Annotated in this window: 67 protein-coding genes and 1 pseudogene (1 of these 68 running past the window's edge); 42 read left to right on the top strand and 26 right to left on the bottom strand. The window is 70.8% G+C overall.

Going from position 1 to position 54,001, the window contains the following annotated elements:
* The 3 genes and pseudogenes from ACFWJB_RS24105 to ACFWJB_RS24095 form a co-directional block, all read left to right on the top strand.
* Positions 1-321 carry the 3' end of a hypothetical protein gene (locus ACFWJB_RS24105; RefSeq protein ID WP_386924781.1) on the top strand. 1,764 nt of this gene lie to the left of the window's left edge, so only the last 321 of its 2,085 coding nucleotides appear in the window; its start codon lies beyond the left edge, outside the window; it ends in the stop codon at positions 319-321.
* A complete protein-coding gene (locus ACFWJB_RS24100) occupies positions 318-728 on the top strand; it encodes a hypothetical protein (protein WP_386924779.1) in 411 nt (136 codons plus the stop codon). The genes ACFWJB_RS24105 and ACFWJB_RS24100 overlap by 4 nt, the downstream gene beginning before the upstream one ends.
* 201 nt (positions 729-929) lie before the next feature.
* A pseudogene (locus ACFWJB_RS24095) lies at positions 930-1,834 on the top strand (MMPL family transporter).
* 128 nt (positions 1,835-1,962) lie between these two features.
* Here ACFWJB_RS24095 and ACFWJB_RS24090 read toward each other — a convergent pair.
* Complete coding sequence (locus tag ACFWJB_RS24090; protein WP_386924777.1) at positions 1,963-3,357, bottom strand: MFS transporter; 1,395 nt, start codon at positions 3,355-3,357, stop codon at positions 1,963-1,965.
* Between the two features lie 201 nt (positions 3,358-3,558).
* Positions 3,559-4,437, bottom strand: coding sequence for a LysR substrate-binding domain-containing protein (locus ACFWJB_RS24085; protein WP_386924775.1), 879 nt, complete (start codon positions 4,435-4,437; stop codon positions 3,559-3,561).
* A 353-nt stretch (positions 4,438-4,790) separates the two neighbouring features.
* Between ACFWJB_RS24085 and ACFWJB_RS24080 the strand changes: the two genes are divergently transcribed.
* From ACFWJB_RS24080 to ACFWJB_RS24070, 3 genes are all read left to right on the top strand, one after another.
* Complete coding sequence (locus ACFWJB_RS24080; RefSeq protein WP_386924773.1) at positions 4,791-5,969, top strand: mandelate racemase/muconate lactonizing enzyme family protein; 1,179 nt, start codon at positions 4,791-4,793, stop codon at positions 5,967-5,969.
* 187 nt (positions 5,970-6,156) lie between these two features.
* Positions 6,157-7,083: a 5-dehydro-4-deoxyglucarate dehydratase gene (kdgD, locus tag ACFWJB_RS24075; RefSeq protein WP_386924771.1), complete on the top strand. Its 927-nt coding sequence runs from the start codon at positions 6,157-6,159 to the stop codon at positions 7,081-7,083.
* A 28-nt stretch (positions 7,084-7,111) separates the two neighbouring features.
* Positions 7,112-8,740 carry an aldehyde dehydrogenase (NADP(+)) gene (locus ACFWJB_RS24070; protein ID WP_386924769.1) on the top strand — a complete coding sequence of 543 codons (1,629 nt, stop codon included), beginning with the start codon at positions 7,112-7,114 and terminating at the stop codon, positions 8,738-8,740.
* A 218-nt stretch (positions 8,741-8,958) separates the two neighbouring features.
* Here the strand turns inward: ACFWJB_RS24070 and ACFWJB_RS24065 are convergent, their stop codons facing one another.
* The 3 genes from ACFWJB_RS24065 to ACFWJB_RS24055 form a co-directional block, all read right to left on the bottom strand.
* Positions 8,959-9,546 carry a cysteine hydrolase family protein gene (locus ACFWJB_RS24065; protein WP_386924767.1) on the bottom strand — a complete coding sequence of 196 codons (588 nt, stop codon included), beginning with the start codon at positions 9,544-9,546 and terminating at the stop codon, positions 8,959-8,961.
* An 89-nt stretch (positions 9,547-9,635) separates the two neighbouring features.
* Positions 9,636-11,060, bottom strand: a complete 1,425-nt coding sequence (locus ACFWJB_RS24060; protein WP_386924765.1) for an MFS transporter — start codon at positions 11,058-11,060, stop codon at positions 9,636-9,638.
* 31 nt (positions 11,061-11,091) lie between these two features.
* Positions 11,092-11,550: a MarR family winged helix-turn-helix transcriptional regulator gene (locus tag ACFWJB_RS24055; protein ID WP_386924763.1), complete on the bottom strand. Its 459-nt coding sequence runs from the start codon at positions 11,548-11,550 to the stop codon at positions 11,092-11,094.
* A gap of 519 nt (positions 11,551-12,069) precedes the next feature.
* Between ACFWJB_RS24055 and ACFWJB_RS24050 the strand changes: the two genes are divergently transcribed.
* Positions 12,070-12,381, top strand: a complete 312-nt coding sequence (locus ACFWJB_RS24050) for a site-specific integrase (RefSeq protein ID WP_386924761.1) — start codon at positions 12,070-12,072, stop codon at positions 12,379-12,381.
* Between the two features lie 260 nt (positions 12,382-12,641).
* Here the strand turns inward: ACFWJB_RS24050 and ACFWJB_RS24045 are convergent, their stop codons facing one another.
* A complete protein-coding gene (locus ACFWJB_RS24045; protein ID WP_386924759.1) occupies positions 12,642-12,812 on the bottom strand; it encodes a hypothetical protein in 171 nt (56 codons plus the stop codon).
* 62 nt (positions 12,813-12,874) lie between these two features.
* On the opposite strand from ACFWJB_RS24045, the gene ACFWJB_RS24040 reads away from it, so the two are divergent.
* A complete protein-coding gene (locus tag ACFWJB_RS24040) occupies positions 12,875-13,258 on the top strand; it encodes a LysR substrate-binding domain-containing protein (RefSeq protein ID WP_386924803.1) in 384 nt (127 codons plus the stop codon).
* 465 nt (positions 13,259-13,723) lie between these two features.
* On the opposite strand, the gene ACFWJB_RS24035 is transcribed toward ACFWJB_RS24040, so the two are convergent.
* The gene (locus ACFWJB_RS24035) at positions 13,724-14,176 is read right to left on the bottom strand and encodes a DUF6082 family protein (RefSeq protein ID WP_386924757.1); all 453 of its coding nucleotides are present in this window, start codon (positions 14,174-14,176) and stop codon (positions 13,724-13,726) included.
* 184 nt (positions 14,177-14,360) lie between these two features.
* Between ACFWJB_RS24035 and ACFWJB_RS24030 the strand changes: the two genes are divergently transcribed.
* The 10 genes from ACFWJB_RS24030 to ACFWJB_RS23985 all read left to right on the top strand — a co-directional run bounded on the left by ACFWJB_RS24030 (position 14,361) and on the right by ACFWJB_RS23985 (position 19,397).
* The gene (locus ACFWJB_RS24030) at positions 14,361-14,588 is read left to right on the top strand and encodes a hypothetical protein (RefSeq protein ID WP_386924755.1); all 228 of its coding nucleotides are present in this window, start codon (positions 14,361-14,363) and stop codon (positions 14,586-14,588) included.
* Between the two features lie 19 nt (positions 14,589-14,607).
* Complete coding sequence (locus ACFWJB_RS24025) at positions 14,608-15,003, top strand: hypothetical protein (protein ID WP_386924753.1); 396 nt, start codon at positions 14,608-14,610, stop codon at positions 15,001-15,003.
* A 40-nt stretch (positions 15,004-15,043) separates the two neighbouring features.
* Positions 15,044-15,379 carry a hypothetical protein gene (locus ACFWJB_RS24020; protein WP_386924751.1) on the top strand — a complete coding sequence of 112 codons (336 nt, stop codon included), beginning with the start codon at positions 15,044-15,046 and terminating at the stop codon, positions 15,377-15,379.
* Between the two features lie 360 nt (positions 15,380-15,739).
* Positions 15,740-16,132 carry a hypothetical protein gene (locus ACFWJB_RS24015; RefSeq protein WP_386924749.1) on the top strand — a complete coding sequence of 131 codons (393 nt, stop codon included), beginning with the start codon at positions 15,740-15,742 and terminating at the stop codon, positions 16,130-16,132.
* A 1-nt stretch (position 16,133) separates the two neighbouring features.
* Complete coding sequence (locus tag ACFWJB_RS24010) at positions 16,134-16,400, top strand: hypothetical protein (RefSeq protein ID WP_386924747.1); 267 nt, start codon at positions 16,134-16,136, stop codon at positions 16,398-16,400.
* Between the two features lies 1 nt (position 16,401).
* A complete protein-coding gene (locus ACFWJB_RS24005; protein ID WP_386924745.1) occupies positions 16,402-16,881 on the top strand; it encodes a hypothetical protein in 480 nt (159 codons plus the stop codon).
* Between the two features lie 209 nt (positions 16,882-17,090).
* Entirely contained in the window at positions 17,091-17,471 is a 381-nt protein-coding gene (locus ACFWJB_RS24000; RefSeq protein WP_386924743.1) for a hypothetical protein, read from the top strand.
* Between the two features lie 184 nt (positions 17,472-17,655).
* The gene (locus ACFWJB_RS23995) at positions 17,656-18,177 is read left to right on the top strand and encodes a hypothetical protein (protein ID WP_386924741.1); all 522 of its coding nucleotides are present in this window, start codon (positions 17,656-17,658) and stop codon (positions 18,175-18,177) included.
* A gap of 86 nt (positions 18,178-18,263) precedes the next feature.
* Positions 18,264-19,067 carry an endonuclease domain-containing protein gene (locus tag ACFWJB_RS23990; RefSeq protein WP_386924739.1) on the top strand — a complete coding sequence of 268 codons (804 nt, stop codon included), beginning with the start codon at positions 18,264-18,266 and terminating at the stop codon, positions 19,065-19,067.
* Between the two features lie 27 nt (positions 19,068-19,094).
* A complete protein-coding gene (locus ACFWJB_RS23985; protein WP_386924737.1) occupies positions 19,095-19,397 on the top strand; it encodes a hypothetical protein in 303 nt (100 codons plus the stop codon).
* Here ACFWJB_RS23985 and ACFWJB_RS23980 read toward each other — a convergent pair whose 3' ends face one another.
* The 7 genes from ACFWJB_RS23980 to ACFWJB_RS23950 form a co-directional block, all read right to left on the bottom strand.
* Positions 19,398-19,769, bottom strand: a complete 372-nt coding sequence (locus ACFWJB_RS23980) for a fic family toxin-antitoxin system, toxin component (protein WP_386924735.1) — start codon at positions 19,767-19,769, stop codon at positions 19,398-19,400.
* A 13-nt stretch (positions 19,770-19,782) separates the two neighbouring features.
* Complete coding sequence (locus ACFWJB_RS23975) at positions 19,783-20,010, bottom strand: hypothetical protein (protein WP_386924733.1); 228 nt, start codon at positions 20,008-20,010, stop codon at positions 19,783-19,785.
* 79 nt (positions 20,011-20,089) lie between these two features.
* Positions 20,090-20,992, bottom strand: a complete 903-nt coding sequence (locus tag ACFWJB_RS23970) for an NAD(P)/FAD-dependent oxidoreductase (protein WP_386924731.1) — start codon at positions 20,990-20,992, stop codon at positions 20,090-20,092.
* Positions 20,989-21,564, bottom strand: a complete 576-nt coding sequence (locus tag ACFWJB_RS23965) for an isochorismatase family cysteine hydrolase (protein ID WP_386924729.1) — start codon at positions 21,562-21,564, stop codon at positions 20,989-20,991. The genes ACFWJB_RS23970 and ACFWJB_RS23965 overlap by 4 nt, the downstream gene beginning before the upstream one ends.
* 19 nt (positions 21,565-21,583) lie before the next feature.
* A complete protein-coding gene (locus tag ACFWJB_RS23960; RefSeq protein ID WP_386924801.1) occupies positions 21,584-22,576 on the bottom strand; it encodes a hypothetical protein in 993 nt (330 codons plus the stop codon).
* Positions 22,577-22,902: 326 nt separating this feature from the next.
* Positions 22,903-23,658: a GIY-YIG nuclease family protein gene (locus ACFWJB_RS23955; RefSeq protein WP_386924727.1), complete on the bottom strand. Its 756-nt coding sequence runs from the start codon at positions 23,656-23,658 to the stop codon at positions 22,903-22,905.
* 12 nt (positions 23,659-23,670) lie between these two features.
* Positions 23,671-24,783, bottom strand: coding sequence for a helix-turn-helix domain-containing protein (locus ACFWJB_RS23950; RefSeq protein WP_386924725.1), 1,113 nt, complete (start codon positions 24,781-24,783; stop codon positions 23,671-23,673).
* A 316-nt stretch (positions 24,784-25,099) separates the two neighbouring features.
* Between ACFWJB_RS23950 and ACFWJB_RS23945 the strand changes: the two genes are divergently transcribed.
* The 17 genes from ACFWJB_RS23945 to ACFWJB_RS23865 all read left to right on the top strand — a co-directional run bounded on the left by ACFWJB_RS23945 (position 25,100) and on the right by ACFWJB_RS23865 (position 38,868).
* Positions 25,100-25,351: a hypothetical protein gene (locus ACFWJB_RS23945; RefSeq protein WP_386924723.1), complete on the top strand. Its 252-nt coding sequence runs from the start codon at positions 25,100-25,102 to the stop codon at positions 25,349-25,351.
* Positions 25,352-25,572: 221 nt separating this feature from the next.
* The gene (locus ACFWJB_RS23940; RefSeq protein WP_386924721.1) at positions 25,573-26,025 is read left to right on the top strand and encodes a hypothetical protein; all 453 of its coding nucleotides are present in this window, start codon (positions 25,573-25,575) and stop codon (positions 26,023-26,025) included.
* On the top strand, positions 26,022-26,429 hold the full coding sequence (locus tag ACFWJB_RS23935; protein WP_386924719.1) for a hypothetical protein: 408 nt from the start codon (positions 26,022-26,024) through the stop codon (positions 26,427-26,429). Before ACFWJB_RS23940 ends, ACFWJB_RS23935 begins: the two co-directional genes overlap by 4 nt.
* Entirely contained in the window at positions 26,426-26,848 is a 423-nt protein-coding gene (locus ACFWJB_RS23930; RefSeq protein WP_386924717.1) for a hypothetical protein, read from the top strand. The genes ACFWJB_RS23935 and ACFWJB_RS23930 overlap by 4 nt, the downstream gene beginning before the upstream one ends.
* On the top strand, positions 26,848-27,144 hold the full coding sequence (locus ACFWJB_RS23925; RefSeq protein WP_386924715.1) for a hypothetical protein: 297 nt from the start codon (positions 26,848-26,850) through the stop codon (positions 27,142-27,144). Before ACFWJB_RS23930 ends, ACFWJB_RS23925 begins: the two co-directional genes overlap by 1 nt.
* Positions 27,145-27,298: 154 nt before the next feature.
* The gene (locus ACFWJB_RS23920) at positions 27,299-27,985 is read left to right on the top strand and encodes a hypothetical protein (protein ID WP_386924713.1); all 687 of its coding nucleotides are present in this window, start codon (positions 27,299-27,301) and stop codon (positions 27,983-27,985) included.
* 36 nt (positions 27,986-28,021) lie between these two features.
* Entirely contained in the window at positions 28,022-30,580 is a 2,559-nt protein-coding gene (locus tag ACFWJB_RS23915; RefSeq protein WP_386924711.1) for a hypothetical protein, read from the top strand.
* 99 nt (positions 30,581-30,679) lie between these two features.
* Positions 30,680-30,949: a hypothetical protein gene (locus tag ACFWJB_RS23910; protein ID WP_386924709.1), complete on the top strand. Its 270-nt coding sequence runs from the start codon at positions 30,680-30,682 to the stop codon at positions 30,947-30,949.
* 22 nt (positions 30,950-30,971) lie between these two features.
* On the top strand, positions 30,972-31,193 hold the full coding sequence (locus ACFWJB_RS23905) for a hypothetical protein (RefSeq protein ID WP_386924707.1): 222 nt from the start codon (positions 30,972-30,974) through the stop codon (positions 31,191-31,193).
* Positions 31,194-31,212: 19 nt separating this feature from the next.
* The gene (locus ACFWJB_RS23900; RefSeq protein ID WP_386924705.1) at positions 31,213-31,527 is read left to right on the top strand and encodes a hypothetical protein; all 315 of its coding nucleotides are present in this window, start codon (positions 31,213-31,215) and stop codon (positions 31,525-31,527) included.
* A gap of 225 nt (positions 31,528-31,752) precedes the next feature.
* Positions 31,753-34,173 (top strand): hypothetical protein, encoded by a 2,421-nt coding sequence (locus tag ACFWJB_RS23895; protein ID WP_386924703.1) that lies wholly within the window; start codon positions 31,753-31,755, stop codon positions 34,171-34,173.
* Between the two features lie 62 nt (positions 34,174-34,235).
* Positions 34,236-36,779 (top strand): DNA translocase FtsK, encoded by a 2,544-nt coding sequence (locus ACFWJB_RS23890; RefSeq protein WP_386924701.1) that lies wholly within the window; start codon positions 34,236-34,238, stop codon positions 36,777-36,779.
* Positions 36,780-36,784: 5 nt separating this feature from the next.
* Positions 36,785-36,979 (top strand): hypothetical protein, encoded by a 195-nt coding sequence (locus tag ACFWJB_RS23885; RefSeq protein WP_386924699.1) that lies wholly within the window; start codon positions 36,785-36,787, stop codon positions 36,977-36,979.
* A 14-nt stretch (positions 36,980-36,993) separates the two neighbouring features.
* Positions 36,994-37,302: a hypothetical protein gene (locus ACFWJB_RS23880; RefSeq protein WP_386924697.1), complete on the top strand. Its 309-nt coding sequence runs from the start codon at positions 36,994-36,996 to the stop codon at positions 37,300-37,302.
* A gap of 37 nt (positions 37,303-37,339) precedes the next feature.
* Positions 37,340-37,513, top strand: a complete 174-nt coding sequence (locus ACFWJB_RS23875) for a hypothetical protein (RefSeq protein ID WP_386924695.1) — start codon at positions 37,340-37,342, stop codon at positions 37,511-37,513.
* Positions 37,514-37,515: 2 nt separating this feature from the next.
* On the top strand, positions 37,516-38,109 hold the full coding sequence (locus ACFWJB_RS23870) for a hypothetical protein (protein ID WP_386924693.1): 594 nt from the start codon (positions 37,516-37,518) through the stop codon (positions 38,107-38,109).
* Positions 38,110-38,310: 201 nt separating this feature from the next.
* Positions 38,311-38,868 carry a restriction endonuclease gene (locus ACFWJB_RS23865; protein WP_386924691.1) on the top strand — a complete coding sequence of 186 codons (558 nt, stop codon included), beginning with the start codon at positions 38,311-38,313 and terminating at the stop codon, positions 38,866-38,868.
* A gap of 617 nt (positions 38,869-39,485) precedes the next feature.
* Here the strand turns inward: ACFWJB_RS23865 and ACFWJB_RS23860 are convergent.
* The 7 genes from ACFWJB_RS23860 to ACFWJB_RS23830 all read right to left on the bottom strand — a co-directional run bounded on the left by ACFWJB_RS23860 (position 39,486) and on the right by ACFWJB_RS23830 (position 45,719).
* Positions 39,486-40,901 (bottom strand): FAD-dependent oxidoreductase, encoded by a 1,416-nt coding sequence (locus ACFWJB_RS23860; RefSeq protein ID WP_386924689.1) that lies wholly within the window; start codon positions 40,899-40,901, stop codon positions 39,486-39,488.
* Positions 40,898-42,079: an MAB_1171c family putative transporter gene (locus tag ACFWJB_RS23855; RefSeq protein ID WP_386924687.1), complete on the bottom strand. Its 1,182-nt coding sequence runs from the start codon at positions 42,077-42,079 to the stop codon at positions 40,898-40,900. Before ACFWJB_RS23855 ends, ACFWJB_RS23860 begins: the two co-directional genes overlap by 4 nt.
* A 51-nt stretch (positions 42,080-42,130) precedes the next feature.
* The gene (locus ACFWJB_RS23850; protein ID WP_386924685.1) at positions 42,131-42,793 is read right to left on the bottom strand and encodes a toxin-antitoxin system, toxin component; all 663 of its coding nucleotides are present in this window, start codon (positions 42,791-42,793) and stop codon (positions 42,131-42,133) included.
* Entirely contained in the window at positions 42,790-43,368 is a 579-nt protein-coding gene (locus ACFWJB_RS23845) for a hypothetical protein (protein ID WP_386924683.1), read from the bottom strand. The genes ACFWJB_RS23850 and ACFWJB_RS23845 overlap by 4 nt, the downstream gene beginning before the upstream one ends.
* A 664-nt stretch (positions 43,369-44,032) precedes the next feature.
* On the bottom strand, positions 44,033-44,581 hold the full coding sequence (locus tag ACFWJB_RS23840; RefSeq protein WP_386924681.1) for a hypothetical protein: 549 nt from the start codon (positions 44,579-44,581) through the stop codon (positions 44,033-44,035).
* A 210-nt stretch (positions 44,582-44,791) separates the two neighbouring features.
* On the bottom strand, positions 44,792-45,283 hold the full coding sequence (locus tag ACFWJB_RS23835; RefSeq protein ID WP_386924679.1) for a hypothetical protein: 492 nt from the start codon (positions 45,281-45,283) through the stop codon (positions 44,792-44,794).
* A gap of 58 nt (positions 45,284-45,341) precedes the next feature.
* A complete protein-coding gene (locus ACFWJB_RS23830) occupies positions 45,342-45,719 on the bottom strand; it encodes a DUF6011 domain-containing protein (protein WP_386924677.1) in 378 nt (125 codons plus the stop codon).
* Positions 45,720-45,876: 157 nt separating this feature from the next.
* Between ACFWJB_RS23830 and ACFWJB_RS23825 the strand changes: the two genes are divergently transcribed.
* Genes ACFWJB_RS23825 through ACFWJB_RS23795 form a run of 7 tightly spaced genes read left to right on the top strand, consistent with a single transcriptional unit; the run spans position 45,877 to position 51,433 of the window.
* Positions 45,877-47,151 carry a DNA methyltransferase gene (locus ACFWJB_RS23825; protein ID WP_386924675.1) on the top strand — a complete coding sequence of 425 codons (1,275 nt, stop codon included), beginning with the start codon at positions 45,877-45,879 and terminating at the stop codon, positions 47,149-47,151.
* Between the two features lie 14 nt (positions 47,152-47,165).
* Complete coding sequence (locus ACFWJB_RS23820; RefSeq protein WP_386924673.1) at positions 47,166-47,630, top strand: hypothetical protein; 465 nt, start codon at positions 47,166-47,168, stop codon at positions 47,628-47,630.
* The gene (locus tag ACFWJB_RS23815; RefSeq protein ID WP_386924671.1) at positions 47,630-47,836 is read left to right on the top strand and encodes a hypothetical protein; all 207 of its coding nucleotides are present in this window, start codon (positions 47,630-47,632) and stop codon (positions 47,834-47,836) included. The genes ACFWJB_RS23820 and ACFWJB_RS23815 overlap by 1 nt, the downstream gene beginning before the upstream one ends.
* On the top strand, positions 47,833-48,372 hold the full coding sequence (locus tag ACFWJB_RS23810; RefSeq protein WP_386924669.1) for a ParB/RepB/Spo0J family partition protein: 540 nt from the start codon (positions 47,833-47,835) through the stop codon (positions 48,370-48,372). Before ACFWJB_RS23815 ends, ACFWJB_RS23810 begins: the two co-directional genes overlap by 4 nt.
* The gene (locus ACFWJB_RS23805; RefSeq protein WP_386924667.1) at positions 48,369-49,418 is read left to right on the top strand and encodes a DNA cytosine methyltransferase; all 1,050 of its coding nucleotides are present in this window, start codon (positions 48,369-48,371) and stop codon (positions 49,416-49,418) included. The genes ACFWJB_RS23810 and ACFWJB_RS23805 overlap by 4 nt, the downstream gene beginning before the upstream one ends.
* A gap of 13 nt (positions 49,419-49,431) precedes the next feature.
* Entirely contained in the window at positions 49,432-49,833 is a 402-nt protein-coding gene (locus ACFWJB_RS23800; protein ID WP_386924665.1) for a hypothetical protein, read from the top strand.
* Positions 49,834-49,873: 40 nt separating this feature from the next.
* Positions 49,874-51,433 (top strand): terminase large subunit domain-containing protein, encoded by a 1,560-nt coding sequence (locus ACFWJB_RS23795; RefSeq protein WP_386924663.1) that lies wholly within the window; start codon positions 49,874-49,876, stop codon positions 51,431-51,433.
* Between the two features lie 47 nt (positions 51,434-51,480).
* Here the strand turns inward: ACFWJB_RS23795 and ACFWJB_RS23790 are convergent, their stop codons facing one another.
* The 5 genes from ACFWJB_RS23790 to ACFWJB_RS23770 form a co-directional block, all read right to left on the bottom strand.
* Positions 51,481-51,705: a hypothetical protein gene (locus ACFWJB_RS23790; RefSeq protein WP_386924661.1), complete on the bottom strand. Its 225-nt coding sequence runs from the start codon at positions 51,703-51,705 to the stop codon at positions 51,481-51,483.
* 176 nt (positions 51,706-51,881) lie between these two features.
* Positions 51,882-52,094 carry a hypothetical protein gene (locus tag ACFWJB_RS23785; protein WP_386924659.1) on the bottom strand — a complete coding sequence of 71 codons (213 nt, stop codon included), beginning with the start codon at positions 52,092-52,094 and terminating at the stop codon, positions 51,882-51,884.
* A gap of 248 nt (positions 52,095-52,342) precedes the next feature.
* The gene (locus ACFWJB_RS23780; RefSeq protein ID WP_386924657.1) at positions 52,343-52,681 is read right to left on the bottom strand and encodes a hypothetical protein; all 339 of its coding nucleotides are present in this window, start codon (positions 52,679-52,681) and stop codon (positions 52,343-52,345) included.
* Positions 52,682-52,864: 183 nt separating this feature from the next.
* Positions 52,865-53,116 carry a hypothetical protein gene (locus ACFWJB_RS23775; protein ID WP_386924655.1) on the bottom strand — a complete coding sequence of 84 codons (252 nt, stop codon included), beginning with the start codon at positions 53,114-53,116 and terminating at the stop codon, positions 52,865-52,867.
* Positions 53,117-53,309: 193 nt separating this feature from the next.
* Complete coding sequence (locus tag ACFWJB_RS23770) at positions 53,310-53,918, bottom strand: hypothetical protein (protein WP_386924653.1); 609 nt, start codon at positions 53,916-53,918, stop codon at positions 53,310-53,312.
* Between the last annotated feature and the right edge of the window lie 83 nt (positions 53,919-54,001).

The raw sequence follows: 54,001 nt of genomic DNA, 5'->3' as shown, positions 1-54,001 counted from the left end.
CGCCGCATCCTGGCCCGCCACGACACCCACCTGTATCCGGGCGCTTTCGTCACCTGCGCCTACAACCCGGACCGCGCCTTGTGCCGCACGCCCGCCGACCGCGCCGATCAGCCCACCATGGCCGACTGCCAGCCGCTGGCCTGCCGCAACGCCGCCCTCACCACCGCCAACCGACAGGCACTTGCCGGTCACCTCACCAGGCTGGACGACACCCTGGCCGCCGGTGACCGCCTGGCCCCCTACATCCGTCACCGCCTTGAAGAGCAGCACCACGCCACGAGTACGTTCCTCACCCGCCACACGCCGGAGACCGCTGAGTGAAACGCTCCCTGCCCGATACGGACACCGTCAAAACGGTCATCGACACCGTGCTCGCCGAGGCCGCCGCGCACGGACGGCGTCCCACCGTGACCGCTATCGAGCGGCATCTGGACATCCCGCACGCCACATTCCACCGGCACTACGCCAACCTGATCGACGCGTACTTCCGACCCCGCATCCCGAATCCCGCCCTACTCACGCCCACCAGGGAACCCTCCGGATCCGAGGCACGTGCGCGAGCCAACCTGAGCCGTCTGCGCAAGGAGAACGCCGACCTGCGCCGCACCCTCGCTCTGTATGAGGAGGCGATCCGCCAGCTGGCCCTCGAAAACGACGCCCTACGTGGTGGCGGTGCCGTCGTTGCCCTGCCTCACCGTCCTGCGGCCGGGCCGCCAACATCTGCGTGATGCAGTCCGTCCCCGATTCCGTCGCCGCGGCCACGCACTCTGCCGGGGCCGACGGCGGCTTCGGAGGTCTTGTACTTCGATTTCAGTAGTGGGTCCTGCAGATTCGGTACGCCGTTGTGTCAGTAGCCGCACGACGACGGGGTGTGTCCTGGCGGGCGAGTGTCGAGGGGCAATCGAGGACGGAACTTGGAGTGCCCTGACATGGCAACTCTTCTCTATCGACTAGGCCGTGCGGTCTTCCGGCGGCGAGGCTACGTGGCCCTGGTGTGGATGGCGGTGCTGGTCGCGGTCGGGCTGGGGGGGACGCTGCAGGCTCCGGCGTCGTCCAGTGAGGACTCCTCGATGCCGGGAATCGAGTCGCAGCAGGCGTACGACCTCATGCGGGAGCGCTTTCCAGAGGCGAGTGCCGACGGGGCCACCGCACAGGTCGTCTTCGTTGCCCCGGACGGGCAAAAGGTGTCGGCGTCCGGCAGCCGCACGGCCATCGAGGACGTCGTGGATTCGCTGTCGGCCGGGGCGCAGGTGGCCGGTGTCGCGGATCCCTTCGCGGCGAAGGCGGTCAGTGAGGACGGCTCGACGGCGTACGGGACCGTCACCTACAAGGTGGACGCCGACGAGGTCAGCGGCGCCAGCCGCACTGCAGTCGAGCAGGCTGCCGACCGGGCACGGGACGCGGGCCTGACGGTCGATCTGGGCGGTTCGGCGATGGAGGCGGACGACGGGCTGAGCGGGGTCGCGGAGATCGTTAAGTATGTCACCACCGACGCGCTGCTCGCCGGAATCCGCACCGTCGCCGTAGGCGAGGCACTCCTGTCCCCAGGAGCCACCCAGGCCCTGATCACCCGCTTTCCTCACCACGCCGGCATCCGGATCCCCCCTCGCTCCCGCGGAGCGCCTCGGCGACCTCGCCCCCCCGAGAACAGGCGGTCACCGTGCTGGCCGCACACGGCAAGTCCAGCGAGGAGATCGCCGAAGAACTCGTCCTGACCGTACGCACCCACATCCAGCGCGCCATGACCAAACTCAGCGCCCGCGACCGCACCCAACTCGTCGTCATCGCCTACCAGAACGGCCTGGTACGCCCCGACGCGCCACCCCGTATCTGACCGCAGCCGCCACCACCGCGGCGGCTCCGGCACATGCACATGCGGCACGCCGTCCCCGTCGTGGGGAGGCGTGCCGCATGGTGTGGTGGTCGGGTCGCCCGTCTCGGCTTCCCGTAAGGGTGCAGGGGTTACGCGCTGGTGTGCTGGTAGCCGGGCAGTTCGACGCGCTTGATGTCGCGGACGATGACGAGGTAGCTGGCGACGGCCATGGCGGCGCAGAGGCTGACGAAGGCCAGGGCGAGGTCGAAGGAGCCGGTGGCGTCGATGATGTAGCCGATGACGAGGGGGGTGACGATGCCGGCGACGGCGCCGAAGGTGTTGAAGACGCCTCCGGCGAGGCCGGCGATCTGCTTCGGCGCCACGTCGGACATGACGGCCCAGCCCAGTGCGCCCAACCCTTTGCCGAAGAAGGAGACGGACATGATCAGGACGACCAGCCAGGAAGCGGTCACGTAGTTGCAGATGATGATGCTTGTGGAGAGCAGCAGGCCGGTGACGATGGGGATCTTGCGGGCGGCGGTGAGGCTCATGCCACGGCGTGCGAGTCGGTCGGAGATCCAGCCTCCCAGGACGCCGCCGGTGAATCCGCACAGGGCAGGAAGTGACGAGACGAAGCCGGCTTCGAGGATGCTCATGTCGCGTTCTTGGACCAGGTACACGGGGAACCAGGTCAGGAAGAACCAGGTGATGGTGTTGATGAAGTACTGGCCGACGAAGACGCCGAGGGTCGTGCGGTTCTTCAGCAGGACGGCGATGTGCCGCAGGTTCTCCTTGCCGGAGGTGGCGTTCTTGGCCGCCATGTCCTCTTCGGCGGTGGGCGCGTCCATGTCGACCAGCGCGCCGCCGGCGGTGATGTAGTCCAGCTCGCCCTTACTGATGCGGGGGTGGCTGCGCGGCGCGTAGATGACCTTGGTCCACACGAGGGCGAGGACGACGCCGACGCCGCCGATCACGGTGAAGACGTGCTCCCAGCCCATGGCCGTGACCAGCCAGCCCATGAGGGGGGCGAAGGCGACGGTGGCGAAGTACTGGGCGGAGTTGAACAGGGCCGATGCGAATCCGCGTTCCTTGGTGGGGAACCAGGCGGCGACGATGCGTGAGTTGCCGGGGAAGGAGGGGGCCTCGGCGAATCCGACGGCGAACCGGAGGATGAACAGCAGGACGATCGCGGCTCCGGCGAAGAAGCCGATGGCGCCCTGGAGCATGGTGAAGACCGACCACAGGAAGATCGCGAGGCCGTAGACTTTCTTGGAGCCGAAGCGGTCGAGCAGCCAGCCGCCGGGTATCTGGGCGACCAGGTAGGACCAGGAGAAGGCGGAGAAGAGCACACCGAGCTCGCTGGAGCTGATGTGCAAGTCGTCCTGCATGGAGTCGCCGGCGATGGACAGGGTGGAGCGGTCGGCGTAGTTGATCGTCGTGACGACGAAGAGCATGGCCAGAATCAGATACCTGATGCGGCCGGCTTTGGCGGTCGCCGTGGGGACGGCAGTCGCCGGCTCGTCCTGCCGGTCGAGAGCGGTCATGAGCGGTCTCCTAGACCTAGATGGTGCGGCGGCATTGCCGCGCGTGTGGTCCGAGCCACACGATCGGTGGCTGAGTTGACCGTAGAGACGCTTTCGATTCACGTCCATGTCGAATTTTGTTGGTTGCAATACCTTGCTTGTATGACAGCTCTGTGGCGGGCATGTTCCGCACACGTGTCCGATCGAACTGCGGGCCTCGGCTCACAGCTGCCGGAGCAGGGCGCGCAGCGCCGGATTGTCGTTCGTTTTACGCCACACGTAGTCCAGCTCCACGGGCCGGGGCTGCCCTGGCAGGTGCAGCGGCCGGTACACGACACCGCCGTGGCGCATCTTGGTGGCCGCCTCGGGGACGAGTGCGACGCCCCAGCCAGTGTTGACCAGGGCCAGGATGCTGTGTACCTGGCTCAGGTACTGGGTGAACACCGGACGCACGCCCGCGCCGCGGAACGTGGTGATCAGCAGTTCGTGGAAGTAGCGGGCTTCGACGGGCGAGTACATCAGGAAGTCCTGACCGTCGAAGGCCGACAGCTCCAGCGGCCCGTCGGCGGCGGCCAGGGGGTGGTTGGCCGGCAGCGCGGCTACGAGTCCTTCGCGCACGGCGGTGCTCACGGCCAGGTCGGCGCCGACTGCGGACGGGCGGATGAGCCCCAGGTCCAGCGAGCCTTCGCTGAGGGCTTCCAGCTGGTCCCGGGTGACCAGCTCCTGCAGCAGTATCTCCACCCCGGGCAGCGCGGCACGGGCGGCTTCGAGGAGCTCGCCGAGAGCGGAGTAGGCGCTGGCAGCGGTGAAGCCGACGACGATCGAACCCGCTTCCCCCGAGGACACCTGCCGCACGGCGAGCGAGGCGTGCTCGGCCTGTCGCATGATCCGTCGCGCGTCGGCGAGGAAGGCCCGCCCTGCGGGGGTCAGCCGCACGGTCCGGTTGGTGCGGTCCAGCAGCTTCACCCCCAGGTCGCTCTCCAGGAGCTGGATCTGCCGGCTCAGTGGGGGCTGGGTCATGCTCAGCCGCTCGGCAGCCCGCGTGAAGTGCAGTTCTTCCGCCACGGCCACGAAGCAGGTCAGCTGCGTCAACGTGAACAATGATGCTCTCCTTGTATGGCCACATCCAAAACTTATGTTGGACGTAAATCATTCGCGATCGTAGTGTCGAAAGCGTTCGACACGGCACTTCCCGCAGCACAGCGCCTCACCAGGCGGAACGGGGAGCCGACAGGAAGTAAGCACCATGGCTCAACCAGACCGCGACCGCCGCACTGATCGCCGCGCACAGGTCCTCCACAGACCCTGCCGTTAGCAGTCCTCCGCGCCCTCCCGCCCGCGTGGGCGAACCTCCCCTTCGCTCACGGGCACTCCTGTGCCGTGTCCGGCTGCCAGGGCTGCCGCGATCCTCACCGGCTGTACCTTCCCCCGCCCGTTCAACCCAGGGACACGAAGTGGTGACCACGAAAACGACAGCTCACGCCGCGCCTGCCGCCGGCGAAGCCACCCTCGACCGCATCGCCTGGCTGCGTCTGTCCTCAGTCACGCTGCCGCTGACCACACCGATCAGCGACGCCAAGGTCCTCACCGGCCGCCAGAAGCCGATGACGGAGGTGGCGTTCCTGTTCGTGGAGATCGCCACCGAACAGGGGCACGAGGGGATCGGCTTCAGCTACTCCAAGCGTGCCGGCGGCCCTGGCCAGTTCGCGCACGCCCGCGAGATCGCCGAGAACCTCATCGGTGAGGACCCCAGCGACATCGGCAAGATCTGGACCAAGCTCGTGTGGGCCGGCGCCTCCGTGGGGCGCAGCGGTCTGGCCACCCAGGCGATCGCCGCCTTCGACGTCGCCCTGTGGGACCTCAAGGCCAAGCGGGCCGGCCTGCCCCTGGCCAAGCTGCTCGGCGCCCACCGCGACTCGGTGCGCTGTTACAACACCTCCGGCGGATTCCTGCACACCCCCACCGAGCAGGTGCTGGACAACGCCAGCGCCTCCCTGGGCAGCGGCATCGGCGGCATCAAGATCAAGGTCGGGCACCCCGACGGCAAGCAGGACCTGGCCCGCGTCACCGCCGTACGCGAGCACATCGGCGACGACGTACCGCTCATGGTCGACGCCAACCAGCAGTGGGACCGGCCCACCGCCCAGCGCATGGGCCGCGCCCTGGAACCCTTCAACCTGGTGTGGATCGAGGAGCCCCTCGACGCCTACGACGCCCAGGGCCACGCCGCACTCGCCGCGTCGCTGGACACCCCCGTCGCCACCGGCGAGATGCTGGCCAGCGTCGCCGAGCACGTCGAGCTCATCCGGAACAGCGCCTGCGACATCATCCAGCCCGACGCCCCCCGCATCGGCGGCATCACCCAGTTCCTCAAGCTCGCCGCGCTCGCCGAGCACCACCAGCTGCAGCTCGCCCCGCACTTCGCCATGGAGATCCACCTCCACCTCGCGGCCGCCTACCCGATCGAGCCGTGGGTCGAGCACTTCGACTGGCTCGAACCGCTGTTCAACGAGCGCCTGGAAATCCGCGACGGGCGCATGTACGTGTCGTCCCGCCCGGGTCTCGGCTTCACCCTCAGCGACCAGGCGCGCGCCTGGACGGTTGCCGAGCATGAGGTGGGCTCCCGCCCCTGACGGGCACCGTCGGCCGCAGATCTCGGCTGCGGCGGACGCCCAATCCCGGCGCGGGCAGCACGCGTATCGGACAGCCGCGCTGCCCGCGCCGGCACCACCCGTCCCTGCCGGCCTCCTTTCCCGCGGCCGGACAGCAGTCCGCAGTTCCACCCCATCGACCCTGCGACCCACAGGAGCACCAACCGTCATGACGTCCTACACCCCGGAAGAACTGCGCAGCCGCCTCGGCTCCGGACTGCTCTCCTTCCCCGTGACCCACTTCAAGGACGATCTGTCCTTCGACGAGGACGCCTACCGGCAGAACATCATCCGGCTGGCCAAGTACGACGTCGGTGGCCTCTTCGCCGCCGGCGGCACCGGCGAGTTCTTCTCCCTCACCCCCACCGAGGTCGAACGCGTCACCACCGCCGCAGCCGACAGCGCCCCCGACGACACACCGATCCTGGCCCCCGCCGGGTACGGCACCGCGACCGCCATCGAACTCGCCGCCGCCGCCGAGCGAGCCGGCGCCGACGGCATCCTCCTCTTCCCGCCCTACCTCACCGAAGCCGGCCAGGAGGGCCTGGCCCGCCACGTCGAGGCCGTCTGCCGCTCCACCTCCCTCGGCGTCGTCATCTACGGCCGCGCCAACGCCGTCTACTCCGCCGACACCCTCGCCCGCCTCGCCGACACCTGCCCCAACCTGATCGGCTACAAGGACGGCGTCGGCGACATCGACAACATGACCCGCATCTACGCCCGGCTGGGAGAGCGGCTGACCTACATCGGCGGACTGCCGACCGCCGAAACCTTCGCCCTTCCCTACCTGCAGCTGGGCGTCACCACCTACTCGTCGGCGATCTTCAACTTCCTGCCCGAGTTCGCCCTCGACTTCTACGCCGCGGTACGCGAGCGCCGCCAGGACGACGTCACCCGGATGCTCAACGATTTCGTCCTGCCCTACATCGACATCCGCAACCGGCAGGGCGGCTACGCCGTCAGCATCGTCAAGGCCGGCATGACCGCCACCGGCCACAGCGCCGGCCCCGTCCGCCCGCCGCTGACCGACCTGACCGCGCCCGAGCTCGACGAGCTCACCCGGCTGATCGCCAAGCTGCCCGCAGCCACCGCCTGACCGGCCCCTCCCGAAGGACACCTCCTCCATGAGCACCGCTCCCTCAGCCCGCCAGTCCGTTCGACCGCCTGCCGCCGACCTGACGGGTGCGATGCTCATCGCCGGCAGGCGCATCACCGGTGCGGGCGCCGAAGTACGCTCCCTCGACGCCCGCACCGGTCAGCCACTCGACCCGCCCTACCGCAGCGCACAGTCAGCCGACGTGGCAGCTGCCTGCCAGGCCGCGGAAGACGCCTTCGACACCTACCGCAACCTCCACCCCTGGCACCGGGCCCGCTTCCTCGAAAGCATCGCCCAGCACCTGACCCACCTCACCGACGCACTCGTCGAGCGCGCCCACCAGGAGACCGGCCTGCCCACGGCACGCCTGGCCGGAGAAGTGGAACGCACCACCGGCCAGCTGCGCATGTTCGCAGGCGTGCTGACCGAAGGCAGCTGGTACGAGGCCAGGATCGACCCCGCCCAGCCCCACCGCACCCCCCAGCCCCGCCCCGACATCCGCCAACAGCACATCCCGCTCGGTCCCGTCGCGGTCTTCGGCGCCAGCAACTTCCCCCTGGCCTTCTCCGTCCTCGGCGGAGACACCGCATCCGCCCTTGCAGCCGGCTGCCCGGTCATCGTCAAGGCCCACGACGCACACCTCGGCACCAGCGAGCTCGCCACCTACGCCATCCAGGCCGCCATCACCGAACACCACATTCCCGCCGGGGTCTTCTCCCTCCTCATCGGCGACGGCCCCACCCTGGGCTCCCGTCTCGTCACCGACCCCCGCATCCAGGCCGTCGGCTTCACCGGATCCCGTGCCGCGGGCCTCGCACTCGTCCGCACCGCCGCCGGCCGCCCTCAGCCCATCCCGGTCTACGCCGAAATGAGCAGCGTCAACCCCGTCGTCCTCATGCCTGCCGCCCTCACCGAGCGTGCCGCCGACCTCGCCGACGCCTTCACCGCCTCCCTCACCCTCGGCGCGGGCCAGTTCTGCACCAACCCCGGCCTGGTCCTCGCCGTCGACAGCCCCAGCCTCAAGACCTTCCTCGACGCCGCAGGCCAGGCCGTCAACGCGGACGCAGGAGCCACCATGCTCACGCCGCGGATCGCCAAGACCTTCCGCATCGAGAAGGAAACGGTGGCCTCGCACCCCGCGGTCGAGGTCCTCGCCCGCGGAGCCGAACCCCGCTCCGCCAGCCCCGGACAGGCAGCGATCATGACCGTCCACGCCGACGACTTCATCGCCGACCCCGAACTCCAGCGGGAAATGTTCGGCGCGGCAGCACTCATCGTGCGCTGCCGCGACCTGTCCCAGCTCACCGACGCTGTACGCCATCTGGAGGGCCAGCTCACCGCAACCGTCCACACCGCACCCGACGACCTGGACGACGCACACCGACTGCTGCCCCTTCTGGAACGCCGGGCCGGGCGCGTCCTGTTCAACAGCTGGCCCACCGGCGTCGAGGTCGGACACGCCATGGTCCACGGCGGCCCCTACCCCGCCACCTCCGACCCCCGCACCACCTCCGTCGGCTCCCGCGCGATCGAACGCTTCCTGCGCCCCGTCGCCTACCAGAACCTCCCCCACGAGCTGCTGCCCGCCTCCCTGCGCGACGACAACCCGTACAACATCCCGCGCCGCATCGACGGCAGCATTCATCCCACCCGCTGAAACGCGACGGGCTAGACGAAGCTGACAACCTGCGCGGCTTCGTCCCGGACAGCGCAACAGGCGTGCGGCGTCAGGTGCTCCTCGCCGGCACCGCACGGTTGCCGGCGGCGATCGCACTCCCAACCCGGGGTGTGACCGGATACGTGCCAAAGGGGCAATGGCATGATCCCGATCGCGATCCCCCGTGCGAGCATGGGCCGCGCAGCCCCGGCGTGTGGCTAGACCGCCAGGGCGGGCAGGTCGGGGGTGGTGATGACGTCGGCCTGGGTTGGGAAGATCTTCTCGGTCAGGACCCGGTGGACCTCGGCGTCGGGGTCGGCGGTGGCGTCTGCGAGCACGAAGGTGCGGTAGTCCGCGTCGGCGGCGTGCCGCAGGGTGGAGAGCACGGCGCCGGAGGTGGCGATGCCGGCGAGGATCAGCGTGTCGATGCCCCGCGCGCGTAGGCGGGTGTGGAGGTCGGTGGTGCTGAAGGCGCCGACGCGCGTCTTGCGTACCACCAGGTCCTCCTCCCGGACGTCCAGCGAGGGGTGGACCTGCGTCTCGGGGGTGTCGGCGCCGAAGAGCTTGTGCTGTCCCACAGGGGCGAAGGTCTTGTTGTGCTGGGGGATGGCCTGGTGGTCCTGCTCGGTGAACGCGACGCGCACGAAGCAGACCTGGACCTGCGTCTTGCGGGCCCAGGCGAGCGCATCGCCGGCGCGGGCCAGCAGCGTCTCGGAGTCCGGGAACATCCCCAGGCCGCCGGGCTGGAAGTCCATCAGCACCAGAGCGCTACGGGCCGGGTCGATGGGGGTGAGGGTGTCAGTCATGGGTGCGTTCCTTCTCTGTTGAGCTGGTGGGTTGTTGGTTGGGCTTGGCCGACCGGGCGATCGCTGTGCAGGGTCCCTGTGGCGGGGGTCTACGCGGCGGTCCTGCTCGGGAGGGTGCGGTCGAGGACGGAGACCAGGAGCAGGACCAGGCTGACGCCGACCATGATCCAAGCGATCAGGTGGACGCCGGAGTCGCTGACGCTGGTGTGAAAGACGAGTCCGGTGATCGCTGAGGACGCAATCGAGCCGACGTAGCCGAAGGTGCGCAACAGCCCCGAGGCGGTGCCGAGTTGCTCGGGTGGGGCCTGGGCGTACAGGGCGGTCTGGTTGCCGGCGGCGGCAAAGCCCACCACGAGGCCGAAGAAGAGGGTGATGATCACGACCCAGCCGATCCATGCGGACGCGCTGAGCACGAGCACCCCGGCCGAGCCGATCACGCAGGCGATCGCGGCGGCGATGACGGGTCCGCGGACCAGGTTGCGTCGTGCGACGGGCGAGATGATCAGGCCGGAGACCAGTGTCATCGGGAGCAGCAGCAGGCCAGCCTGCGTCTCGCTCAGGCCCCGCACGCCCTCGACCCACTGGGTGATGCCGTACAGCACCACGTACTGGCACAGCAGGGCCAAACCGAAGCGCAGGTAGGTGCTGGAGAGCGGCTTGTTGGAGCTGAGCATCCGCACGTCGAGGAAGGGAGAGGTGGCGCGCAGTTCCCACAACACCAGGGCGATCCACAGCACGATGGAGATGCCCAGCAGGTACCAATGCGCGGTGGGGAGGAAGAACAGGAACAGCAGCAGGGCAATCATGGCGGCGGCGAATCCTGTGATGCCGCCGACGTCTAGACGGACAGCCAGCTCGCGCAGGCGGAGCGGGTGCTTGGGTGGCCCGTCGGGCGAGACCCAGACGAGGGTCGCGGCGAGGGCGATCAGCCCGACCGGCACATTGATGAAGAAGACCGAGCGCCAGCCGAGTGCGCCGACCAGGACGCCGCCCACCGGCAGCCCGAGGGAGGCGGTGGCGATGCCGGCGATCTGCAGACCGCCGAGCACTCCGCCCGGTGGCTTGTCCAGGCCGGCATCGTGCGCTCGGCGCCGGATGAGGAGCATGGCGGTCGGATAGGCGCAGGAGGTTCCCAAGCCGACGAGGACGCGGCTGATCAGCAGGGTGATCAGGTCCTGGGCGAATCCGCCGACCAGTCCACCGGCCGTGACCAGGACGGTTCCAGCCAGGAACACTCGGCGCGGTCCGAGTACCTCCGCGGCCTTGCCCGCGGTGGGCTGCGCGATCGCGCTGGCCAGGTAGAGGGCGGTGACCAGCGCGGCAGTCTGGCCGACCGGCACGCCGAGCCCGTGCGCGATGGGCAGCAGGGCGGTGGCGATCAGCGAGCTGTTGATGGGGTTGAGGGCCGAGCCGATGAACAGCGGAGTGGTGAACCGCCACGAGAACGCGCGGTCCCGGGGGACCACGGTGTCGCGGGCCGCGACCGAGGGGTGGGCCCTGGATGATGCAGGCATGACGGCTCCCGAGTGTGCGGGCCGGTTGGCGCTAGAGCCGCTCTGCGAGCCGCTCGATCAGGGGCGCCGCAGCAGAAAGGGTTTCAATGTCCGCCGTAGTGAAGGTGTCCTCGAGGACGGCGGTGACCTTGTCGACCACGGCGTTGCGTCCGGAATGGACGGCCATCCGGCCGTCCGGGGTGAGACTCAGTGTCGACCGGCGCCTGTCCGTTGCGTCCGGACTGCGCGAGACCAGGCCGAGTTCTTCCAGGCTCGCGATGGTCGCTCCCATCGCCTGCGGGGTGATCTGCTCGCGTCTGGCCAGATCGGAGGTCGTCATCGGGCCGAGCCGGTCAAGCCGCGACAGAGCAGTGAGTTGCGGGTTGGTGAGTTCATCAACGGTTGTCACCTCCTGAATGCGGCGTTTGAACGCGCCGATGGCCATCCGCAGCCGATTGGCGGTCTCACGGATGTCCGGCGCCCCGGTCGGTCGACTCTCAGCGTCACTCATTCTTTAAGGCTAACCTTCACAGCCTAGACTTGCAAACCTGACCTTCATAATTCCTGGCGACCGGCGAAGCAGAGGTCAATCGGCGCGGCCCCCGCTGCCTGATGGTTCGTCAGAGTGGTGCCGCAGTAGATGCCGGATCTACTGCGACAGAGCCCCTACGGTGATCACCGCGACCTGCGGCGGACGATTCCGGCCGCCAGGGCGAGGTGTACGCATTTACTGCGGCAGTGCCGGAAGGGCGGGACGGCGTGACGATCGAACCGGTGACCGAACTCGGGAGCGGGGGCGCACTTCGGTTGCCGCGCGCTCGGGTCGTGCCTCTGTCCGCCCCACCGTCCTCGTACAGCGCGGCGGTCGAGCGCTACCTCACCGGCGCGGGCATCGCGAAGTCCTCCGCGCGGATCTACCGGATGGCAGTCCGGCACCGCCCAGCTCCTGCACCGACTCATCGCCCGCCGTACCCGCGGCCCGCTGTTCCTCACCGACCGCAAGGCCCCGACCGGAACACCTACGCTCGACGTGTGCCCAGAGACCGGACGGGCCCGGCTCTCCTACCGCCGCGGTGAGGAGATCTTCGAGGCGAACACTCGGCTGCTGGCCAACCCCCTCGCCTCGCCCGACGACATCGAGGACCTGGACGGCTGGACGCTTCACCGGCTACGTCACAGTGCCCTGACGCACGACGCGGAGGACGAGACCTCCACCCCGATGCTGCTGGCCCGCTCCCGTCACGCCTCCGTCCGCTCCCTGGAGCGCCACGCCCGCCCCGGCGTCGGCTCGGTCGCCCGGCACGTCGTCGAACGCGACCCCGCTGCACATCGCCGCAGCTAAATCCGAGCGGATCAGTGCTTCGAGATCATCCCAATGCCCCTTCGGCGCGTATCTCGGTCACACCCCAACCCGTTGCGCGACGGCCTCCTGACCGAGCCGCTGACGCTGCGCGACGGCCACGTGGACGTACCCACCGGTCCCGGACTCGGCGTGGAGGTCCGCCTCGCTCTCCTCGACCGCCACCGGTCGCCTGACGGGGCTCAGCTGGGTCGTCGCGTTCGTGACCGGTGCCGTGCACCGGCGGCGAGTCGCCGACGCCGCTACTCGGAAGCTGCACGGAGCAGGCCGTCCAGCCATGCCTGGTGGCCGTTGAGCGTCGGGTTGGGCCGCTCCTCGGCCAGGGCCGCAGCCGGCCGGCCGATCTGGGACTCCTGGGTCAGGACGCGCACCCGGCCACCGGGCAGATCCTCCACCAGCCAGGCATGCAGCACGTCGAGCCGCTCCTCCGGAGGACCGTCCTGCCTGGCGGTCCACCCCCGCCTGGGCCGACCGTATCGCCGCACACGCCGGAACCGACGACGACCTGTGCGCCGCCCTGCGCCAGGTCCCCCTGGTCACTTACGCCGAGGACCTGCTTATCCTGCGGCGCTACTGGCGGACGGTCTTCGGTAAACAGCTCGCCACCCGCGCAGCCGTCACCGTGCCCAACCTGTACGCCGTACTGTCCGCGGTCAACGCCGGCGCTGGCGCCAGCGTCCTGCCGCGCTCACTGTGCCAGGAACATCTCGACTCCGGCCGCCTCTCCCTTCTCCACGATCCCGCGGAACCCCCGCTGAACACCCTCTTCCTCGTCCAGCGCCCCGGCAGCGAGACCAACCCCGACGTCCTCCGGGTCCGCGACCTGCTCCGCACCGCCGCCCACGACTGGCAGGGATGACGGTCTGATGACCCGCGCGGCTTCGCCCCCGGACAGCGCAGCGGGCGTGCGGCGTCAGGTGCTCCTCGCTGGCATCCGCACGGTTGCTGAGGGCGAGGCCGTCCAGCCCTCGGAAGCCACTCAAACCCCCGATTTGAGCCCCCGGTCACTCACACTGAACAAATCAATCAACAACGAGAGTTCTCCGTGGACAAAGGACAGCGAGAAACCCTGTCCATAACTTCGGCTCCAGGCTCCAGGTGGGCCCTTCGGGGACGCTGTCCACGGCGCGGGCCAGTGCGAACGGCGCGGGCAGAGGGAAGGGGGGCACGCTGACCTCCGGACCTCCACCGTAGGACGCCGTATCTCCCCGGCGCGCGGGCGCCGCGCCGAGGGAGGCTGATTGCCCCGCAATCACCCGCCCGACAGCCCACACACACGAGGGCCGGACGCGCATCTCGCGTCCGGCCCTCTTAGTTTCGTGCGTCAGTGCGCGGCGGTGGCCTTCGGCTGCTGCCGGGCGGCGTCGAACGCCGCGGCGAAGGCCCGCAGCTTCGAGTCGTCACCGGCCAGCCCGAGACGGGCGCTGCGGGCACGCTCCCAGTACCGGCGGCCCGCCTCGTCGGCCAGCAACGCGTCCGCGTGCGCGCGGAGCTGCTGCTGGGACAGGCCGCCGATCCGCCACTGCAACTCCCAGGCGGTCACCTGGGCGTCGAGGAAGAGGTGCTGGCGGACCGCGGCCGGGCCGTCGCCCGCGAGGTCCGGCCCGACCGCGACCCGGGCCACCTCCGGATCGTCGGCCGCAGCCTTCAGCAGGTCCACCTGCGTCTGCAACACGGCGGCCCGCAGGGTCTCCCGGTGCTGCTCGCGGCGCTGCACCACGAGCATCAGCAGAACAGCCACCACCGCGGCCAGCAGCAGGGCGAACAGGATCAGCACGGCAACTCCCCCCAGATCAACGACAGTCGGTGCCGATGCTCCACTGCGGCCGCCTCCACGGCAAGGCCGACCCGGCTTCCTGCCCCGAATCCTCACCGCCGCCTCTCCCCAGCACCCCACAAGCCCGTTGCTTACGTATTGGGTTTAACGCTACTGTCGAGCCCACCGAACAGAGGAGGACCGTATGTCCCGCCGTAAGCCCCGAAGCCGAGGTGTCAGCCTCCGGGGACGCGCCGCCGGCCCCCACCGCTTCCGCAGCGACATCTCGGCCGACGGCGGCAAGCGCCACCTGCGCCACGTCGTCCGCGCCCGCGGCAAGGCCGAGCTGCGCGGCCTCCTGCGCGACGCCCAGCACGACGCGGCGGCCGAGCTGACCGCGCCGTACCTGACCGCCCAGCCCGACCGCACCTGACCGCAAGGAGTACCGCCCCGTGCGCACCGACCGACTCGACCGCGTCCTCGCCGAGGGCACCGGCCACCTGCCCCGCTGCGTTCGCCTGGCCGACGACACCGTGCTGTCCGTCCAGGCCGGGCCCGGCGCCTGGTCCCGGCCCCGCCCCCGGCTCTACGGCACCGGCACCGCGCCCGCCGACTACCCCGGCCCCTACAGCCACCTCGAGGTCTACCTCGTCACCCTCGTGCCGGTCCCCGAGTCCTGGAAGCAGTACGGCGACGTCGACGAGGCCGGTCGCCTCCGCCACTTCGGAGCCGTCCCCGAGGACCTGGTCCGCTCCCTGGTCGCCGAGCACGGCGGCGAGCACGAGGAGCAGGACCTCGAGGACGACGCGCTCAAGGCCCTCTCCGAAGCGTTCTTCCCCGCCCGCTGACCAACCCGCCCAGCTGCAGCAGAAGGCAGGCCACGCTCCCATGACCCACATCGTCACCGTCGGCTTCCACCGCCCCGTCCACGCCCACGAGCTGCGCCCCGGCGACGTGTTCGCCTTCCTCGACGCGCCGCACACCGCCCTGACGGTGATCGAGAAGGGCCGGGCCCCCGTATCGGCGGAACTCACCCTGTCCGTGCTCACGCTGGCCGGATGCGACGGCCCGCTCAGCCTGCCCGCCACCACCCACGTCCGGCCCCTGCGCCTGCTCCGCTCCGTGTCCCTCACCTGTCTGCTGTGCAGCAAGGACGAGAACGTGGAGCTGGACCTGCCCCGGGACGGCGAGCCGCTCGCCTTCGTCTGCGACAACCACAAGTAGAGGGCGGCCTGCGTGAACACACTGACAGCGATAGGCATAGCACTGGTGACTTGCGGCATCGCAGCACTGCTGACCGGACGCCTCGTCCGCCACCGGGCCCTTGGGCTGGTGGCCCTGGGAGAGTTCTTCGGCGCCGCGGACTGCGCCGCCGCTGACAATCCCACTGGATCCGCCGTCTTGGCGGCGATCGGCCTGGCATGCACCTGGCTCTGGTGGAAGGGCGGGGGCGATGACGACACCAAGCGCGGGCGCCGTCACCTGCGTCGCATGTTCAGCCCCGTCCGACGCACCGCACCGTCCCCGTCCTGACCGCCCGGGCGCCGGTCCGTCCGCCCGCCACCCGCATCGAAAGCGACTGAAGTGACCGAACCTCAGAACAACACGAACGGCCCCGGAGACGGCTTCAGCGCCGAGCAGAAGTTCGCGGCCCTGTACCAGGCCATCAAGCCCGAGCACGTCGGTGACCGCTTCGACCGCGGCTACGCCTGGGCCATGGAGAGTGTCCGCCGCATCCTCGCCGGCTACCGGCTGGACGGCTCCGACGTCAAGAACCTCGCCACCGTCGAACCGGCGATCCGGGCCTGGCTCGACAAGGGCCCCGACTACGACAGCGCGGAGTACAACCGCGGCTGCGAGGCTGGCCAAGACGCTATCCGCGCCATCCTCGACGGCGACGACGACGAGATCCGCTCTCAGCTCGAGGACGCCGCCCGCGCCTACGCTCGGCTCTTGCCCGCTCCCCAGGAGTTCTGAGGTGGGTTCGTCCGACGACAGCATCCCGGACAACGTGATCCCGTTCCGGCGCCGCCGTACCAGCCCGCCCCCCACGCCCCGCCGGCAGTGTGCCTGCGGGGCCTTCTGGAGGGCTGGCTTCTCCAGCGATCCGGCCTGGCTGCTCACCGCCGACCCGCTGTGGGACTCCTTCGAGGGCGTCACCCACTGCCAAGGGTGCGGTCGGCACAAGCTCTCCGTCATCACAGGCCGCGACATGCGGCGCTCCGTCACCGAGAGGAAGAACTGAAGTGGCCCGCGACATAGGAGTCACCCCCGGCGCCGAGCTCTTCCGCGCCGTGACCACCAAGTACTACGGCGACGGCACCGTGGAGACCGTGTACGAGGGCCCGTACGACAAGCCTGGCACGGCTCGCGGGCGAGTCGGCTTCTGGCGCAACCACCTGGCTAAACGGGAGGACGGCAGCAAGGCCCAGGGGTACATCGAGAGCTGCCGACCGGTGTGGAGCAGGGTGGCCGACCCCGCGCCGCAACCCGAGCGGCGGACCGCACGCGGCCAGGACGAGAGCGTGCCGGCCGACGGCCCGGTCGCCCAGCTCGTTGGCGAGGCTCTGCGGACCCGGCGCAGCATGCACGGCCGGCACGTCGCGGACCTCCTGGCCGAACACGGCCACTCCGAAGAGGCCGACCGCGTACGGACCGAGGTGCGCGCACGCCACGGTCACCTGTCCGGCAAGCAGGCCCTCGAGCTTCTCAGCACTGCCCCCTGAACGGGCGCGCACGCGGCGGTCCCGCCTGCCCGAGCCGCCGAGCCCCCCGGCCCGGCGGCTCTCGTGCGTCCGCGCCGCGTCCGCGCCGCGTCCGCGCCGCGTCCGCCGGCCCGGCCGCCAGAAGAAGATCCCGAACCCGCTTCCATCTTTACAACGCTCCGTTGTATAGTTGTGGGGTAGCGACCGAACGAACCGCAAGGAGAACCGCCATGCAGACCCTCGCCGCCTTCGACAACGGCACCACCGCCCGGATCGGTTACTTCAAGGACCTGGGCCACGCCCTCTACAGCATCGGCGACGACACCATCCACGTGATGCCCGCCTACTTCGGCCAGCCCGACCGATACGCGGTGACCATCAGCCTCGGCCGCCCTGGCGACACCAGCGGCTACCGGCTGACCGGCCTGCACGTCGGCGACTACTTCCTGACCGGCACGGTGATGCTCACCGGTCCCGACTTCACCCCGCACCCCCACCCGCACAGCCCCCGCAAGTTCCCCCTGGCCGACATCGCCGACCCCGACGCCCGGGCCGACGCCGCCGACTACCTCTCGCAGATCGCCACCCACTTCCACACCACCTTCGCGTGAGCCGGGAAGGACCGGGCCCCGCAGCGCCACGGCGCGGCGGGGCCTCGGCGTTCACCCCGCCCGCCGGCCCACGAAGGGCGCCCGGCGATCCTGTAAAAGCCCAGTTCAGATGGGTAACCGCGCTTCAACTTTACAATGGTTCGTTGTATAGTCGGGGTGGCAGACCACCGAACCGAGGAGCGACATGGGCGCCTACGACTTCAGCACCTACCAGGAGGGCACCGGCGTCGAGAACGCCTTCCGGGCCGCCGTCGAGGACGCCCAGTACGAGCACGGCCACGGCGGCTACACCGGCACCATCGCCGAGAAGGACGAGTTCACGGTCATCACCCAGACCCCGATGCCCCTGAACGAAGCCGAGGAGTACGCCGCCAAGCTGATCAGCGCCGACGACCCCCGCATCTCCGACAAGTGGGGGCCCGCCGGAGCGATACCCGTACTGACCGACCGCCGCCGGGTCGAGGTCACCTTCACCGCGGACGACGCACCAGCGGGAGGCTTCGAGAGCCTGGAGAAGGCCGCGATCGCCGTCCTCACCGCACGCGGCGAACTCAAGGACGGCGAACGCCCCGCGTACGGCATCCAGGGCATGTACGAGCGCCACCCCCACACCGGACGCCCGTACACCGGCACCCTCCAGGTCCCCCTGCAGGGCGGACCGCTGGAACACACCGGCTGGCTCTTCTTCGGCTACGCCTCCTCCTGACCCCTACGCACGCGGGCGCCCGGCGACGCACACCGCCCGGCGCCCGCCGCGGAGGCACTGTCAGTGCCGTACGCCACCATCACCTCGTGCCCACCCTGGACGACCTGCCCCCCTACCGCCGCGCCAAGCTCCTGTGGCGCTGGGCCCACCAGGGCCTGGCCCACGTCGAGCAGCTGGTCATCGACGCCGCGAACGAACCCTGCCGACTGCCCTACCCCCCGCCCGGCCCGCCCGGCCCCACCCTGGCCGTCCCCGGCAGCGACGGCCGCCACCACCTCGCCCGCGCTGGCCAACTGCTGTGCGGCGACGACTCGGCCGCCGGCGGCCGGACGCACCGGCAGCACTCCTCGTGGCTGGAGGGTGAGGACGGACCCCAGGAGTGGAAGGGCGGCCGAGTCAACGACGACATGGTCTGGGGCGAGGCCGACGCCGTCTGGACCGTGCACCCGGTCGGCCCGGGCGTCGATGCCGGCCTCGTACCCAAGCGTGAGCGCTGCACCGCCGGCCGCTACGCCCTGCTGCACTGCTGGCCGCCGCCGCCGGCCCGTACGGCCTCCGTACGGCGGATGCGCGCTGCGCTCGTCGACGCGCTCGGCCCCGACTGCCACCTGTGCGGCCTCTACCCAGGCGCCATGGTGGACCATGACCATGAAACCGGCCAGGTCAGGGGCCTGCTCTGCGGCCTCTGTAACCGGGTCCTGGAAGAGTGCCCCCACGTCACCGGCTGCCCCCGAGCCGACTACCAGAACACGCCACCCGCGGCCGGCCTGGGCCTGATCTACCCGGTCAGCGACGAGTGGCGCACGCAAGAGTCGACGCGCCGCCGGAAGGTCGAGCTGCTGGGCTTCGACCCCTTCGAAGGGCTGCCCACGCGCCGTATGTCAGGGTAAGGGACCCGCCTGACCACGGAGTTCTCCATGCTGAGCAAGATACTGGGACGCGACGAGCCGGAGCAGCCGCCGGAGCCAGCCGTCCGCTGGTTCACCGCCGTCACCGTTTACCGCCACCCCACCCAGCGCTCGGTCGTCCGCACGGCCAAGACCCTCCGGGCCCGCTCGGTGCGCGAGGCGACCCTGCTGTACCTGGCCGAGACCGAGACCGGCCCGCCGACGATGCCCAACGTGGACCTCACCACCTGGACCCAGGTACGCCTGGACGTCTCCGAAACCGGCGAGGACGCTCTGGACGAACACGTTCGGCTGCGGAGGCAGGCCCGCTGATCAGCGAGTCCACTCCTTGAGCGCCGTCGCGATCTGCCGGACGTCGAGCTGCCGGTCCGCGACCTGCTGCACGAGGTCCGCGGCCTCCTTCGTCGTGACGCTCACCGGCCGGCCGGACGCGTGCAGGTAGCCGGCGGCCACCGCCGCGGCGAACAGCTCGTTGGAGTGCTCGAGCGCGGGGACCAGGACGAACTGCTGCAGCAGAGCGGCAGCCCGGTGGTGGGCTTGCCCGTACACCGGGGTGTCCATCACCTGGAAACAGTGACGCGCCCGCGCGGCTTCCAGCGAACCCCAGTCGACCACCTCGGGGTCCCCGGGGAGGTCGTGCTGAGCGATCTCCAGCAGCCAGGGCAGATCGATCGTGAGGAACATGGGCGGCCGCTGCTCAGGCGGCGTCGGCGCTGGAGCTGGCCGGGTCGCCGAAGCGCTCCGCGAAGCCCTGGGCGTGCTCAGCGATGAATCCCCGGGCGCCCTCACGGAACCGCGCCCGGGTCAGGTCCGCGTCCAGGACCTGGCCGGCGTACGCCTCGGGCGGCAGATGCCGCTCCGCGGCTGCCTGCTGCAGCTGCTCGTACAGCTCGTCACTGATCTTGATACGGATTTCCCGGGGCATGCCCCTACGGTAGCGGTCCACTCCGGTGTGCGGCAGAGGAACCGTGCTGCCCGCAGCCGGGCCGGGGTGCCCGCGGGTCTCAGGCGCGTACGGCCTGGGCCTGGTAGTAGGGAGCGAGCGCGGCTCGGGAGCCGTCGCCGATCGCCACCGCGATCCGCTGCATCTGGGCGCCCTTCAAGTCCCCGGCCACCAGGACGCGAGGGTGCTGCTCGTCCGGCGGACAGTACCCGTCCGCGCCGACGACGAGCCCGGCGAGCGCCGCCGGCTTCGAGCCCATGTTGCTCAGCACCGCGTCAACGACGAACGTGTGAGGGCCGCCGAAAGAGTGCCAGGCGGTGACACGGAAGCCGTCCGCCACCGGCGCCACGCTGACGCGGTCGACGACGTCGAGGCGGAGCCGCCCGTCGTCGGCGACCTCCTCGGTCTTGTACCGGTCGGACTCGGGGAACAGCACGTCGAGGTTTACCCCGGCCTGCGGGTGGGCTCGCAGCCAGGTCCCAAGAGGCCGATCCGCTCCCAGCACGACCACCCGGCGGCCCTCGAGGTACTCGGCGGTTGCGCGCCACAGCGGCGGCAGCCACCTGGACTCCGGTGCCTCGATCCAGGGCACGTCCTCTGGCATCAACGTGCTCACGCCCGTGGCGACCACGACGGCCGGCGCGGTGAGGGTGCGGCCGTCCTCCAGCAGGACCTCGGCACGATCGTCATGGCCGTCCACTCGCGCGGCGCGACCGCTCAGCACGGTCACACGCCCCAGCTCCTGGTGCCGGTCGAGGTCGGAGGCGAGCGCCTCGGCCAGCGCACCGCCGGTCGTCCAGCCGCCTGGCACGTTCTCCATGGCTCCGATGGCCCGCAGCTTGGCTCCTACCTGCTCCACCTCGACGACCACGGTGCGCATCCGGAGGCTTGACGCCATCACCGCGGCGGAGACGCCTGCAGGGCCCGCGCCGACGACGAGAAGGTCCGCGTCCCAGGTGGTCATGCGCAGGCTCCTTTGGCAGGGAGGGAGCCGCCGGCCAGTCGGTCCGCCACCTCGTCGACAGTAAGTAGCTGGTGGGCACCGATGTTGCGACGGGCGAGTAGAAGAGCGGCCTCGTGGACTTCTGCGCCGCCGGTCGAGGCGCAGGCGTCGGTGACGATCCAGGGCCGCAGGCCCCCGTGGTACGCGGCGACGGCGGTGTCGTACACGCAGCTGTCGGTATCGATGCCGCACAGAACGAGGTCCGTCCAGTGCCGCTCCGCAGCGAGTCGGGACAGGTCCTCGGTGAGCGCGCTCGAGACGGTCTTGTCGATCACCAGGGCGGCGACGTCCAGGTACGGCTCCAGCTCGGGGACCAGCGCCTGTTCGTCGGCTGAACGCAACCGAGTCCAGTTGGAGATCCGCTCGTAGGGCGAGCCGGGTGCGTTGTGGAAGCGGGCGAAGACCACCGGCTGGCCAGCCGTAGTCCACGCGTCGACCAGCCGCACGACCTGTGGCACAGCGTGCTCACTGTGGCGGTTGACGAAGCCGTGCTGTACGTCGACGACCACGAGCGCTGCCGTACGAGGGTCCACCAAGTCCTCCATCCGCTGATCACATGCCCGATTCGCGCAGGGCGTCCTGGGCCGCCCGCAGCCGGTCTGGCAACTGACTCGTCGCAAGGACCGCCTCACGCATGAGCTGGTGCTGGGCAGTCTCCTGGGGGCGTGCCGCCGTCAACCGAGAGTATGCGCCGCGCAGCCACCGCCACCCGTACGCGTCGTGCGGCATGAGCGGGTCTCGGCCAGCCTCGATCTCGTCCAGAACGTAGGTGCTCAGGGCCCACAAGGTCTGCACGTCCAGCTCGAGCGCGATGATCGCGGTCATGGGCAACGCACGGTCGGTCGCCAGCGGGTGGTAGGCAACTCCTGACCAGCCGGCGAGTCCCATGGAGACCGGCTGGGAGCCGAACTCAATCACATCGGGGTGCGCGTATCCCGCCGTGAAGAGTTCCTGTTCCACGGAGTCTCCGAGGCGCAGCGGCCCGTCGGGATGCTGCCGGTCGACGACGACCGAAGGAGTCGTGAGGATCTGCAGAGCGGTGGCCAGTTGCGAGCCGTGCCAAGGGGAATCCTCGAGCAGGTAGGCCGACAACACGTACGTCGCCGCGGTCTCAGAAGGGGTGCCCGCCTCCGCGAGGAGCCGCTGCAGCTCTGTGGTCGCCCACTCCAGGTCGGTGACGTACGACCGGTATCTCCACGCGGCCAGCTCGCCCAGGCGCGCGACGGTCCGGGGCTGGACCAGGTGGAAGATGGCCACGCCGCACGGGTACAGGTAGAGACGCGACTCCGCGGAAGCCTCCGGGTGGGCGGCCGGTAGAGCGCGGTGCTCGAGGCCTCCCGGGCCGAGCGGACACGGCTCTGCCTGGGGGAGCAGCCCGTCGACCGCGGCGCCCAGGTAGACGGGGACGAACTTGTGGCTGACCACGCGGGCCGGCCCCAGGGGAACCAGCTCCGTCTCCGGGAACGGTTCCTCGTCCTGTCCGAGCAGCACTCGGAATTTGGCGACGACGTCCTCGGGGCACTGTCGCAATGCCACGTCTAGCATCTCCGCGGTCTCCGGCATCAGTTCGAGGTCTCGCCCCCGGTTGCGCCACTTCTGCACGGTCGCAGGGTTCACTCCCAGGTGGCTGGCGTAGGCCCGGATCGACATCCGCAGAGCCTCGCCCAGCGCCGCTGCCTCTCGACCGGTCCACTTCACAATTACGGCCATTTGATCACCCCCTCGGCTGGCACAGACAGCAGCCTACGGGGCGAGGCGTACACGAGGCGTACACCGCGCACACATCAGAGGCTCTCGCCGAACCCCCTTGATCCAGAAGCTGAACTAAGCACTCCATAAGCCCCTTTGCCTCCCCGGGGAATGACATGCACTCAGCTCCTGGCACACGCGCCCGCGTCGGCGGCGTCCGTCACGCGCAGCGTGAAGGGGGCACCGGGTCCGCGGCGTGGCTCGCCGTGTACGTCGGCCAGCCCGCTGTCGCGCCAGCGACGCAGTTCGCCGGCGACCGTGGTCTTGCCGATCCGCGTGCGGTCGACCAACTCCTGGGCTGTGAACGGGCGGTCGCCGAAGTGCAGGAGTGCCAGGGCGTACACGGCGCCGAAGCGGCGGTGGATCCCGCTCGGGAACTCCTCGGGGCCCGTCACGACGATGTACTTGGACAGGAGGTCAAGAGCCTTCGTGGGCTTCGCCATCAGGTGCCAGAGCGCCGAGTCGATGGCCGCCTGTGGAAGCCCGTACCTCTCCGCCAGAGCCTTGCGGGGTGGGAGCAGGCTCCAGGGCGGGAACGTGCCATCCCGGATGCTGCAGACGAGGGCTTCCACGGCGCGAGCGTCCTGTGCGGACTGCTGATCTCGGGCAGGGGCCGGAGCGTTCCACCCTGCGCCTTGGCGATTCGATTCGTTGTATCGAGGACGCTCCCGCGCGATGGCCTGGGCTTCGGCTCGTTCTGCTTCTCGCCGGGACTCGCACCACTCGACGGTCCGGGACGCGACTGCCGGCCACCAGTACTTCTGCCTTGCGTGCTGCTCCCAGCGGACTTCCGGATCGCGGCTGATGCCGACGTACAGCAGGTGCTTCGAGGCGTCGTACAGGCGATACAGGGCTGTTCGCTCCTCGGGCTGGACCATCGCGCCCCTTCCTCAAACGCTCGTGTCGGTCGGCAGGAACTCTCGACATTCGCGGCACAGCCCGTCGTCGGTCGGCAGCATCTTGACCCCGCAGCCCTTGCCCCGACAGTGCACGTACGGGCTGGAGGCGTATACCGCCGGGGCCTGGAAGGGGACGCTGTAACCGCTCGCGGGCGGCTGCTCCTGCTGGGTACGGGCGGCGGCCTTCTCCTCGCGGGCCTCCACACACCGCGGGCAGTCCTCCCGGGTGTCGATGTCGATGCCGTCCTCGCACCGGGCGTTGTTGCCCCAGCAGGTCGACGGGCCGAGCAGCGTCAGCAGCACAGCCAGGGGCTTGTCGAGACCGCGGCCGGCAGCCGAGACCGCGTCGTCCTCGTACGACCAGTGCAGCCAGCGCCGCTCCGCGCGCTCCACGAGCTGGTCAGCGGTCCGCTGCTCATCGAGGAGCGCCTGGGCGACCGCCTCGTTCACCGCGAGCGGCAGACCGTTCGGGAAGTCGCCCTCCAGGCGAGCCGCCAGCGGTGCCGGAATGCCCGCGACCACCTTACGCAGATCGGCCGGCGAAACCTTCCGACCAGCCTTCTTGCCCGACGCGGCTCTGCCGCCGCCGGCGCGGCTCCTACCACCAGTGGATGGCCTACGGCCGTCACCACCGACGCTTTCCCCAGGTTCAGTACTTCCAGGTTCGTCGGCAACCGTTTCCACCCGTGGCTGCGCCGATTTTCCACCCGTAGCCCGCTTACGGGTGGCAGCAGTTGCCACCCGCTCGCCCGGCTGGGAGTCCGCCGAGCGCTCGGCCGGGTGGAAATCATTGCCAGTCGCCGGGGGCTCTTTGGGCAGGTCAGCCGGGAAATCCCACACCGGCGGGCGGCGATCCGGGCGAATGTGACTGACAACCTCCGGGTCGCCGGGCACGATGACGCCGCGCTTGGCCAGGGTGCGCATGTGTGTGCCCACCGACCGGGCGGACATGAATGTCTCCTCGGCGATCGTCGACTGGCTCGCATGGCAGTTCTTCAGGTCCTTGTTCATGTGATCGGCGATGGCCATGAGGACGGCGAGCTCACCGGTGGACTCGCACCAGCGCTTGTGCCGCATTGCCCAGACCAGCGCTGCGCCGCTCATGAAGACCCCCGTCGTGCAGCCCGTCCCACCTCAGTGGTGGACGTGGCGAGCGCCGGCGGGCGCGTGGTTCCGGGGGCCAGCATCGGCCTCCTCACTTTCGTCGGTGCAGTCGCTGACGGCGCCGAGGCGATCAGTCCTTGTCAGACACCAACCACCCCGGAGGGGCTAGACAGCCACATGAAACGCCCTAATATTGTCCCCGTCAAGGGTACATTTTTCATGGTCGGCCTGAAGGGAGGTGCTGGTTGTGGCGTTGCCTGCTGCGGTGCTCGAGCCGACTTGTTCGATACCTTGGACCCCTTCAAGGGGACAAGGAGTGGACGTGCCGGACGGGAATCCGTACCTCGACACCGAAGCGGTGGCTGCCAAGATCGGCGTTACGGCCGAAACGGTGCGGATGTATCTCAAGCGCACCCGCAAGCGGATCGCAGAGGGTCAGCCTGTGCGCCCGCAGGATCTGCCGCTCCCCGACGGGCAGTTCGGCCGGTCGCCAGCGTGGCAGCAGTCGTCGATCGACACCTGGATCTCGAACCGGCCCGGTCGCGGCCGGCGCTCCTCCAGTTCGTAAGACCCGCTTCCGGAACCGTATTGACCCGGCTCCGAACGCGGCGTAAGTTTGTACCCGTGACGGGGTCAAACTCACTCGTCACGCGTCAGGTGTCCTACCGCCTGACATGCGAGAACCCCGGCTGGGCGTCCTACCGCCCGGCCGGGGCCCGACCCGGACGACGTCCTACCGCCGCCCAGGGATGGAACTGCCCACCTGCGCTATCAGGGAGGCCGATCCCCATGAAGGATCGCACAAGCACCACCCCGGTCACCAAGACGGTGCCCGGAACGGAACTCACGACTTCGTCCGCCTCCACGGCGGTCGAGAAGCGGCCCGGCCGGCTGCTCGTCGAGTACTTCGGCGACCTCGGCCCGGCGACCCGGCACCTGGACATGGTGCCCGTCCGGACGATGGTCACGGCGATGGGGAGGATCTCCAAGGTCGGGATCGTCGGTGACGACGTGAACCCCCGGGCGATCGTGTGCCTGACCGGCAGCGACGGCGAGTCCGCGCAGTGCACGGTCGACACCGAGCACTACCTGGACCTGTTCGACTACCTGGTGGAGGGCACCTTCGTGGTCCTCCGCGGCACCGTTCGCCGACCGCTGAGCACCATGCCGGCCGTCATCGACGTGATGGTCATCCGCTCCGCCCAGGACATCTGCGCGCAGGCTGGGGTGGTGTCGGCATGATGATCGCGACCGTGGAGCAGCCCACCGCCGAGCGTGTGACGTCCGAGTTGGGCCCGCGTACCGAGGGCGTCACCTACTACAACCCGAGCGGCACCTTCGACGTGCTGGAGGTCCTGCGGGGCGAGGAGGCCCGCGAGGCGCTCGGTCGCCGCGGTGCCGACTGGGCCGTGCGGGTCCGCCGCCGGCACACCGGCGAGGTCACCGTGCACTGCCTGGTCTGGACGAACAGCGACCACGTCCTGGTCGAGTCCGGTCCGGCCACGAAGGTTCGCACCGTCGAGGAGATCCGCACCTCCCTGTGGGGCGGACCCACCGGGAAGCTGTCCGACGTGGACTGCGACGTCCTCACCAACCTCGCTGAGATCCGCGCCTACGAGAACACCAGGGCGGTGACCACGCGATGAGCTCTCCCTCCCTGAACTCCCGCACCGCCACCGAGCGCGCCGCGCTGGCCTACCGGCCGGACGTGCACCCCGCTGTCCGACCGCTGCTCGACGCGATCGCCCAGCTCCACGCCTACCAGCCCCGGGACCTCCTCGACCTCGCCCAGGTCCTGAAGTCGTTGGGGGGCGACGCCACCGGCAGTCCGAACGCCGTCGCCGAGATCGGCGACCTCGCCAAGGACCTGGTCCGCGGCCCGGTCACCGAGAACCTGCCCCGGCAGGAGCGGGACGCCGCGATCGAGCAGGCCACCGAGTACGGCGAGGTCGTGCTGCAGGGCGAAGCCGAGGACACCATGAACCAGGTCCTGCACGTCTTGGAGGGCCACGCGACGCCCGGCGTCCTGGCCCGCGCGGCTCGCGCGCTGGGAGGTGGCCGCTGATGTCGACCACCATCCCGACGCCGGTGCCGGCCGTCCCGTCCGCCAAGCACGACGAGGTGGAAGAGGCTCCGCTGAGCCGGGGCGCCGCGATCTTCGTGATCGTCGTCGCTCTCCTCGGCACGGTCCTGTCCACGATCGACGTCCTGGTCAACGGCTGGTGGCCCGCCGTGGCCCACCTCGCCTGGGTGTTCGGCGTTTTCCTCCTCATCAGCCTGGTTCTGGGCACCGTCCTCGGACTCGTCCTCGGCACCCGGCAGGCCGACCGGGGCGAAGCCCCAGCGGTCCCCAGTCCGTAGCCCACCCCTCCGGCGGGGCCCGGCTGGAGCCGACAACGGCCGGGCCCCGCTCCCCCCACGCACAGCGCCACCTCCTGGGCCCCGTACGCCCGGAAGCGAACACCGGCTGTCACACCCAGCTCACCCACCGAGACTCCCGAGAGAGGCCCGCACGATGACCTCGACGCAGGAACCGCCCATCACCACCCCGGGCGACCTGGCCGACCGCTACCGCGACCGCGCTCAGGCAGTCATCGACCTGTACAACCCGTACGACCACCAGATCCCCCTGGCCACGCCCCAGGCGGTGCTGGCCGTCTCGGCCGAACTGGCCGGCACCACCGAGGCCGCGGCGCGTCTCGCGCACGAGACCGAGCGGATCGCGGAGGCCCTCGAGGCGCAGGCCGAGCAGCCCGAGCCCGACTACACCGAGGCCGAACTGCAGGTGGTCCGGGGCGAGATCAGCCGCACGGACACGAAGGCGTCGATCCTGCTGGCCAGCGTGGCGATCGTCGCGGGCCCGCTCGCGGAGCGGGCGGACACGCTGCTCCGTCAGCCCTGGCCGATCGGCGCGCTCGGTTTGGTCGCCGCTGTGCTCGCCGGCCTGTCGACCTGGCTCCTGCTCGACGTGGTCCTGCCCCGCCTGGTCGGCAGCACCAACGCGAACTTCATCCACTACGCCCGCTGCCAGCCGCAGGACCTCGACATCGCCCTCGGCCACGGCGCAGACCGCCGCGGCGAACTCGTCGCCCTGTCCGGGATCGCACAGGCCAAGTTCCTGCGCCTCGCCCGGGCCGGTCTCCTGCTCAAGCTCTCCGGCCTGGCGTTCGCCGTCACCGCCGGCCTCGCCATCGCCTTCTGACCACCCACCACCTGATCCGAGAGGACACCGCCAGTCATGGCCAACCGACCCAGCCAGACCCCGACGCGCGGCAAGAAGGCTGCCGCGAAGAAGGCGGCTGCCCCCGCGTCTCGCACAGAGACGGCGGTGCTGGACGAGGCCCGTGCCAAGGCCGACGGCATCGTCGCGGAGGCCGAGCAGCTGGCCACCACCAGGATCGCTCAGGCCACCGAGGAGGCTGAGCAGACCGTCCAGTCCCTGCTCGACGAGGCCCAGCAGCAGGCGGACACCCTCCGCACGAACGCGGAAGCGGCCGCGAAGTCGCTGCGTACGGACGCCGAACAGGCCGCCGAGCGCCTGCGGACCACCGCAGCCCGCACCGCCGAGAAGCTGGTCGACGACGCCCGCGCCGAGGCCGAGTCCCTGCGCGCCGACGCCGCCGGCACCGCCGCCGAGACCCAGGCCGAGGCCGAGGCCGAGGCGGCCGACCGGCTGGCCCGGGCCGATAAGGACGCCGACCGGGTGCGGACCGACGCCGCGCGGGACGCCGACCGGGTCCGTGCCGAAGCGGCCACGGCCGCCCAGGAGCTGCTCGACAACGCCGGGGCCGAGGCCAACGCCCTGCTGAGCAAGGCCCGTACCGAGGCCGAGCGGCTCCACACCGAGGCGGACCAAGCCCTGGCCCGCGGCCGGGAGGACGCCGAGCGGATCCGTCGCGACGCTGCGGCCGAGGCGACCCGACTCCGCGAGGCCGGCGCAGCCGACCGCGATCGCGCCCGCAGCGAGGCCACGTCGATCCGCCAGGAGGCCGAGCGGCTCCAGCAGCACGCCCAGGAGACAGCCGACGCCCTGCGCGAGCAGGCAGAGCGGACCGCCCAGCGTGTCCGCGACGCCGCCGAGGCCTCCGCGACGCAGCTGCGCACCGATGCCGTCGAGGACGCCGACCGCACCCGGCGGGCGGCCCACGAGGAGGCCGAACGGCTGCGCGCCGGCGCCCGCACCACGGTCGCCGAAGCGGAGCAGCTCTCCGCGCAGGTCCTCGACCGGGCCCAGGACGAGGCCGTCAGCATCGTCGCCCGCGCCGAGAGCCAGGCCCAGACGCTGACCGCACGAGCGGAAGAGACCCTGTACGAGGCCAAGACCGCCCGGGCCGAGGCGTCCAGCGCCGCCGACCAGCTGCGCCAAGAGGCCGCCGCCGACCGCGAGCAGGCCGCCGCCGCCCTGGAGAAGGCCCTGAACCCGACCCTCCAGAAGCTGGAGAAGCGGAGGCTCAAGGAGGAGGCCGATGACCGTCGCAAGACGGCGAAGCGGAATGAGAAGGAGCGTCTCGCGGAAGAGCGGCGGCAGCGTCGCGCCGGCCAGCCGACCTTCCTCGACAAGGTCCGCCAGGTCCTCATCGCCGCCGCCGTCCGCAGCCTCGTCGTGGGCCCGATCCTCGCCCCGATGGTCGTCGCCTGGAGCGGCCAGTCCGGCTTCGCCATCAAGGTGTTGGGCTGGGGCTTCGCCGCCTCCCTCGTCTACGCCGCCGCCTACGAGATGACCACCGCGTTCTGCGCGTGGCTGTACGACCAGGCCCGCCAGGACGGCGACAAGGGCTGGGGTTACCGGATCGCCACCTGGCTCTTCGGCGCCGGCGCCGCGATCCAGCAGTGGTGGCACTACTCCAACGACTGGTCCGCCACCCCCCGGTCGGTGACCTTCGCCGCCATGTCGATGGTCGGCGTCATCCTCTGGGAGATGCTCGCCAGCCTCCGGCACCGCCGGAAGCTGCGGAAGGCCCGCAACCTGCCGCCGGCACTGCCGAGCCTCGGTATCAACCGCTGGGTGCGCTACCCCATCCGCTCCTGGACCGCCCGGTCCCTGATGATCGACGACCCGGACCGCTGGGGCAACGCGACCACGGCCTGGAAGACCGCCGGCCGCATCCTGAACGACCGCAAGGCCCGCAAGTCCGGGATCGCCTACGCCGACCGGTACGTCGTCACAGTCCGCCGACACGGCCCCGAAAGCGGTCCCGCCGCGATCCCCGCGATCGGTCTCGAGTGGGGCGACCCGCAGGTCTCGGACCCGGCCGCAGGCGCGATCGAGACCGAGACCCGCCCGGCGCTGCCGCCCGCCGAGACCACGGTCTCGAAGTCTCACCCGACCACCGAGACCACCCGTCAGGGGTCCCGCGAGACCGGCGAGACCCGGTCTCACGAGACCACCGAGACCCGGTCTCAGACCAGCACGACGGACGAGACCGAGACCACCGAGACCCGCGAGACCCGCACTCCCGAGACCAACCGAGACCAGTCTCGGCGGCCCCGCGAGACCCCGGCCCACCGGTCTCGCGCCCGCTCGACCGGTCCCACCGCCAAGGTCTCGCCACTGCCGGACAAGGCCGCGGAGACCCAGATCCTGCTGGACCTGATGTGGGAGCGAGGCGGGGCGAACACCGTGCAGCTCGGCACCAAGACCACGCCGGGCGAGGCCGAACAGCTCACCGGCCGCCCCCGGTCCACGGCGGCCAAGCGCCTGGCCGACGCCCGGTCTCACTTCGAGATGGGACTTCGCGCCTACCGCGAGACCGAGACCGGCGAGACCGAGACCGACGGGACCGGGACCGACGGCTGAGAGCACCGAGACCGAGACCCGCCGGGGCTGGCACGAGACCACCAGCCCCGGCCGGCACCGAGACCACGAACCGCGAGACCGAGACCGAAGGACGGATACATGACCTCGATCGACAACGGCGTCTACGAGTGGACGGCCAGCACGGCCGCCGAGACCGCCACAGCGCTGGAAGCGGCCGCCCAGATCCTGCGGTCTCACCGGCAGACCGCGGACCCCGAGAACTGGGTGCTGCCGTCGATCGGGCGGCAGCACCAGGTGCAGACGACGATCCGCCTCGACCTCCGCGACCTCATCCAGACCATCAACGCCGGCGCCGTCCTCGACGAGGCCTCCGGCGACGACACCGACAGCCCCTCCGAGTCCGCCTGACCCCCTGAAAGGCACGCACCTGATGAGCAGCAGCCAGAGCACCGTCCTGAAGGCCACGACCGTGGGCGAGGCCCGCGACATCCTCTCCGCCGCGACCAAGCGCCTGGAGGCCGAGGTCACCGGCCGCCTTCCCGGCGACCGCGACGGCCAGGCGTGGGCCCGGGACCAGACGCTCGAGCTGGAGATCCGCGTCGACTGGACCCAGCTCGCGGCCCTCGACACCTACAACGACACCTCCCTCTGACCCACGAGAGGCCACTCGCATGAAAGCCCACCCGGACCGTCCGGCCACCCCGATCGCCTTCGGCCGTGCGAACGACCCGTGCGGTGACCGCATCTCGCCGCGCTGGCTGCCCCAGCGGCACAGCGTCGGCGCTCCCCACCCGGGCACGCACGGTGACGAGAGCGCCTTGCGGCAGCTCATCCACGGGCGGAAGGGCAGCGGCAAGACCTCCGTCGCGGCGTTCATGGAGCTGGCCCGCCGAAGCGGGGCGGACCTCGTCGCGCAGGACCTCAAAGCGAGTCCACTGCCCGCGGAGAACCGCACCTCCAACCCTGTCCACCGACCCCCGAATTAGTCACCTTGCGTGACGTGAAGCTGGACGCGTCAACGTCAACGTCACCCAGGCGAACGCGACGAGACAGCCCTCGATCCCGGCCCAGACCCCCGAGAAGCACCGTCTGAACAGCCAAATTGACGTTGACGAGAGTCCTTGACGTTGACGTTGACGCTCCGGCTTGACGCCATGCCCGACACGAACAGTCACCAACCGCCCCCCGCCCCCGAAGTGGAGGAGAACCCCGTGAGCACCCCCGACTACGACATGGCGCCGCCGGCCGCCACGGTCACCGCGCCGCCGTCGGCCGCCGTACAGCCCTCGGTGTCGGGCGCGGCCACGACCACGGATCCGAACGCCGAGCGCCCGCAGCGCCGTCGCACAGCGTCACAGAAAGACGACAACCTCGCTGGTGTTCTCATCCCCGGCGGAGTGATCACCGGCCTGATCTCGCTGTGCTGGATGGTCCACCAGTTCGGCCTGCCGGTCGTGATCTTCGCGCTGCTGGCCGCCGCAGCCACCGCGACCGCCGCCGTGGCCATCAAGGTGGGGCGCCGCGCCGCCAAGGTCGCCAGCCGCACCCGCGGCGGCCGCGGCGCGGGAGGCGCTGGCCCCGGAAGCAGTCGCAATGGCGGTGGACGCTCGGGCGGCGGCCGGTCCGGCGCCGGCCGCGCGCCCGGCTTGGGCTCCGGCGGAGGACGCTCGAACGTCGGCAACCGCTCCGGCGGCACCGGCCCGCAGCGCCGCTCCGGCGGAGGAAGCAAGGGATCGAACACCCCGGGGCCCCTGTCGCGGAAGCCGGGCGGCATGGGCTCGCTCAAGTCCCCGTCGGGGCGCGGCGGATCCGGCACGGCCCCCCGTTCGCTGAACAAGGGCGGCCTGGGAGGCGCGAAGTCGACCGCTGGGCCGAAGCCCTTCAAGGGCAGCGGCAGCCTCTTCAACGGTGGCAAGCGGACCAACGGCAGCGGCCTCGGCGCGTTCGGCGGCGGCAGCGGCAAAGCCCCGAAGAAGGCCGGCACGGGCACCGGCCTGGGCAGCATCCTCAACCGCAAGGGCACCGGAAGCGGAACGGGCACCGGCACGAAGGGCCCCTCGCCCACACCGAAGAAGCGGAAGCCGAGTGGCGGGGGCGCCGGCGGCGCCGGCGCAGCAACTCCGAGCGGCACCAAGATCCCGAAGAAGACGCCCGGCGGCGCGACCACTCCGGGCGGCCCGAAGGGCAGCAAGACGCCCGCGTCCGGCAAGGGCACCGGTAAGACCGGCCCGGGCAGCAAGGGCAAGAAGGGGCCCGGGAAGAAGAAGATCGGCAAGGCGAAGGCGCCTCGCCACGCGGGTTACACCTGGAAGAAGAACCCCGTCCGCAAGGCGACCGCCGCGGTCCGGAAGACTGCCGGCGCCCTCAAGACCGGCACGCTGAAGACCACGGGCGCCGTGAAGCGTGGCTACACGAAGGTCACCAGCCCGAAGTTCCGGCGCGGCATGCACAAGGCGGCCACCCCCTTCCGGACCACCTTCCGCGGTACCCGCAAGCACGGCGGCAAGTTCGTGGCCAACGTGATGCGGTGGGGCGGGCGCATGATCCTCTCCGCCAACAGTGCGCTGGGCGCCGTCCGCTACTCGACCATGGGGCCGAACTGGCTGCGGCCGCTGTCGCGAGTCATGGCCTTCGCCACCAGCCCGCTCGCGGCCCTCGTGAACCGCACCCGCACCTGGACGTGGCTCAACGCCTGGGTCTACCGCACCGCGACGGCCCGCCCGCTGCCCGCTGCCGGCGGCGCCCCGCCCGCCCCGCCCTCGGCCCCGACCGCGGGCACCGGCACCGCCGCTCCCGCACCGACCCCCGGCGCCTACGCCCCCGTGCCGTCGCCGGCCTCAGCACCCCCCGGAGGAGCACCCCCCATGGACACCAGCCCCGTCCACCACGCCTACCCGCTGATCTACGCGGCGGACGCCATCCGTATGGCCGCCGCGGCGTTCGCCGCGGCGCCGGCCGACAGCATGAAGGGCTACGAGGCCGTCATCGAGAACCTGGGCCACCTCGAGTTCGCCATGTGCCACCTGCTGCACAACATCGCCGAGGTCACCGAGAACGACTTCAAGGTCAACGCCCACATCCCGGACCAGTACCGCACGCTGGCGGTCCACTTCCTCATGCTCGGCGCCTTCGTCGACCAGGCGCACAAGGTGTACCGGGAGATCCACGCCGAGCAGCTGGAGAACATCGAGAACCCCACCTGGCAGGGCCGGAAGTGGGACCTGTCCGAGAACTGGGCGCACGTCATGCCCCAGTTCGCCTGGACGGACCCGACGGTCCACGCGATGCCGCTGCTGCTGGCCTCCGGCGCCATCCGCGACGCCGGGATCCACATCCGGCTCCACCCCAGCGGCACGATGTTCGGCTACGAGATGACCATCGAGCACCTGGCCCCGCTCGCCGAGGCGCTCCACGACCTGATGATGACGGTCGCCAACGTCACCGAGACCGAGTTCCGCGTGCACCCGGCCATCACGGAGATGCACCGCGACGCCGGCCAGCGCTTCCGTGACCTGGGCGGCGCCATCCAGGGCGTGCACCTGATGTACCGCGTCCTGCACTCCGAGCAGCTGCACAACCTCGAGAACCCCACGTACCAGGCCGCCAAGTGGGACCAGTCCCGCAACGCCTAGCGCTCCCGCTCCCGCTGCCCCACCCGTGACCACCAACCAGACGACGTAAGGAGTCCCACACCATGGCCCGCTCGAAGGACCGCGAGGTCACCCCCTGGGTGCACGGGGTCTTCGCCACCCCGCTGTACACCTCCGGAGTCATCTACTCCGCCGGCCTCGGCCTGGGCACCATCGAGGACCTGGGCCACACCGTGCCGCTGGACATGCTCGGCATCGGATCCGTCGGCGGCGTCGTCGCCGCCGCCACCGCCCGCTACATCCGCACCGGCGGGGAGAACCGCAGCCGGCGGGCCCGCTGGTACCACACCGCCTTCACCGGCATCTGGACCGGCGCCGCCGCGGCCTGGCTGAACTGGACCGCGCACGGCACCCCCTGGACCCTCGTCTCCGCCGCCGCTGTCGCCGCGACCACCGCCGTCCTCGCCCCGATGTACGGCGTCGACCGGTACCTGCGCAGCGAAGAGATCGCCGAGCAGTGGGCGAAGGAGGAGGCGACCCTCTACAAGCCGCTCACCGACTGGCAGGACCTGTTCGCCTCGGTCGGCGCCCGCGGCGTCTTCGTCGAGGAGAAGGAGAAGGCCCATAACGGCTACAAGCTCACGCTGCGGCTCACCGAGACCGACTACGACGGTCTGCTGCCCCTGCTGAAGCGCCTGGAGATGAAGGCCGGCGTCCGCGCCGGAGCCCTCACCCTGCGCCCGGGCGAGACCGCGAACGTCGCCTACCTGTCCGTGTCCACCCGCAACGTCCTCGCCGAGCTCGTCTCGCTCGACGAGAGCGACCACCCCATCACCATCAACGAGCCGCTGACGCTCGGCATGCTCGAGTCGGGCCTGCCCATCGAACTGCTGATGCGGCAGAACAGCGTGCTCATCGCCGGACAGAAGGGCTCCGGCAAGTCCGTCACCCTGCACGTCCTCATCTCCCTGATCACCCGCTGCGTCGACGCGGTGATCTGGATGGTCGACATGGCCAGCGGCCACACCGCCAAGCGGTGGGTGCGCCCGTGGGTGGAGGGCTGGACGGACGACAAGGGCAACCAGCTGTGCCCGCGACCGCTCATCGACTGGATCGCCACAACCGAGGACGAGGCCGTGCGCATGTACAACGCGGCCCACGACGTCGCGGACCAGCGCGCGAAGACCGCCCGCGGCGGAAAGCTGATCCCCAAGGCCGAGCGGCCCGCGATCATCGTCATCACCGAGGAAGGCTCGGACCTGATGGCCTGGTCGACGTCGGCCGTCAAGCCCAAGACCCGCGGCATCAAGAAGGGCCGCAAAGCGGCCATCGACTACGTCGACGTCGTCCAGCGCGGCACCGGCCCCAACACCGGCGGCGGCGAGATCGACAGCCAGTACGACACGACCATCGGCCTCCGCTTCAGGAAGAAGGGCGAAGGACAGTACGTCTTCCCCGATTTCTACCACCAGGTCAACCTGGCGGCCCTGCCCGGCAACGGCGCCTGCTACATCAAGACCCCGGCCATGGACCAGTCCGAGCCGCCCGAGAAGGGCCGCTTCGCCTACGTCAACGACGACGAGGACAGCGACGCCATCGAGCAGATGGCCGTCCGCCGCGCCCACATCCGACCCGACCTGGACGACGAGGCGATCGCCATCGCCAACAAGTGGGGCTACGCGGACCGCTGGTCCGACACCGAGCGCATCGGCTGGCTGCTGGAGGCGTACGGCATCGACGTGCCGGCCTCCGTCGGCCGCAGCACCACCGCCAGCATGAACGGCGGCGGCACCGGCACCATGCAGGCCGCTCCGCCGATGCGGCCGGGCACGGGCGCCGGCGGCTCCAGCGGCGGTCGTCCCGGCCAGTCGGGCACGCCGCTGCCCGGCCAGCTCGGGGACCTGCCCTCCGCCGAGGACTACCTGGCGAAGTACAACGGCATCCCCCAGCAGCCCCAGGCCGGTGGACAGCAGCCGCCCGCCGACGGACAGCCCACCCCCGGCCCGGCCGCCCCAGGCCCCGACGAGGCTGCCGTCCGGGCCGCCTTCGAGAAGGTCTGGGCGGGCGTCGAGCAGATCACCCAGGACGCCGCCCGCCAGCACGTCGCCGACCAGGCGCAGCAGGACGACAAGAAGAAGAACCGCGAGCACCCGCGCAAGGACGAAGTGCTGCAGATGGTCCGCGACGCCGGACCGGACGGCATCACCATCGGCGCCTGCATCGAGCGGCTCGAGGACCTGTACCCGAACGAGAAGGCGCCCAGCCGCCAGTCCGTCACGAAGTGGTTCGCCGACGAGGCCGACATCGTCCAGCCCGGCGGCCCCAAGACCCCGTACGTCTGGGCGGACCCCGACCACCCGGCCCCGCCCGACACCCAGGACGACGCCACCGACGACGTCGAGCCGCTCACCGGCGACGACCTCGAGCTGTTCTGCCACGCCGTCGAACTGGTCGTGTCCACCCAGTTCGGCTCCACCGCGATGCTGCAGCGCAAGCTCCGCATCGGCTTCGCCCAGGCCGTCTGGCTCATGGACCAGATGACCGCCCGGAACATCACCGGCCCGCGCGACGGCAGCAAGGCCCGCGACGTCCTGCACAAGCCCGACGCCGTCAGCACCCTGCTCGCCAAGATCAAGGAAGAGAACTGACTCCGATGGCCATCTCCGTCTCCGCCGCCCTGCTGCTGCTCATCGTCGTGATCGTGATGGTGCGCAGCGGCTCGCTGCGGCCCTTCCCAGCCGTCATGGCCACCCTGTTCGGCTTCTTCCTCGCCTCCACCGGCATCGCCCCGTCCATCACCAACGCCCTCACGGCCGTCGCCGACGCCGTCCAAGCCATCAACTTCTGAAAGGCCCACCGACCATGGACGTCCTCCTCGTCTGCGCTGGCGTCGCCGTCGGCGCCGTACTGACCGGACTCGGCCAAGCCCTCTGGCGCCGCCTCCGTCCCGGCCCGTCCTGCGACTGGTGCGCCGAGGCCTCCGGATGGCACGTGCCCGGGCACCGGACCCTCGACTGCCGCGCCTACTACCGGGCGATGCACGAGCGATACCCCGACTTCGGCGGCAACGCCTGGCGCGACCCCAGCGACGCCTTCGAGGTCGACTTCGATCGCGCCGCCCGGCAGCCGTACTCCGTACGCCCCGGTACCCCCTCCAACAACCCCCAGTAGGCCGGCCCCCACCCTCTCCCCGCAGAAGCAGGAACCGATGCCCCAGCCACCCGCCGCCGCCCACGACATCGCCGTCGCCGTCCAGGACGGACGCCTCCTGATCGCCGTCCTGGACCCGGGCAGCACCCCGGCCACCAGCCCCCTGCGGCGGGCTCTGGCCCACCCCCACACCACCGACACACCCGAAACGACTGCAGACAAGGAAGCCTGACCATGGACAACTTCAGCCTCCCCGACGCCGAGCGCGAGACCGCCCGCGCCCTGCTGTCCGTACTCGAGAGCGACACCCCGGCCAACGAGCAGCCCTTCCCGACGCCGGGCCCGGCCGCCCCGGGCGCCACCCCCTTCGTCGTGCCGGACGGATACACCATCCGCGAGACCGAGCGGACCAACCCCGACGGCTCCAAGGAGGTGGTCCGCGAGGTCGTCCCGCTCGCCCCGGCCGCCGGCACGACCCCGCACCACCCGGCCGCCCCCGCCCCCGAGCCCACGGCCGCGGCCTTCACCGAGCGGCGCACCCTGCCGCAGTGGCTGACCGACAACCGGCGACGCCTGAAGGCCGGCACGTACCTGGCGGGCGCCACCGCCGTCACCACCGTCGGCGCCGTCTACGGACACGACATCACCGCCGCCGTCAGCGCGGGCGCGGACGCGGTGTGGAGCGCCACCGTCACCGTGCTGAAGGTCGTCGGCGTGGTCGTCGCCGTCGGTCTGTTCGCGCGGATCGCCTTCGGCGGCGGCCGTAACCGCCGCCCGCGCACCGGCACCTTCGAGGGCACCATCAAGGGCACCTGGCGCCAGGACTGATCCCCCTTCCCGAACACATCATCCGACCGGACAGGAGAACCTCCCATGGCCAGCACCACCCGGCGCCCGCGCCCGGAGCGGCGCCCCTCCCGCCGCCGCAGCAACCTCCGTCGCCGTCCCACAGCCCGGCGACGGCCGCCCGCCCGACGCGGCTGGCGCCGGGCGTTATCCCGGGGTAACCGCTCCCTGACCGTCGGCGCCGTGGCCGTCGTGCTCCTGTTCGTCGGGGACTTCCTCGGCCGACACCCGGGCGTCCTGGCCGCGCTGCTGGCCCTGCTGGGCACGGCCGGCGTCGTCGTCGCCGCGCTCTGGGGACGCGGCCAGTACCGGCGCTGGCGCCAGGACGGCCATGGCCAGCTGCCCGACGGCCTCGAGCAGTGGCGGGCGCTGTCGCCCGGCGGGTTCGAGCACGCCGTCGCCCGGCTGTGCCGGCGGGACGGCTGCACCCGCGTCGAGGTCCTCGGCGGGGCGAACGACCGAGCCGGTGACGTGCGGGCCCGCACCCCGGACGGCCGCTGGCTGCTCGTTCAGTGCAAGCGGTACGGCGAGGGCAAGCGTGTCGCGGCGGAGGTCCTGTACCAGGTTAACGGCACCTACCGGGAGAGCCACGGTTGCGACCTCGCCGCGGTGGTGACGACGAGCACCTTCACCACCAGCGCCGTGGACTGGAACACCGACCTGGACCAGCCGCTGCGGCTGGTCGGCTCACGGCAGTTGCTGGCCTGGGCGCAGCAGCAAGGCCCGGCGCCCTGGGAGTAGCACGGTCTGCCACTCCTTGGAACGCTTCCTTACGTAGTGGGTTTCGTGTACGGTGGTGGCACCGGGAAAGCCGCGGGCATCGGCGGAACCGGTCGACGAATGCAGCCGTGGAGCCGCTGAGTTCGTCGGGCATCGGGAGATTGGGAGCGCATCGGCCCCGGTCGGAAGTCCCTCGCGGGACTCCGGCCGGGGCCGCTGTCGTGTGTGCGCAATACGCCGCCCGGCAGCTTTGCAGCCGCCACCTGGCGAACCGATCATCTGACGTGTTCGGGCCTGACGGGGAAACCCCAATCCCTTCTCTAAACCCCCCGTGCCGAGAAGACCGTCAGGCCCGACGCCCACTCTTCAGGGGCGGCATCACGCGCTGCGGCGCCTCCACAGGATCTCCGACAGCCACCGCTCGAGGACACTCTGCTCCTCCGACGTCAGCGTCGGACCTCTGGCGCACTGCAAGTGACCGCGTGAAGCAGCCGAGCGCCTGGGGCCGGCAGAGATCCGGGGCGGCTCGCCCGGTTCACTCGCGTTGGCCATGTCCCCCCTCCGGTTTGCTCGTGCAGTCCTTCAGCGAGCGTATCCAGAGGTTACCGGCCGGAACAGTGCGTGATCGGCCGCTCCTCCTACTCGGCCACGGCCGGCGCCACATCCCTCTCCAGCACCCGGCGTTCTGCGGGCGACAGCGGCGGGCCGTCCAACTGCGGCCTGCGCGTTCCGATGGCCGCCGCCGCCAGCACGCGGGGCGCCAGCAAGGACGCCGGGGACGCCTGCAGCATGAGCACGTCCGTCAGGGCGGTGGCCACCCGATGCGAGCCGGTGGCCGTCCGCGAGAGCCGGCTGACGTACCGCTGCAGCAACCGGTCGGCGGCTGTGGGCTCCTTGCCTGTGGTCGATGGGAAGTGGATGTCGCTGCCGACCGACAGGCTCCACGCGGCGTCGACGGTGGACCCGATCGCGCGCTGCGCCCGGCGAGCCAGGCCGTTCGTCAGGCCGGCGGACAGGACGTGGTGCAGCGCCAGGGCGCCGCGGGCGGCGACGGCCATGCCCTGCCCGTACACGGGGTTGAAGGCGGCGACGGAATCTCCCACGGCGACCAGCGATTCGGGCCAGCTCTTGAGGCGCTCGTAGCGGTACCGCACGTTCGCGGTGGTGTGCGAGACGGTGACGTCGGTGAGGGGCTCGGCGTGATCGAGGAGGTCAGCGACGACCGGGTGCCGCAGGCTGCGCGCGTACGGCAGGAAGTCCTCGGTGCTGCGGGTGGGCGCAGCTCCGGGGGGCCCGATGAGGCTCACGTGCCACCGGTCGTTCTCGATCGGGATGATGCCGCCGGCCCTCAGTTGCTGGCAGCGCGCGTTGGCCTGCAGGTTGATGACCGGCCAGCCCTTGGTGGGCACCGGGGCCTGGTAGATACGGCTGGCGTAGGTGAGACCCGAGTCGATGCGCTCGTCGACCAGCCCGGTGATGCCCAGTTCGGCGAGCCAGTGGGGCGTCCGCGTTCCACGCCCCGACGCGTCGACGACCAGCTGGGCGGGCAGCACGGTCTCGGTGCCGTCGGTGGAACGCAGACGGACACCCGTGATGCGCTGCCGGTCGCCGAGGAGCGCCACGGCTTTGGTGTGCTCCCGCACGGACACCTGCGGGTGCTTGAGCACCTGCTGGCGTATGACGGAGTCGGTCAGGTCACGGGATGCGGTGATCAGGTAGTGGGTGGTGTTCTCCCACCGTCGGTACCAGCCCTCGGGGGAGAACATGACCATGTTCGTGGTCACGGGCACCCGGTTCGCGCCGGCCGCCAGCAACTGGTTGACGGTGCCGGGCAGCAGCTCGTCGATCGCTTCGGCTCCGCCGGAGAGCAGGGTGTGGAAGTGGGCGGCCTGGGGCACCCCGGCACGCGGCTCTGCACCCGTGGGCAGCGCGTGGGCTTCGACGATTTCGACGGTGTCGAAGTGCTCCTTGAGGGCCGCTGCAGCGAGCATGCCGGCGATGCTTCCGCCGATCACGACGGCTCGGCGGGGTATGCGGGGTGACGGGTCGCTCATGACGGACTGCTTTCTGCGGTGACGCTGTGGCTTTGGCGGACTTCCTGGACGAGGGGCGCAGTGAGGGCTTGCGATAGGGGAACGAGGTCGCCAGGACGCCAGGGAGGCGCGGCTGGTGCCTCGTCCGGGGTCGCGGCCGTCTGCCGCTGCCGTACGGCGGCGACGAGCATGGCGGCCTCCGCGACGGCGGAAGCCGCGGACTCGCCCATGCCGCCATCGGTCGCGGCACGGTAACTCCGGTCTCGCAGGCCCGGGTCGCAGAACGGGGCGACGGACAGGAGCGCGTCGAAGATGCGAGTCTTGCGAGCGGTCAGCCGCACGGCTGGCATCGACCACCACGGCAACGACGCGCGCACGGCACCCGGCGTGGGTACCTGCTGCACTTCCTGCCACAACGGCTCAAGGTCCTTCAGCTGGCGCAGTGCCTGCACGTTCTGGGTGAGGCGCGGCCCGGCCAGAGGAAGGGCGAAGCCACAGACGACGAGTAGCGCCGACGGCGCCGCGGCGAGCGGGGCGACCTGGTCGATGAGGAAGTCCCACCGGCGGCCCGTCCACTGAGCCACGATCGCCACGAGCTTCACGCTGTCGTACACGACGTGCAGCAGGTATGCGGGCACGAGGATCAGCAGGCCGGCACGCAAGGATCCGTCGACCTCACGAGACCAGCGCCAGCACAGGATGCTGGTCGTCAGGGTGGCCGTGCCCTGCGCCACCAGGTAGAGCAGGATCATCTCCCTGATGTACGGCGTGCTCGCGTAGTAGCCGTCGAACAGAGTGAGCTGCTCGACCGGGGTATCCCCCAGCCAGAACAGGCCGTGGATCGCGACGATCACTAGCGTGAAGGTCGCGATACATATCAGCGAGGCGCGGCGCGTCTGTTCCGGCGGTGCCGGACGCCAGTTGATGATGAGCAGAAGGCTCGCGCCCGAGAAGGCGGTGAGCGACGTGTAGGCCAGCGGTGCGGCGAAATTCGAGATCCCTGCCACGTCATTGATCAGCGAGATCGAGCCAGGCGCTGCGAAGAAGAAGACGGTCGACCCGACGACGAGGAGCAGAACGGCAGCCCGCAGGAGCATGTCGTGTCGCCGCCTGATGGCGGCGGGTAGCTTTACCAGGCCGATCAGCAGGAGTAGGCAGCCGCAGATGTAGAAAGCGAGGTTGTTGGGTCCGTGTTGCACGAAGCGTGACTCTCCAGAGGCGGGCGGGCGGCGGGGGAGGGCGACAAGTGCTCAAGAGCGATGCCACCGGTGGGCCATGGAGACCTGGATGCGTCCGGCGATGCCCCCCAGGTCCGCAGCTGTACGGGCCTCCTCGAGGGCGGACTGCATGACGGTGGCGAACTTCACGCCGAACATCTCGGCCTCTGTCTCTTCGTGGACGACGCTGTCGGCCCGCAGCGCGGCGATGTGGAGACTGGCGTCCGTACGGTCTGCCTGCGGAAAGTCGGCAGCGGCGCTTTGCACGGCCCGGGCGACGAGGTCCTTGAGCGCTGCAGCGGTGCTCTGGCCGAGAGAGCGAGCGGCAGCCGGTCCGTGCGCTGTTGCAGCGCCGCAGTGGCCGGCGAACATGTGCCAGCTCTCGTGACCGAGGATCACGAGCTGATGGTCCGGATCGGTGTTCTTCTCGATGACGATGAGATCGAAGTCGTCCGCGTCGATCCACAGCCCGCTGGCGGTCTCGGGCGGGAAGACCTCCTTGCGCAGGCGGACCGGTCGGCCGCGTACTTCGCTGAGCGCCTGGCCAAGGGCGGGGAGCAGGTCGTCGTCGTGGGACGGTGGCTCGAGCTTGCTGACGACCCGGTTGACCAGGCGCCGCATGGTGCGGGCACCCGCGTCGTCGACGCTGCGGACGCTGGACCGGCCGCCTGTGTGTGGCTTCGCCTTGTCAGTCACTTCTCCTGCTCCATCACTGCCTTGATCACTCCGGCGATCATGGCGCGGCGCTCCGGTGCGAGGCCCCGGAAGGAGACACCAGCCAGGCCGTACTCGGTCATCAGTTCGGCCACCGGGTCCCCGGACCCCAGGCTGGTCAGCAGCGGCTGCAGCGCCCGGTTCAGGTTGTCCGCGGGCGTCCCCGTGAAGTAGCGCGCGTCGAGCTTGAAGAACTCGGCCAGGACGGACAGGTGCCCCACCGACGGGACCTTGGCTCCCTTGACCAACTGTCGCGCCCACATCTCGGAGATTTCCAGTCGCGCAGCGATCGTTCTGATGCCGTCGGCGAAGCTCACTCGCTCGGTGTCGAGGTACGTCTGGTAAACGCGGGGGAGCCGCTCACGCACGCGTCGCTTGACGACCTCGTCAGGACTGCCGTCGTCGGCGAGACTCAGGCCGGCCAACAGCGCCTGGACCTCGGCTTCACGAAGTACCGCCTTGCGGGCTAGCTCCGTCACGTTGAAGACGGACTCCCGGTTGAGCTGCTTGTCGGAGAGCAACTCCTCAAGGCGTTCGAGTGTCTGTGGAAGCGTCATATCAGGCTCGTTCACCGGAGCTCCTGGGGTTGGGCAAGGCCAGTATCGATCGGTGGTGAGCATTAAAGCATCGTTGACAGAGGGTCGGTGGTCATAGCAAGATCCGAGCCCGGAGGGGAGGACTCCACACGGCCAAGCGCAAGCCCCTCCGCGCAACTTCACCAACCCCTCACACGAGAGCTCGCCCATGCTGGTAGCCGCCATCGAGCACCCCCCGGACCATCAGCCGCCCGACACGTCAGCTGGGACCAGGGGGGCTGTACCGGCTGAGGAGACGTCAGCCAGTTGACCGCGCACGTACCTCGGTACGCGCACCCACGCCGCGTCGACCAGTGGAAAGCCGAGCGCCGCCTTACGCAGCGCGCACACGCGCTGCCGTGCCACTGAGCCGACGAGGCTGCCGCACGCCCAACAGGGGGGCAGGACATGAACGACTTCGAAGCCGCTGCAGGCGCCACGGAACTGCCGGACCTCAGCGCGCCCTACGCGGGTCTGGCCAGACGGGCGCCGAAGAGGGGCGGCGCCGTATCCCACTCCGCCCCGGCGAAGACGGTGGTGCCGCTCCGTCGGCACGCGGAGGCACCAGTCCCCGCCGGATCCCCGACGCTGGCCTGCGTCCGGGTGGCTGGCCTGGACAGGCGGCCCCCGGACATCGCCGCCGTGATCAGGCAGATGCGTCGCTGACCGCTTCAGGCTGCGAGGCCCGTAGGCCCCGGCGTGCGGCCGCCGCGGCGTACCGCTCCTCCTCCACTTCGTCCTCGAAGATGCTCCGGGCGTCCTCGAACAGTTCGTCGGCGTCGATGTCGTGCACCGTCACCAGGAAGCGGCGCACTGCCGCAAGGAAGCGGGCGAACTCCGGGCCGTGCTTACCCAGGACGGCCCACGCTTCGGCTACGGCGGCCTCCGAACGGGTCTCCGGCCCGCTGACCGCGTTCAGCAGAAGGCGGGGCACCACCGCGCCGTCGGCCGCGTGGAAGAGGTGGGCGACCAGGTCGCTGCAGACCTCCGTCGCCCAGTCGCCCTCGCTGCGCAGGTCCTCAGCCAGCACCGGCTCGCAGCGGTCGAGGCCGCCGCCGTGCGCGCACGCCGCGAGGGCCAGTTCCACGTCCTCGGCGGTGTCGGGCTCGTGCCCCAGGGCGGCGCGGGCCTCCGAGTAGAACTCGAGGGCAATCCGCCCGTAGTCGGCCCGGGTGTCGTTCGTGACCTCAGGCATGGTGCTCTCCTCCGTGCAGGGTGGTGGCGGGGTCGCCCGGCCGGGCGACGGCCCCATTCATCACTCCGCTCGGCGGGCACTTGCAAGCCCCAAACCCCGCGCTGTGCTGGGCTAATGCCGGCATCGGCGCGGTAGCGACGGCCGGCGCCGGGAGGGAACGACGCCGGCCGACCTGCAGACCGCGAGGGCCCGTCGGCCGGCCGGGTACGGTCAGGCCCGCCGGTACCTGGCGATCAGTTCGACCAGCCAGGACGGCGTGGGCGTGGTGCGGAAGAAGTGGGCGGTCACGACGCGGTCGGGGCTGCCCGTGCGCTCCACGCGGTACCCGCTGACGTGCGCGGCCCTGAACCGCAGCGGCTGCTCCGGCTTCTGGACGTACTCGATCCAGACCATGCTGGGGGAGAGTGCCGGGTGCCCGTCTCCGGCGGGCAGGTCCGGGGCGCCGCCGATGTAGAGCACCTGGGTCTGTTCGGTCATGGTCCGCAGCGGCCGGGTCGAGCGCGACACCTCCTGGGTGGTGATGCCGTGCAGCGGCGAGGCCGGCTCCTGCGCTCCCGGGTCGGGCACCAGGCGGACGGTGCGGCCGTCGGCGACTGTCACGACCAGAGGGGCGCCGGCCTCGGCTGCCCACATCACCGACTCCACGATGTCCTGGTTGGCGTCTTCCCAACTGATCTCGTACGGCTTCTCGGGCTCGGTCATCGGGGTGTCCTCCGTGTGGTTCGGGCGGGCCCGCCGGTGCGGCGGGCCCGCGAGGCGGTCAGGCGGCGATGAGGATCTGGGCGGCGATGCGGTGGTAGCAGAGGTGCTCGCCGCGCCGCCCGGCCGGGCAGGTGCACGCCTGCGGGGCCGTCTTGTAGGTGGTGAGGCCGTCGGAGGCGACCACCTGGAAGACCCGGCGGGCGCGCAGGGGGATCACCGCGCCCTGCTCGATCAGCTCGGTGGCCTTGGCGACCTGCGCGGGCTTGTGGCCACTGGTCTGCGCGTGAGCCTCGGCGGCGGCCTTGACCTTGCGCAGGCAGGTGGGGCCGTAGCCGGTGGCGATGGAGCGGGCGGAGCTGAGGGGGCGCCAGCAGCGGCGGCAGGTGGGGGTGGTGGTGCGCTGCATCGGGGCCTCCTTGGGGCGGGTCGTCCTCACGCCACAACTATACAACGGAGCGTTGTAAGGTTGGAAGGGGTGAAGGCGAGAACCTTCACCGAACCGCGAGCCGGGCCCCGCCCCTTGACGCCCGCCTCGACAACCGCGGCGCTCGGGGAAAATGGATCACGGCACTGTGGGGGTGGACGGAGCTGCCATGGGCACCCCCACGCCCTCCGCCGCGGTGACCTACCTCGGCACTCGCGAGATCCCCTTCGACCAGCTCGAGCGCTTCGAGGGCAACGCCCGGCGCGGTGACGTCGACGCCATCCGCGGCTCACTGCGCCGCCACGGCCAGTACCGCTCCCTGGTCGTCCGCTCCGTCGGCGACGACCGGTTCGTCATCCTCGCCGGCAACCACACCCACGACGCGCTGCGCGCCGAGGGGTACACCACCGCCCGGTGCGAGGTCATCGAGTGCGACGACGACCAGGCCCGCCGCATCAACCTCGCGGACAACCGTCTCGCCGAACTCGGCACCTACGACCAGGAAGCCCTCGTCGAGCTGCTGTCGTTCCTCGACGGCGACCTCGACGGCACCGGCTACTCGGCCGAGGACGTCTCCGCGCTGCTCGGCACCGACGAGGAGCCGGCCGCCCTCACCGACCCCGACGACATCCCCGATGCGCCGGCCGACCCGCACTCCCACGTGGGCGACGTGTGGATCCTCGGCCGCCACCGTCTCCTGGTCGGCGACTCCACCGACGTCGCGGCCGTCGAGGAGATGCTCGACGGCGACCGCTGCGACGCCATGTGGACCGACCCGCCCTACGGCGTCGACTACGTCGGCAAGACCAAGGACGCCCTGACCATCCAGAACGACGGCGCCACCGACCTGCCCGAACTCCTCGCCGGCGCGTTCGCCGTGGCCACCGTCGCCCTCAAGCCGGGCGCACCGGTGTACGTCGCGCACGCCGACACCGCCCGCATCGTGTTCGAGACCGCGATGACCGACGCCGGCTGGCTGGTGAGGCAGAACCTGATCTGGGCGAAGGACACCATGGTCCTCGGCCGCAGCGACTACCACTACCGGCACGAGCCGATCCTGTACGGCTTCACCGACGCCCCGGCCGGGTCTGGGCGCCTGGGCCGCGGCGGTGACCGCTGGTATGGCGACAACACGGCGACCACGGTCTTCGAGGTCCCCAAGCCCGCGCGCAACGCGGAGCACCCCACGTCCAAGCCGGTCGACCTCATCACCGCGGGCCTGCGCAACTCCTGCCCGCCCGACGGCACCGTTTACGAACCGTTCGGCGGGTCGGGCTCCACGCTCATGGCCGCACACATCACCGGCCGGTCCGCCCGCGTCGTCGAGCTGGACCCCCGGTACGCCGACGTCATCTGCCGCCGCTACCAGGAGCACACCGGCGAACTGCCCGTCCTCAAGAACACCGGCGAGGCCCACGACTTCACCCTGCCCACGGACGACTGACAGGGGGCTGACCCGTGCCCGCGTCCAAGGCGCAACGCGCCGCCACCGCTAAACGCCGCTCGCAGGCCATCGCGCTGCGGCTGGCCGGCATGGACTACCAGACGATCGCCGAGCGGCTCGACTACGCCGACCGCGGCGCGGCGTCCAAGGACATCTGCCGGGCGCTCGAGGCCAACCTCGAAGCCGAGTCCGTCGCCGCGGCGACCCTGCGCGAGCTCGAGGTGCAGCGCCTGGACCGGATGCAGGCCGCCGCGTGGGCGAAGGCCGCCAAGGGCGACCTGAAGGCGATCGAGACCGTCCTGAAGGTCATCGACCGCCGTGCCCGCCTCCTCGGGCTCGACCGGCCCGCACGCACGGAGATCACCGGTGCCGACGGCGGGCCCCTGCAGGTCGAGGCCGTCGACCTGGCGGAGCTGGAGCGCCTCATCACCCTGACCACCGGCACGGCCGCCAACGACGAGAGCACGGAGGACGCCTGATGCCCGCCCACCCGGCCGCCTTCGCACACCTCGCCGCCCGGCTGCGCCGCACCCGGGACCCGGCCATGCGCGACCACCTCCTGGACATCTGGATCGACATCCGCGACCGAGCCACCGAATGGGACGCCCGCCGCTGGGGCTTCGAGAACCCGGACACCTGGGCCCGGCGCATCATCGCGGACCACACCGAAGGACGCCCCGTATGAGCGAGACGAGCGCCGGCCTGCCCGGCGCCACCTACACCGGCACCCGCGAGATACCCCTCGACGAGCTGAGCCGCTACCCCGGCAACCCCCGGCGCGGTGACGTCGAGGCGATCCGGGCCTCCCTCCGCCGCCACGGGCAGTACCGCTCCCTGGTCGTCCGCGACACCGGCGACGCCCTCGTCGTGCTGGCCGGTAACCACACCCGCGACGCCTTGCGAGCAGAGGGCCACGCAACCGGCCGGTGCGAAGTCATCACCTGCGACGACGACACCGCCCGGCGCATCAACTTGGCCGACAACAAGCTGGCCGAGCTGGGCTACTACGACGAGGAGGACCTGGCGGCGATGCTCGCCGCACTCGACGGCGACCTCGAGGGCACCGGCTGGAACCAGCAGGAGGTCACGCGCCTGCTCACCGCTGAACTGCCCGAGGGCTTCGCGGCCTTCGACGAGTCGATCGCCGAGGCCCTCAACCCCACCACCCACACCTGCCCGCAGTGCGGGCACACCTTCACCGGCGCCGAGGGCGCGAAGTGAGCCCGCGCGTCGTCCGTACCCGGCTCGACTACAGCCGGATCCTCGCCGACGCCTGGGAAGCACACCTCGCCCCGCGCGCCGACGACGCACCGACCGTGGTCTCCACCTTCGCCGGAGCGGGCGGCAGCTCCCTGGGCTACTCCATGGCCGGGTACCGGGAGCTGCTCGCCGTGGAATGGGACGACCACGCCGCCGCGTGCTTCCGGCGCAACTTCCCGCACGTCCCCCTCCACCACGGCGACATCGCCGCCCTCGACCCGGCCGGCCTCGGCCTGGCCCCCGGCGAGCTGGACGTGTTCGACGGCAGCCCGCCCTGCCAAGGGTTCAGCACCGTCGGGCGCCGCCAGATCGACGACCCGCGCAACCAGCTCTTCCGGCAGTACATCCGGTGCATCGAGCACTGGCAGCCGAAGTGCTTCGTCATGGAGAACGTCTCCGGCATGGTGCGCGGCCAGATGCGTTCGCTGTTCGCCGAGATCCTCGGCGCACTCAAGACGGCCGGGCCCGGGTACCGGGTGGTCGCCCGCCTGGTCGACGCCTCGTACTTCCACGTCCCGCAGAAGCGCATGCGCATGATCTTCATCGGTGTGCGCCGCGATCTCGGCCTCGACCCCGTCCACCCGGCCCTCATCGACCGGCCGCTGACCGTCCGGGAGGCTTTGGCCGGCCTGGACGACCCCGGCCCGTTCCAGCGGCCCTCGGGCAAGGCCGCCCGCGTCGCGCCCCTCATCCCGCCCGGCCGCAACGGCGGCGACACGCTGCTGGACCTCGGGGGCAAGAAGGCGTTCTTCTCCCTCGAGCGCCTCGCCTGGGACAAGCCGTCCTACACCCTCATCAAGGAGGTCTCCGCCTCCCGCAACGGCCTGCTCCACCCCGAGGAGGACCGCCTGCTGGGCGTACGGGAACTTGCCCGCCTGCAGAGCTTCCCCGACGCCTACGACTGGGGCGACAGCCCGGTGGACAAGGTGTGGGCGCGCATCGGCAACTCCGTGCCGCCCCTCCTGATGCGAGCCATCGCCCAGACCCTGCGGGAGAAGGTCCTCTGACCGGGAGGGCAGCATGCCGCACCTCGACCAGCGGCAGGCGGAACTCATCCGCCGCCGCCTGGCCGGCGACGACTTCGAGTCGCTCGCCCAGGAGCTGGGCTACCCAGACACGGCCAGCGCCGCCGCGGCGTTCTCCGCAGCCCTCGACGACACCGACCCGCTCGAGCCCGCCGCCCGCCACCAGGCCGACCAGCACTCGCTGGACGAACTCCAGCACGCCATCTGGCACCGCGCCGCCGCCGGCGACCTCGACGCCATCGACACGACCCTGGCCATCCTCGACAGTCGGGAACGCCGCCTCGGCCTCGACGCCCCGGCCCGAGCGGAGACCCCCGGTACGCCCCCCGACCCAGCGGCCGTTACCGACGACGAACTGGAGGAACTGCTCGCGCTGATCGAAGACCCGCCGATCTGAGAGATCATGTAGGGGTGCGCGGGGGTGCACGGAGCCCCTGATGATGCAGGCGCCGGACCAGGAGGAACGTCTCCTCAAGCGCTACCGCACGCTGCCCCGCCAGCAACGCCTGGCCATCGCCCGCAGCGCCTCACCCGACATGCGCATCCGCCTGGCCCAGGTCGAGCGCGAGATGGCCATGGACCGCTCCCCGGGGTCCCTGGCCGCGCTGCTGACCAACGGCCGGGAGCTTCAGGCCCGGCACCTCAACCTCATCGACCAGGCGTTCATCCGCATCGCCCGCGGTGAGCGAGTCCGGCTGCTGCTGAACATGCCGCCCCGGCACGGCAAGTCGCAGCGCGCCGCGCGCTGGGCGCCCCTGTGGTACCTGCGGCGCAACCCCACTCACCGGCTGATGATCGCCTCCTACAGCGCCGTCCTCGCCGAGGGACACGGCCGCTGGCTGCGCGACTCCATCAACGAGTACGAGGACCAGCTCGGCATATCCCTGCGCTACGGCTCCAAGGCGGCCGGACGCTTCGACCTCACCGGCGGGCCCGGCGGCCTCGTCACCGCCGGCGTCGGCGGCTCGCTGACCGGCATGGGCGCGCACCTGGCCATCGTCGACGACCCGCTCAAGGACGCGAAGGCCGCGGCCTCCCCGACCGTGCTCGGCGACCTGTGGGACTGGTGGCAGCAGGTCCTCACCACGCGTATGGAGCCGAACGGGTCCATCGTCGTCATCCAGACTCGCTGGAGCGAGAACGACCTGGCCGGCCGCATCCTGACGCAGGACGCCGCCCGGGACAGCGCGCGCTGGACCGTCATCAACCTGCCGGCAATCGCCGACGGCGCCGACGACGCCCTGGGCCGCGCGATCGGCGAGCCGCTGTGGCCCGAGCGGTTCGGCCTCGAGCACCTGCAGGACTTCCGCGACGAGGTCGGCGAGCGCGGCTGGTGGGCGCTGTACCAGCAGCAGCCCAGGCCGCTCGAGGGTGGCATCTGGAAGTGGGAGTGGATCCGCCGTCACCGCGTCAGCGCCGAGCAGCTGCGCGGCGTCCAGCTCACCCGGGTCGTGGTCGCCGTCGACCCGGCCGGTGGCGGCGAGGACAGCGACGAGGTCGGCATCGTGGCCGCCGGACGCGACGCGGCCGGGAACCTGTACGTCCTGGCCGACCGCTCGGGGAAGATGGGCGCCGCCGACTGGGGCCGTGCGGCGTGCGAACTCGCCCTCGAGGTCCAGGCCGACGCCATGGTCGTCGAGTCCAACTTCGGCGGCGACATGACGAGACAGGTGCTCGTCCAGGGCTGGGAAGAGATGGTCCGCGCCGCCGGTCCCGAGGTCGCCGGCGTGCTGCGCCCGCGGATCGTGCCCGTGACCGCCAAGCAGGGCAAAAGGCTGAGGGCCGAACCGATCGCCCAGCTGTACGAGCAGGGCCGGGTCCGGCACGTGGGGGAGTGGCCGGGGCTCGAGGTGCAGATGGTCACCTGGATGCCGGGCCTCGACTCACCGGACCGGATGGACGCCTGCGTGCACGCGTTGACCGAACTGGCCAACCCGGCGGCCGTGGACAGCGGCACGGGCAGCTACCGCGACGGGCGCCTCAACGGGCGCCGGTGAGCGGCGCAGCCCCCGGCCGGGCGGGCCGGGGGCTGCGGACGGGGCTGCTACGGCTGGGGCTTGGGCCCCACCGCCAGGACCGTCCACCGGGTCTTGCCGACCCCGGCGCCCCAATTCTCGTCGGTCTGGCGGACTCGGAAGCTGTACGCGTCCATCGCGGCCGCCTTCGCCGCGTCGTCGCTGCCGTACTCGTCGTCGCTGAAGTACTCGGTCGTGTCGTCGTCCCGGAAGATGCGGCCCTGGGAGTCGAGCTCCTTGAGCATGTACAGCATCGCGCTTCCCTTCCGTGTGCCGGGGCCGTCCCCCGCTCGCACTCCAACTATACAACGTAGCGTTGTGATGATGGAAGTCGATTCGGGATCTTCCGAGGCCGGCCTGCAGGCGCTGCGCGGGCAACGAGAGCGAGGGCCCGCCCCGCTTGCCTCGGGGCGGGCCCTGCGTGTCCGAGCTAGCGGCCCCAGCCGATGTCCTCGCTGGCCTGGTCGCTGAGGTAGCCCAGCTGCTCGCCCTCGGCGAGGTAGCAGGTGCCGTCCTCGGCCTGGACCACCTTGGCGAGGCTGTGCTCGAAGGGGTAGGTCGGCTGAATGGCCAGGCGGACCGTTGCCTCCGGGTTCATCTCCTCGAGCTGCTCGATCAGTTCGGCAACCGTCATCTCGTTCATGCTGTGCTCCCTCTGTACTTATCAAGGTCCGGGGGCTTCCCCTGCCCCCTTCGAGATCAACTATACAACGGAACGTTGTAATGATGGGAGCGGCTGCGCGATCTTTCTGGGCCGATATGCCGGCACCGTGCGCGGCGCCCTTCTGGGGCGACGGGGCCGCGTGTGCCCCCGTGTGCGCCGCACACCCCTGCCGTCCCCCAGGTCGCCGAAGGCCGCCCGGTGTGGGGCCGGGCGGCCGAGGGGCTGGGTTAGAAGGCCAGGGGGCCTACGAGCGCCGTCCCGTTCGGGGTGGCGGTGAAGTCCCATATGGCGCCGCGCAGTAGGGCGTCGCGTGCGTCGTCCAGGTTGCCGCCGTACGGGGCGAGGTCGAAGCGGCCTCGGGAGGCCGCGTCCTGCAGGGCCTCGCGCCAGGTCGCCCCGACTCCCTGTACGCGGATCTCGCGGTAGTCGCGGAAGGTGGAGGCGAGGTCCTCGCGCCGCCAGTGGCGCTCGGTGGCGTCCAGGTCGGCCACCGGGCCGTGGGCCTCGGTGACCTCTCGCTGCGCGAGGTGGATGCAGATCCGGGCGTGGCGCCTGGCGTTGTCCATGGTTGCTCCTCGTTCGTCCGTGGGCGGTTCCCCGCCCTCCCAACGCCTCAACTATACAACGGAGCGTTGTAAGGTGGGAAGTTGAGTCGGCCGATCTCTTCGGAAAAACCGCTGATCAGAGCCGTGCGCCACACGCGATGGGGCTCGCCTCGCTTGCCTCGAGGCGAGCCCCTGGGGGTTCGGCTACGCAGGGCTGGTGATCGCCTCGCGCAGGGCCCGGTCCTGCTCGGGAGTGGCCTCGGCGAGGGCCTCCTCGGCGTCGCCCCAGCCCGCCCGAAGGTCGGTGTGGGCGGGGCGCTCGTCGGTGATGCAGATCCGGTAGGTGTACTCGTCGATGAAGACCTGGGCGGTCATCCCGAGGGGGCCCGTGGGGTGGAAGCGGGCCTGGCAGGCGGCCTCGAAGACCTTGTCGGCGGTGGCGCGGTCGAGGTGCATCTCGTATCCCTTCGTGCGGCGGTGCGTTCCTGGCGATCACGACGTTACAACGCTGCGTTGTAAGGTTGGAACCCATGTCGCCTGGATTTACAGAAGAAAACCGCAGGTCAGAGATGTTGTACGACGTCGGCCGCCTGCCGACGTGGGCCTGTGTGGGCCTGTCGGCCCGCCCTCGGCCGAACGGGTCCGGCCGTCAGAACCAGGCCACGTCGCGGCCGTGTGCGGCGCACCAGTCGGCCAGCGCGTACAGGTCCCGCAGGCGGCGCTGCAGGTATCCGGCCGGGCGCCCGCCGACGTGCGTGCGTCCGAGCTGGATGCCCGGGACGCCCGGGTCCTCGGGTGCCACGCCCAGGGCCGTGAGCACTCGCGCGCGGAAGTCCTCCACGGGCAGCTCGCCGCAGGCGTCGACCACCGCGATCGGCACGACCACGCCGTCCTCCGGCGCCTCCAAGGGCAGGCCGGCCTCGAGCGCCTCGCTCTCAACGGCGTCCGGCTCGGCGGCGAGCGCGACCCCCAGGGCCTCCAGTACGCCGACGGCGTTGGCGCTCGAGACCGTCACGTCCGGCACGGGGCCGTCAGGGTCGACCTCCTCGGCGTACAGCGGGTACTCGGGGCAGGTCTCGGGCATCGCGCAGCCGGGTAAGGGGCGCCGGGCGTCCGCCGCGGCGTTGGCCCGGTCGGCGGCGTCCTGTGCGTCGCGCCAGGCGCCGTAGCGCGGGGCGCGCGCGGTGGCCTCGGCGCAGCCGCAGCTGACGACGTAGCCGACGGGCGGGCGGTGAGCGGCGGTGAAGGTGACGGTCACGGTGTCCTCCTCGCTGGACGGTCGGGCCGGGGCGGGGGGGTGGCGCGCATGGCACGCGGCAAGCCCCCCCGCGCCTCTAAATG

This window comes from Streptomyces sp. NPDC127100 (genome assembly GCF_042724095.1).
GTDB lineage: Bacteria > Actinomycetota > Actinomycetes > Streptomycetales > Streptomycetaceae > Streptomyces.
This window is presented reverse-complemented; position numbering and strand designations above follow the sequence as displayed.

Excerpts from the sequence above, each read along its gene's own strand:
- ACFWJB_RS23870 (WP_386924693.1), top strand. The coding sequence starts at position 37,516 with ATGGACAACTTCAGCCTCCCCGACGCCGAGCGCGAGACCGCCCGCGCC.
- ACFWJB_RS23885 (WP_386924699.1), top strand. The coding sequence starts at position 36,785 with ATGGCCATCTCCGTCTCCGCCGCCCTGCTGCTGCTCATCGTCGTGATC.
- ACFWJB_RS23785 (WP_386924659.1), bottom strand. The coding sequence starts at position 52,094 with ATGAACGAGATGACGGTTGCCGAACTGATCGAGCAGCTCGAGGAGATG.
- ACFWJB_RS23950 (WP_386924725.1), bottom strand. The coding sequence starts at position 24,783 with ATGAGCGGCGCAGCGCTGGTCTGGGCAATGCGGCACAAGCGCTGGTGC.
- ACFWJB_RS23840 (WP_386924681.1), bottom strand. The coding sequence starts at position 44,581 with ATGCCTGAGGTCACGAACGACACCCGGGCCGACTACGGGCGGATTGCC.
- ACFWJB_RS23890 (WP_386924701.1), top strand. The coding sequence starts at position 34,236 with ATGGCCCGCTCGAAGGACCGCGAGGTCACCCCCTGGGTGCACGGGGTC.
- ACFWJB_RS23935 (WP_386924719.1), top strand. The coding sequence starts at position 26,022 with ATGATGATCGCGACCGTGGAGCAGCCCACCGCCGAGCGTGTGACGTCC.
- ACFWJB_RS24030 (WP_386924755.1), top strand. The coding sequence starts at position 14,361 with ATGTCCCGCCGTAAGCCCCGAAGCCGAGGTGTCAGCCTCCGGGGACGC.
- ACFWJB_RS24090 (WP_386924777.1), bottom strand. The coding sequence starts at position 3,357 with ATGACCGCTCTCGACCGGCAGGACGAGCCGGCGACTGCCGTCCCCACG.
- ACFWJB_RS23900 (WP_386924705.1), top strand. The coding sequence starts at position 31,213 with ATGAAAGCCCACCCGGACCGTCCGGCCACCCCGATCGCCTTCGGCCGT.
- ACFWJB_RS23930 (WP_386924717.1), top strand. The coding sequence starts at position 26,426 with ATGAGCTCTCCCTCCCTGAACTCCCGCACCGCCACCGAGCGCGCCGCG.
- ACFWJB_RS23995 (WP_386924741.1), top strand. The coding sequence starts at position 17,656 with ATGGGCGCCTACGACTTCAGCACCTACCAGGAGGGCACCGGCGTCGAG.
- ACFWJB_RS24070 (WP_386924769.1), top strand. The coding sequence starts at position 7,112 with ATGAGCACCGCTCCCTCAGCCCGCCAGTCCGTTCGACCGCCTGCCGCC.
- ACFWJB_RS23780 (WP_386924657.1), bottom strand. The coding sequence starts at position 52,681 with ATGGACAACGCCAGGCGCCACGCCCGGATCTGCATCCACCTCGCGCAG.
- ACFWJB_RS23790 (WP_386924661.1), bottom strand. The coding sequence starts at position 51,705 with ATGCTGTACATGCTCAAGGAGCTCGACTCCCAGGGCCGCATCTTCCGG.
- ACFWJB_RS24065 (WP_386924767.1), bottom strand. The coding sequence starts at position 9,546 with ATGACTGACACCCTCACCCCCATCGACCCGGCCCGTAGCGCTCTGGTG.
- ACFWJB_RS23940 (WP_386924721.1), top strand. The coding sequence starts at position 25,573 with ATGAAGGATCGCACAAGCACCACCCCGGTCACCAAGACGGTGCCCGGA.
- ACFWJB_RS23975 (WP_386924733.1), bottom strand. The coding sequence starts at position 20,010 with ATGCCCCGGGAAATCCGTATCAAGATCAGTGACGAGCTGTACGAGCAG.
- ACFWJB_RS23815 (WP_386924671.1), top strand. The coding sequence starts at position 47,630 with ATGCCCGCCCACCCGGCCGCCTTCGCACACCTCGCCGCCCGGCTGCGC.
- ACFWJB_RS23925 (WP_386924715.1), top strand. The coding sequence starts at position 26,848 with ATGTCGACCACCATCCCGACGCCGGTGCCGGCCGTCCCGTCCGCCAAG.
- ACFWJB_RS24020 (WP_386924751.1), top strand. The coding sequence starts at position 15,044 with ATGACCCACATCGTCACCGTCGGCTTCCACCGCCCCGTCCACGCCCAC.
- ACFWJB_RS23845 (WP_386924683.1), bottom strand. The coding sequence starts at position 43,368 with ATGACGCTTCCACAGACACTCGAACGCCTTGAGGAGTTGCTCTCCGAC.
- ACFWJB_RS23955 (WP_386924727.1), bottom strand. The coding sequence starts at position 23,658 with ATGGTCCAGCCCGAGGAGCGAACAGCCCTGTATCGCCTGTACGACGCC.
- ACFWJB_RS23920 (WP_386924713.1), top strand. The coding sequence starts at position 27,299 with ATGACCTCGACGCAGGAACCGCCCATCACCACCCCGGGCGACCTGGCC.
- ACFWJB_RS24000 (WP_386924743.1), top strand. The coding sequence starts at position 17,091 with ATGCAGACCCTCGCCGCCTTCGACAACGGCACCACCGCCCGGATCGGT.
- ACFWJB_RS23970 (WP_386924731.1), bottom strand. The coding sequence starts at position 20,992 with ATGACCACCTGGGACGCGGACCTTCTCGTCGTCGGCGCGGGCCCTGCA.
- ACFWJB_RS23825 (WP_386924675.1), top strand. The coding sequence starts at position 45,877 with ATGGGCACCCCCACGCCCTCCGCCGCGGTGACCTACCTCGGCACTCGC.
- ACFWJB_RS23905 (WP_386924707.1), top strand. The coding sequence starts at position 30,972 with ATGAGCAGCAGCCAGAGCACCGTCCTGAAGGCCACGACCGTGGGCGAG.
- ACFWJB_RS23985 (WP_386924737.1), top strand. The coding sequence starts at position 19,095 with ATGCTGAGCAAGATACTGGGACGCGACGAGCCGGAGCAGCCGCCGGAG.
- ACFWJB_RS24060 (WP_386924765.1), bottom strand. The coding sequence starts at position 11,060 with ATGCCTGCATCATCCAGGGCCCACCCCTCGGTCGCGGCCCGCGACACC.
- ACFWJB_RS23910 (WP_386924709.1), top strand. The coding sequence starts at position 30,680 with ATGACCTCGATCGACAACGGCGTCTACGAGTGGACGGCCAGCACGGCC.
- kdgD (WP_386924771.1), top strand. The coding sequence starts at position 6,157 with ATGACGTCCTACACCCCGGAAGAACTGCGCAGCCGCCTCGGCTCCGGA.
- ACFWJB_RS23810 (WP_386924669.1), top strand. The coding sequence starts at position 47,833 with ATGAGCGAGACGAGCGCCGGCCTGCCCGGCGCCACCTACACCGGCACC.
- ACFWJB_RS24055 (WP_386924763.1), bottom strand. The coding sequence starts at position 11,550 with ATGAGTGACGCTGAGAGTCGACCGACCGGGGCGCCGGACATCCGTGAG.
- ACFWJB_RS23980 (WP_386924735.1), bottom strand. The coding sequence starts at position 19,769 with ATGTTCCTCACGATCGATCTGCCCTGGCTGCTGGAGATCGCTCAGCAC.
- ACFWJB_RS23880 (WP_386924697.1), top strand. The coding sequence starts at position 36,994 with ATGGACGTCCTCCTCGTCTGCGCTGGCGTCGCCGTCGGCGCCGTACTG.
- ACFWJB_RS23835 (WP_386924679.1), bottom strand. The coding sequence starts at position 45,283 with ATGACCGAGCCCGAGAAGCCGTACGAGATCAGTTGGGAAGACGCCAAC.
- ACFWJB_RS23875 (WP_386924695.1), top strand. The coding sequence starts at position 37,340 with ATGCCCCAGCCACCCGCCGCCGCCCACGACATCGCCGTCGCCGTCCAG.
- ACFWJB_RS23795 (WP_386924663.1), top strand. The coding sequence starts at position 49,874 with ATGATGCAGGCGCCGGACCAGGAGGAACGTCTCCTCAAGCGCTACCGC.
- ACFWJB_RS23960 (WP_386924801.1), bottom strand. The coding sequence starts at position 22,576 with ATGCTAGACGTGGCATTGCGACAGTGCCCCGAGGACGTCGTCGCCAAA.
- ACFWJB_RS23800 (WP_386924665.1), top strand. The coding sequence starts at position 49,432 with ATGCCGCACCTCGACCAGCGGCAGGCGGAACTCATCCGCCGCCGCCTG.
- ACFWJB_RS23860 (WP_386924689.1), bottom strand. The coding sequence starts at position 40,901 with ATGAGCGACCCGTCACCCCGCATACCCCGCCGAGCCGTCGTGATCGGC.
- ACFWJB_RS23915 (WP_386924711.1), top strand. The coding sequence starts at position 28,022 with ATGGCCAACCGACCCAGCCAGACCCCGACGCGCGGCAAGAAGGCTGCC.
- ACFWJB_RS23775 (WP_386924655.1), bottom strand. The coding sequence starts at position 53,116 with ATGCACCTCGACCGCGCCACCGCCGACAAGGTCTTCGAGGCCGCCTGC.